Source organism: Chryseobacterium sp. C2(2020) (genome assembly GCF_014218915.1).
Classification (GTDB): Bacteria; Bacteroidota; Bacteroidia; order Flavobacteriales; family Weeksellaceae; genus Chryseobacterium; species Chryseobacterium mucoviscidosis.
On sequence record NZ_JACLCT010000037.1, the window covers coordinates 1 to 44,421 of the forward strand.

A 44,421-nucleotide genomic window follows, 5' to 3' on the forward strand; every position below is an offset into this window, starting at 1 on the left:
CAAAGAAGGAGCGTAAAACTATACGTTTTACACTCCTTTTTTATTGGTTAATAAAAATTTAGTTTTTCAGTGACCTCTAAAATTTAGCGGTCTTTGTATTTTAAAGAAAATCTTTAATTATTCAGCATCAAAGTCAGCATCTTTATCAGCAGATACTACTTCTCCTTCTTCTTTAGATTTTTCTTTATCAGCTTTTCTTTGAGACTGACCTTCTTTGATAGATTCAGAAACTACGCTAAGAATCATATCGATAGATTTAGAAGCATCATCGTTTCCTGGGATAACGAAGTCTACTTTTCTTGGGTCAGAGTTTGTATCAACAATACCGAAAACCGGAATACCTAATTTCTTAGCTTCAGTTACCGCGATGTGTTCTCTCATGATATCTACTACGAATACAGCAGATGGAAGTCTCACCATGTCAGCGATAGAACCTAAGTTCTTCTCAAGGTTAGCTCTTTGTCTGTCTACCTGTAATCTTTCTTTTTTAGATAAAGTTTCGAACGTTCCATCTTTTTTCATTTTGTCGATAGAGTTCATTTTTTTAACAGCCTTTCTGATAGTAACAAAGTTTGTTAACATACCACCCGGCCATCTTTCTGTAATATAAGGCATATTAAGTTCAGAAGCGTGTTTTGCAACTACTTCTTTCGCCTGCTTCTTAGTAGCTACGAAAAGAACTTTTTTACCTGCAGAAGTTAATTTTTCTAAAGCGTTACAAGCTTCATCCAATTTAACAGCTGTTTTATGTAAGTCTACAATGTGAATACCATTTTTCTCCATAAAAATGTATGGAGCCATATTTGGATTCCACTTTCTAGTCATGTGACCGAAGTGTACACCAGCCTCTAGAAGGTCTTTTACATTTGCTTTTGCCATGTTTTTTGTTTTTGTTAGTTTACTTTCCGTCTTTTAAACAATCAACAACTTCTTTAGATGGGAGAAGCGTTTGGATGCTAAACGTAACGGGCAATTGGCGTTTTGCTTTTTGCTTGTGGCAATTGGCTTTTCGCCGAGATTAAGTTTAAATAAAAATTAATACATTTCTGTAGCAAACAACCATAAGCCATTCGCCAACAGCAAATCTTAACGTTTTGAGAATTGGAATCTCTTTCTTGCTTTTTTCTGACCTGGCTTCTTTCTTTCCACCATTCTTGCGTCTCTTGTAAGTAAACCAGCAGGCTTCAATGCTAATCTGAACTCAGCGTTGATCTCGCATAAAGCTCTTGAAATACCTAATCTGATAGCTTCTGCCTGACCTGTATTTCCACCACCGAATACGTTTACGGTAACGTCATACTGACCAACAGTTTCAGAAAGGATAAATGGTTGGTTTAATTTGTAAACCATTACATCTGTAGAGAAGTATTCTTTAGCGTCTTTACCGTTTACTGTAATGTTACCAGTTCCTGGCTTTACATAAACTCTTGCTACAGAAGTTTTTCTTCTTCCGATTTTGTGAACTGTAGACATATTAATTATTTAAATTCGTTAACATTAATTGTTTTAGGCTGTTGAGCTTCATGTTTGTGCTCAGTTCCTTCGTATAAGTAAAGATTCTTAAGGATCGCAGCTCCAAGTCTGTTTTTAGGCAACATCCCTTTTACTGATTTTTCCAATACTTTTAAAGAATCTTTCTTTTGAAGTTCAGCCGCAGTCATAGACTTCTGTCCTCCAGGGTAACCTGTATGCCAGATATAAGTCTTGTCGTTCCACTTGTTTCCTGAAAGAGTTACTTTCCCAGCGTTCAAAACGATTACGTTATCACCACAATCTACGTGAGGTGTGTAGTTCGTTTTGTGCTTACCTCTCAAAATCTTTGCAACCGTAGAAGCTAGTCTTCCCAACGGTTGTCCTTCAGCGTCTACCACAACCCATTCTTTATTAGCAGTAGCTTTGTTCGCTGAAACAGTTTTGTAACTTAATGTATTCACACGTTTTAGTTAAAGATTAAACATAATTTTCCCCTAAAAGGGTGTGCAAAGGTACAAATTATTTTTAGAATGCAAAAACATATTTCGTTTAATCTGTTGATTATGTGTTTAAGCCTAAGTACCTGAAAGACTTAATCGTATAAAAACAATTAAAAAAACAAGAAAATTCCAATTGAAAAATTTACTTACAAATTTGAAAATCATTTAAAAATCAATCAAATTTCAATAATAACTATCAATTAAATTTAAACTTTCATCCAAAACCATATCAATATGATTATTTAATTTCTTTAAATAATTATATTTGCTGAAATCCATATTGATATCATGAGCCACGGAAAAATTAGAGAAGATAAAACGTGTCTTAACTGCGGACACGCTGTTGAAGAAAGATTCTGCCCACACTGCGGACAGGAAAATACGGAACCCAAACAACCGTTTCATTATCTTTTCACGCATTTCATTGAAGACTTCACGCATTATGACGGACAGTTCTGGAAAACAATGAAATATTTACTCATTCGTCCGGGAGAATTAACTAAAGAATACCTTGCCGGAAAGAGACAGATGTACGTTGCTCCTGTAAAATTGTATATTTTCATCAGTTTTATTACTTTTTTCCTCCCTACTCTATTTTCCGGTTCAGAAGAAGAACTTTCAGAAAACGAAAAGAAAGAGCAGATCCTGAAAGAAAAAGAACAGGACGAAAAAATTGCACGATTTACAGACAGTCTGAAATATTCACTCCAAAAAGATCAACTGATAAAAGAGGATTTATCTAATTCTAAGACGGAAAAAGACCTGAAAATTGGCAGCAAAAAAAATACTACCGATCCTGAAGAGGATACTTTTACGCAAACAGCCGACGGAAAAATGAGCATTCTGGGAGCTACTACCATGAAGCAGTTCGACTCCTTAAGCCTTAAAAATCAGGATAAAAAAGCCGTATTTGCATTTTTAAAACCTTATGCCAAAAAAATATTTCACTTTCAGGAACAGGGATTGAAAAAAGACCAGATCTTTGAAAAATTCACTGAAAATATTGTTCACACTCTTCCGAAAGCATTATTTGTTTATCTGCCGATTTTTGCTTTCTTTCTCTGGCTTTTCCACAATAAAAAGAAATGGTGGTATTTTGATCATGGTATTTTCACACTTCATTATTTTTCCTTTCTGCTGTTAGGAATTCTGATCATCATAACCATTTCGGAACTTACTTCATTACTTCCGGATAATACGATTTTCAACACTTTAACGTTTTCACTCTATTCCGCAGCCGTCATTTATATGCTTGTATATTTCTTTATAGCGCATCACAGAGTTTACAAAAATGCACGAAGTATTAGTGTAATGAAAGGAATTCTTTTATTTATTGTCAATTTATTCGGACTTTTCTGCATGTTCCTTCTATTAATGTATGTAAGTTTTATGACGATGCATTAATCGCGCAGTGTTTTATTTGCTCTGAAACTTGCAATTAAATAATACGCCACAAAAACCGTCGAAAATTTAAGAACGGAAGGAATAGCCAGTTCCAGATTAAAAATTAAAGCGCCCACAAGAACCAAGATTCCCATGGCAACAAAAGACAATCCTAATTTTTGAGGTAGAGTAAAATCCGGGGTATCTAAATAATAGGCAACTCCCCATGCAAAACCAAAGGCAATGGCATAATAAATATCGAGTCCGATATTTTCTGAGCTGTAAAAGAAATAATTAATTAAAAAACTCAGAATCGTTCCGAGTGCGAAATATAAGATTGCTTTTTTCATTGGAGTTATTTTAATGGAGTTGGGGGTGGAGCAGGAGTTGGTTGTAAATTTATTACTTCACGCGTCTGCTGATCTCCTATATTTAAAAAATCTGTTTCTTCGATTGCAAAACTGGAATGCTCGTCTGCATCTGCTTTTACAGTATCCTTTAGTGTATTGTTTTCGTCATATGTATATTCGAAAATAAAATTTCCTTTTCTTTCATATACTTTTTTGTAATCCTTGTACTGCAAAGTAATTTTACCATTCTGAATAATCCCGTTTAAAAATTTTATCTGCTGCAGGGGCTTGTTTTTCCCATAGACTGTAACTGTTGTTGTAAATTTTTCTGGATTTTCAGGAAGTTCGTAGCTGAAATTCAATGTTCTGTCTTTATTAAATACTTTTACCTCAAATATTTTTTTTGAAGGATTAAATATTTTTTCATAGGTCAAAATATGATTCTCATCTGTTCTTCTATCATATATTAATTTTCTGTTTTCGTATCTGGTTTCTCTTCCTTTGTAAAAATCAAAACGAATTCCATTTACAGGATTGTCTTCTTCGTCATACATCATAGTTCCCTTTAAAACCGAATTTGAATCATAATATTCTGTTTTTGTAATTTTATCTGAATTATAAAAGACTATTTTTGTGTCCCCGTTGGGATAAAAAACCCGGGTTTTTACTAACATTCCGTTTTCATAATGATCAATGGATTTTAAAGCAAAACTTTCTTCATCAAAAATTACATCATCTCCATCAAGAGGCATTGTATTATACTTAGAATTGGGATAATATGTTAAATTACCAATTGTAATACCATTTTCATCATACGCTTTTTTAAATGCTTTTTCGTTGTTATATTCTTCATATTTTATTTTTCCGTCAGGATAAAATGCCTTTAACACCTGCTGCAATCCACGTTTATCGTATTCTGTGATCCGGTAAACTTTCATGGGATCATAATAATACTCCACTTCAGTTTTTGTATAATCCCCCCCTCCTGCAGAACGTTTTTCACCTATTAAAATTCCTTTTTCATCATAAAAAAATTCAGAGCTTTCACTATTGTTTCGATTAAAAACCTGTTCCTTTCTTATGCCCTTTATATCTTCATCAAAAGCAATATACTTTACCACTTCTGAATTTTCGTATTCCCAAATGGAATTTACATTTAATCTGCTGCGTTCAGGAGAATCCTTAAATTCATATTTTTTACCGGAATATCCTTCATTATTATAATTCAAGTCACTTATAATCCTTTGTTTCTCATCATATTCAATTTCTTTTCCTATCTGTTTTCCTTTTGAAAATTCTGCAGTTTTGATGACTTTCCCATTTTCAGAATACCAGATTACTTTGCCCTCATAAATTTCTCCATCCCTTCCATCATTCAAAGAATTTCCTTCCATCTGCAGTTTCCCACTTTTAAAAAAATCTTTAATATGAAAAAGCCCGTTTTCCTTAGAGACATCTCTGTAAAAAACCATTTTATCTTTGGTCGTTAAGTTCCATTCTGCATCGAAATAAATTCTATTCTGAGAATATCCCAGAAAAAAAACATAAAAGGCAAGTATTACTAAAATTCTTTTCATTGATTTAAATAATAGAATGCAAAAGTATTGATTTGGTTATGAATACTAAATGATTATTTGATAATTACGTAAATAAAAAACACCTTCAAACACAACTATCTAAATGGAAATAAACACTTTACAGCTATAAAACAAGTTGTTATTTTATTATTATATTTGGAAATTCAGAAATTTTCTAAATCTTTTATGGAAACCCAAAAATATACTCCAAAAAATAAAGTCAGAATCGTGACGGCTGCGTCGCTATTCGACGGTCATGATGCTGCCATTAATATTATGCGCCGTGTGATTCAGGGAACAGGATGCGAAGTTATCCACCTTGGCCACGACAAATCGGCAGAAGAAGTTGTAAATACAGCCATTCAGGAAGATGCAAACGCTATTGCCTTAACTTCTTATCAGGGCGGTCACAACGAATATTTCAAATACATCTACGATCTTTTAAGAGAAAAAAATTCGCCACAGATTAAAATTTTTGGCGGTGGCGGCGGTGTAATTCTGCCCGAAGAAATCGAAGATATTATGTCTTACGGAATCGACAGAATTTATTCTCCGGATGATGGCCGTGAACTTGGTTTGCAGGGAATGATTGATGATTTGGTTCAAAAATCAGACTTCGCAACAGGAAAAGATGTTGATGTAAAAGATCTGGATTCCATCAGTTTTGAAAATTCGACAAGCATTGCGAAAATCATTTCTGCCGTTGAAAACTTCTCGGAAGAAAAACCGGAACTGGTAAAAGCGATCGACGAAAAATCAAAAGACTTACATATTCCGATTATCGGGATCACAGGAACCGGAGGAGCCGGAAAATCTTCTTTGACAGACGAATTGGTAAGACGTTTCCTGCGTTCAAACACTGATAAAAAAATTGCAATTATCTCCATCGACCCTTCAAAAAAGAAAACAGGAGGTGCACTTTTGGGGGACAGAATCCGTATGAACGCGATCAATGATCCAAGAGTTTATATGCGTTCGATGGCAACGAGAGAAAACAACGTTTCTGTTTCTCCGTTCATTCATTCTGCATTGAATGTCTTGAAATTAGCTCATCCTGATGTTATTATCCTTGAAACTTCAGGAATTGGACAATCCGGTTCAGAAGTTTCAGACTTTGCGGATGTTTCAATGTATGTAATGACTCCGGAATACGGAGCCTCAACACAGCTAGAGAAAATCGATATGCTGGATTATGCAGATTTGGTTGCTTTAAATAAATCTGACAAACGTGGCGCTCTTGACGCCCTTCAAGCCGTAAGAAAACAGTTCCAGAGAAACCATTTGCTGTGGGAACAGCCATTGGATGAAATGCCTGTGTATGCTACAAAAGCATCTCAGTTCAACGATCACGGAACAACAGAATTATACAACAGACTGGTTGCAAAAGTCAACGATAAATTTGCTGATTTAAATTTAAAAACATTTGTTGAACAGGAAATTACAGACGAAGTAACGATTATTCCGCCAAAGAGAGTACGTTATCTCTCTGAAATTGTTGAAAACAACAGACAGTACGATGCCAATGTTGAAAAACAGGCTGAACTGGCAAGAAAAATGTATCATATTGAAGGGGTTAAAAATTTCCTTTCCAATGAAACATTAGATGCTGAATATCAGAAAGCTGAAAAGGAACTTCAGCAGGAAAACATTGACTTCCTTAAAACATGGGACGATACGAAAGAGGCTTTCAAAGCTGAATTTTATTCCTATTTCGTACGTGGAAAAGAAATTAAGGTTGAAACCTCAACAGAATCTTTATCCCACCTAAGAATTCCGAAAATTGCATTACCAAAATACAATGACTGGGGCGATCTGATTAAATGGAAAGGACAGGAAAATCTTCCGGGAAGTTTCCCTTATACTGCGGGAATTTATCCTTTCAAAAGAACCGGAGAAGATCCAACGAGAATGTTTGCCGGAGAAGGAGGTCCTGAAAGAACCAACAGAAGATTCCACTATGTTTCTGCGGAAATGCCTGCAAAACGTTTATCTACCGCTTTTGACTCGGTAACTCTTTACGGACAAGACCCAGCTTTACCGCCGGATATTTATGGTAAAATTGGAAATGCGGGCGTATCTATCGCTACTTTGGATGATGCTAAAAAACTATATTCAGGATTTGATCTGGTGAATGCATTAACTTCGGTTTCAATGACGATTAACGGTCCGGCTCCGATGTTATTGGCTTTCTTTATGAATGCAGCGATCGACCAGAATGTGGAGAAATATATTGCTGAGAATAAACTTGAGGCTAAGGTTGAGGAAGTTTTGAAAGCGAAATTCGACGACAAAGGTTTAGCAAGACCAAAATACAACGGAGAATTGCCGCCTTCCAATAACGGTTTAGGTCTAAAACTACTGGGAATTACAGGAGATGAAGTCATTCCTGCCGATGTGTATGCTGAAATTAAAGCAAAAACCATTGCAACCGTTCGTGGAACTGTTCAGGCAGATATTTTAAAAGAAGATCAGGCGCAGAATACCTGTATTTTCTCTACTGAATTTGCTTTGAGATTAATGGGCGATGTTCAGGAATATTTCATCAAAGAAAAAGTAAGAAACTTCTACTCTGTTTCCATTTCAGGATATCACATTGCGGAAGCAGGAGCCAATCCGGTTTCTCAGTTAGCATTTACTTTGGCAAATGGTTTCACCTATGTTGAATATTATCTGTCAAGAGGAATGGACATCAACGATTTTGCACCGAACTTATCGTTCTTCTTCTCCAACGGTATTGATCCTGAATATTCAGTAATCGGACGTGTGGCAAGAAGAATCTGGGCAAAAGCAATGAAATTAAAATACGGAGCCGACGAAAGAAGCCAGATGCTAAAATACCACATCCAGACTTCGGGACGTTCTCTTCACGCTCAGGAAATTGATTTCAACGACATTAGGACAACACTTCAGGCTTTGTATGCAATTTACGACAACTGTAATTCTCTTCACACGAATGCTTATGACGAGGCAATCACAACTCCTACTGAACAATCTGTAAGAAGAGCAATGGCTATTCAGTTGATTATCAATAAAGAATTAGGATTGGCGAAAAATGAAAATCCACTACAAGGTTCATTTATTATTGAAGAATTAACGGATTTGGTGGAAGAAGCTGTGTATGCAGAATTCGACAGAATTACAGAAAGAGGCGGTGTTCTGGGCGCGATGGAAACCATGTACCAACGTTCAAAAATTCAGGAAGAATCGATGCATTACGAATGGCTTAAACATACCGGAGAATATCCAATCATCGGAGTGAACACGTTCTTAGGTAAAGACGGTTCGCCAACGGTTCGTCCGGGAGAAGTCATCCGTTCAACAGAGGAAGAAAAGCAGTTCCAGATTGAAATGCTTCATAATTTCCAGAAATCCAATGAATACAAATCGGAAGCCGCTCTGAAAACCCTGCAACACGCCGCAATCAATCAGCAAAACTTATTCGAAGTGATGATGGATGCTGTGAAATACTGCTCTCTTGGGCAAATTACCAATGCTTTGTTTGAAGTGGGTGGAAAGTATAGACGAAATATGTAGCTTCGACTTCGCTCAGCTACCTTTTTTACGATTTATAAATCAAACCTCAGGGAATTTTCTTTGAGGTTTTTTAATACTTTTATAAACTAATCATCCATTTAAACCGTTAGTAAAATAAAAATAAACAATCATCATGAAAATATTTTTAAGAAAAAATGTACTATTTGTATTCCTATCTTTATCTGCCATTTTATTTGCCCAGAAGCGAACGGAAGATTTTACGATTATCCCGCCTTCTCAGAAATCAGAGAAAAGCTATTATAAAACCATTACAATTATTGATGCCAGAATTGATACAACAACCGTTGGAATTGTACAGCAGGGCGCATTGAATGCAAAAGCCAGAGTGGTTCCTACGTCTCCCCTTTCTGATCAGTTTCAAAATGTTCTAAACAGCATAAACGGAGAAAATGCAGAAAACGGAAGTCTGGTTTTATATCTTAAACAATTGTATTTTGCTGAAGTCTCAAAAGCATTTACTGAGTTGGGATACTGTTATTTCCAGGGTTTTCTTTTTGCTAAAAATGATGACGGAACCTACTCTTTGCTCGAAAAAACAGATACCGTAACAGAGCATAAATCAGCCGATGTAACGAAAGAAATTTTAAGAAAAGGCAGTGAAATGCTGGGAGAATTTATTGCTAAAAATGCATCCGGAAAACCTAATACAACAGAGCGTTACACATGGGAACAGCTTAAAAATTTTGATGATATCTATAAACAATCATTCAGTCTCTTTAATTCTTCTGAATTGAAAGACGGACTGTACAAAGATTATACTTCTCTGAAAAACCAGCAGCCTCAACAGGAAATCAGCAGCGTTAAATTTTACGGAAACCAACCCAAAATTCACAGAATATTTGAAACAGCAGACGGAAAAGAAAAAGAAATAAAGAAAGATGATGTGTATGCCCTTGTTTACAAAGGAGAATTGTATGTTTATCTTCCTATCGAAAATCTTTTCACGAAGGCAGAAAAAAGATACAACGATTATTATTTCGTAGGAAAATTAAGATCCGGAAGTCCTAATATCGGAAACTTGAGTATCGGAATGTTTTTCGGCGTTGTGGGAGTCTTAATGACATCAAATCCGGCTTATCCTTTTGAACAGAAAATAGATTATATTAACGGAGCATTTATTCCCGTTAAAGAAATTCAGTCGAAAAAATATTAATAAGTATTTTTTAACAAAAAACCCCTCACAGAAATTCTATGAGGGGTTTTTATTATAATTTCAAAAGGACTTTAGTTCTGGCTTAGCAAAACAATATTCAGAGAAGCGTCAGAAATATTAGCCGTTGCTCCGTCAGAATACATATAAAGTCTTAACTGATCATTTTTGTTAAAATAGGCAATTCTTGTATACAGCATTGTCCAGCGGTTTCCGGAATTCGTGTCCCAGATTCCTTCGGGAATATCTGAATTTACAGTATGTACCGCCTGAAACACATTTCTACTTGCGCTTCCATCTACAAGTCTGATACTCGATTTAATGAGATAAGTTCCCGAACTTGGCACAGTGTATGTGTTGGTTGCCGGAGTCCAGATTCCACCGCCTACATTTTTAGTTACGGTTGAAAGAGGAACCGTGGTAAAACCACCGGAATTGATACTAGCCGCTGTTGCAGAACCATTTCCGTTTCCCAGTGAAGCAATAAAAACCGCTGTTCCTGTTTTAGCAACTACAGATTGCCATGCGGTACCATCAAAATAGTAATATCCAACCGTCGCGATCTGTGCTGTTGCAGATACCGTGGAACCTCCTGTAACATCCGTAACATAAAGTAAAGCACCTACATGATTAGAGTTATACCCTGTCTTTGCATTTAGCTGAGCCAACGTTATTCTAGGCGCTCTCATTCCGTCTGCTTTGGTAACGGTAGAAGCTACTCCGTTCACATCCAGAGTCATTTGCGGTGTAAGCGAATTGATCCCAACATTCTGAGCATTCGCCCGACTCAGAAATACAATCGATAGAAATAAAAAAAACTTTTTCACGGCACAAAAATTAGCAGGTGCAAATATATAACATTATTACCCACCATAAATCCTTATAACTGACTAAAATAAAATTATATATGAACTTTTATTAACATTTAATTAAAATAAATCTAATACAATGGAAACAACCATAATTTCAATAAATATGTACAATTGTCAACTGAATTCTGAATCAATCTGATTATTTTTGAAAAACATTACCTAAACAATGAAACCGAAAGCCATTTTCAACTGGAGCAGCGGAAAAGATTCTGCTTTAGCGTTATATAAAATTTTAAAGGAAGAAAAATTTGAAGTCACCTCTCTGCTTACAAGCATTAATAAAGAATTTCAGAGAATCTCCATGCATGGCGTTCATGTTTCGCTGTTGGAGAAACAGGCAGAAAGTCTGGGCTTTCCTTTAATTAAAATGGAACTTCCCAAAGAACCTTCTATGGAAGAATACCGTGAGCTCATGAGCAAAACGATGAATGATCTGAAATCTCGGGGCATTACCCATTCTATTTTCGGGGATATTTTTCTGGAAGATTTAAAGAAATACCGCGAAGACCAATTACGCTCCATCGGAATGGAAGGAGTCTTTCCGTTATGGAAAATCAATACAACCGACCTCATCCGTGAATTTTTAGATCTTGGCTTTAAAACCATCGTTGTATGCGTGAACGAAACCTATCTCGATAAAAGTTTTGCCGGAAGAATTATTGATGAAGACTTCATTAAAGACTTACCTGAAAATGTAGATGTATGCGGAGAAAATGGCGAATTTCATACTTTTACCTTTAACGGACCTATTTTTAAAAATCCCGTTGAGTTTGAAATCGGAGAAATTGTAAAAAAAACATATCCGAAACCGAAATCTGATGAAAACATCGAAGATGACGAATATGTTTTCTGGTTCTGCGATCTGATTGTAAAATAATTTCTGTGCTTTTCCGTTTTTGTGTAAACTAAAACAATGAGACCTTATCTTAAAATTGAAAAGTCCTGTGAAGAATCTTTAAAGAATATGCACACGATTCCGGAAGGAAAATTCTGCGATTTGTGTTCGAAAAAAGTATACGATCTTACCAAGCTTACTCATTCTGAAATTTCGGATATCGCAGAACAAAATCATGGCAAAAAGTTCTGCGGAATACTCATTAACAAAGAGCCTGAGCAAAAAAGGGAAGAAACTTTTTCAATTCGTGAAGATATTTCCCACAGAAAAAATACTTTTACAAAAGTAGCAGCAGGAATTGCTTTATCAGCGAGTTTGGTAAATACTCTTCCTGCGCAGACCAAAGATATTTCAAAAACACAGGTTATTCTTACCGGAAAAAATTTATCCACAGAAAAAAACAAAAACACAGAAGGCGGCGAAAAATTAACAGCCTCCGGAAGAATTGTAACCAGCGAAGAAGGCAAACCCGTAAAAGCGTATGTAAATTTAATCACCATTAATAAAGTATATTCCACCGAAACTAACGAAGACGGTTTTTACTCACTGGAAATTCCTCAGGAATTAGCTCAGGAAGAGAATTATCTTTTAGAATTCAGCCCTTTTTCTTATAATTTCGATCAAAAGCTGAAAGTATTCAGCAGAAATGAACTCAGACAGAATACAGTGATCAAACTTCCGTACAATGGAACTTATAAAGAGTTGGGAGAAGTTAGTTTCGGTCCGCCGTATGCCGAAGAAAATTCAATTGTTTTTCTGCACGGTAAAAGACTTGATTACAAACTGTACAACAAAAGTTATTCTTTGTACAGCAGCAAATACGATATTCATTACATCCCGAAACCTTATACTAAATTTTTCACCGAAAGTGATCTCGTAAAAGACATTTTTATTGTTTTTGTAAAATAAGAATCCTTCAATAAAAATTTATTTTAATTAAATATTTCTCATTCACCGACACATTTTTACTGTTTACCTCAAATTATTTTTTCAATGTTAACTAAAAATTAATTTTGAAACATAAATTAATTTGATAATGAAAACAACAGGATTTTTCAGCAAAATGATGGGTTTGCTTTTATTTCTGTTTGCAGTGGTTTCCTTTGCGCAAACAACAATAAAAGTAACCTATTATACAGGCTCTACACAGAACTACACAATTGAAAACAGCGGAAAACTTTATTTTTCAGGAAGCAATCTATTGGTAAAAACCGCGAGTTCCGCTTCCGATGTTTCCATTCCGACCGGTATTATCCGGAAAATAACTTTTTCATCAACCATTTTAGCCACTCAGGAGATCGGGCTGAATAAAGACCAGATCAGGCTATACCCGAATCCATCCGCAGAATTTATCAGAATAACATCAGACAAAAAAGAATCTTTAAAGGTGAAAATCTACTCTACAGAAGGAAGACTTATTCTGTCGGGAAATTATCAACCCAATGAAGACATTAATATCAGCAGCTTCAAAGAAGGCTTTTATCTGGTACAGGTTAATAACACAACTTTAAAACTGATTAAAAAATGAGAAAGTATTTATATATCGTAATTGCATGTTTTTTGTCTTTTGGATTAACAGCCCAAAGCAATATTGTGGCGCATAATTCGGGAAACAATATGTACGCTTCTCCTACTCCGGTTGTCGACAGCATTAAATTTGACTCAAATTATACAAAATTTCACATTAACGGAGCTGCAACAAGTTTGGACTTACCGAAAAGCATCGTTGACAGTTTAACCTTCTCTCCTACTGCGGTTAGCTTAACCAAAATTTATATTATTTACAAAGGTTCGGAAAATGCAACCATTATCAATCCTTATTCTAATCAGGGAGTTACTATTACGGCAACAGGCGGAACGGTGAATGTTGTTTCCACTGCAACCATCAATAATTTAGAATATAATTTACTTGGAACAAGCACAACAGGAAGTCTTACAATGAGCTCTTCTCTTCCCGCAAGTTTTGTAATGAATAATTTAAATCTTACCAATGCTTCCGGATCTGCCATTAATATCACCGGCGGACAAACTCATACTTTTACCCTTCAGGCAGGGACAACAAATTCGTTAACAGACGGTTCTTCAAGCACAAAAAATGGGACATTACAAACCGATGGAAAAATAATTTTTACAGGAATAGGAACTTTAAACATTAAAGGAATTAAAAAACACGGTGTTTCCACTTCGGCAGGAATTGAAGTTCAGAACGGAAATATTACGGTAACTTCCGCCGCATCAGACGGTTTTCATTCGGAAGGTTATGTCATGAGCAGCGGAACGGTAAACATCACAGCAACCGGAGACGCAATTGATGCAGGAGATACAGCGATCTCAATTTCGGGAGGAAACATAACCGCAACTTTGGCTTCAGCCGATGTAAAAGCGATAAAAACAGGAACTTCAACCATCGGAATTTCGGGAGGCACATTTAATTTAACTTTAACTGGCGCACAATCGAAAGCCATCAGTGCAAAAGGAAACATTACTTTCGACGGAGGAAATATTACTGCCACACTTTCCGGAGCAGCCGTTCTTACCGCTTCAGGAAGCGGATATGACCCTTCTTATTCCACAGCCATAAAAACCGATGGAAATGTTATTGTAAACGGAGGAACCTTCAATCTTTCTTTAGCTTCTACGGCAAACGGGGGGAAAGGAATTTCAGCCGCTCAGAATATCACAGTAAATAATGGAAATTTAACGATTACAACGGCAGGAAACGGAGCTACTTACACCAATACAACGGGCGTTTTGGATTCCTATTCTTCTTCCGCCATTACAGCAGACGGAAATCTTCTGATTAATGCAGGTTCGGTGACGACAACAAGTTCGGGAACAGGAGGAAAAGGCTTAAAAGCAGACGGAACGATAACGATAGGAAGCGCAACAGGAAATCCTGTTTTACTGATTAAAACGACAGGAGCCAGATTTTTAGTATCCGGAACAGATTACAGTCACCCGAAAACTTTGGTTGCTACCGGAGCCGTTACAATCAATAATGGAAACAACACCTTTAATTCTACAGATGATGGGATTCATTCGGATGCCTCGGTTACCATAAATGGAGGGACAAATACGGTTTCCGCAATTTCTTCCACTTCGGGAGTTGGTGAAGGTGTAGAAGCACCGATCATTACTTTAGCAGGCGGAGTAAACAATATTACAGCTTCCAATGACGGAATTAACGCAACCTACGGAACGGTTGCCGGAGGAACGGAATCTAATGACAACAGCCATCTGTACATTACTGGAGGAATTAATATCGTAGCAGGAAGCGACGCGATCGACAGTAACGGAAATATCACCATTACAGGCGGAACAACTATTGTAAACGGACCGACAAGTCAGCCGGAAGAAGGAATTGATTACAACGGAACTTTTTTAATGAACGGAGGTTTTCTGATTTCTGCGGGATCGAATGCAAGTATGACTAAAGCAATGGGAGCTGCTTCCACACAGGTAAGTATGTTCCTGAAATCCAGCGCACAGCTTGCAGCCACTTCTATGCTGCATATTGAAAATGCTTCGGGAACGGAAATGGTAACCTTCAAACCTAAAAACGGAGTGTATTATTTCCATTTTTCCAGTCCGAATCTTGCAAACAGTACTACTTATAAAGTTTATTTTGGCGGAAGTTATACCGGCGGAAGCTATGTAGGAGGAACTTCAGGATGGGGATTGTATACAGGAGGAACTTATTCTACTTCCGGAGGAACGCTTAAAAGTACCTTTACCACTTCAGCAACCAATACTGTAAATACGGTATCATTTTAATTATCATTTTTAATAATTTACAACCAGCCTCTTAATGAAAATTAGGAGGCTTTTTCGTAACAGGGGCATAAAAATTGCTTCCTGAAAGAAAAACAATAAATGATTAAAAAAACACTTTTCTTTACCCTTTTTGCTTCTGTTTCCATCAGTTTAATTTCCTGTCAAAAGGAGATTCAATTTATTCCTTCCGCAAAAAAACAGGTGGATAAACAGGCAATTGCAGACAGTACAATTATCGCTTTTGAAAAAAGTCTTCTGAAAAACCAGATCGATTCTGTTTTCAAAAAATATCAGTTTAACGGAAGTGTGGCAGTTTTCAAAGATTCGGTTGAGCTGTACAGAAAAAATCAGGGCTTTGCAGATTTTAGAGATCAGTTAAAAATGAATGACAGTACTGTTTTTGCCATCGGTTCTGTAAGCAAACAATTTACCGCTGTTTTAATTCTGCTTCAGATGGAACAGGGAAAACTGAATGTAGACGATAAAGTTTCAACGTATTTAAAGGAGTTTCAAAATAAAAATTATGAAAACATTACCATTCATCAGCTTCTGAACCATACTTCGGGACTGAATACTTTGGGCGGAAAGCTCCAGTTTAAAAGTGGAACAGATTTCTTTTATTCCAACGACGGTTTTAATACATTGGGAAAAATTGTGGAAAAAGTTTCGGGTAAATCGTATGACGAAAATGTTTTGGATTTATTTAAAACAGCCGGAATGAATCATTCTTCAACTGCGACTTCTTTTGCGGGCGAAAACTTTGCCGGAGCTTATTTAGGCAACAGAAAAAAATTCGAAAAGATCCAGAATATGCCGAAAAGACTCGCCAGTAAAGATATCGGAGTTCCTGCAGGCGGAATTTTATCCACCATTAACGATCTTCATGTGTGGAATACTGCTTTATACAGCGGAAAAATCCTCCGTCCTGAAACACTGAAAAAGTTTGAATCTAAAAGCGCAGAAAGACATCATGCGATTTTCGGGAAAATGGGTTACGGCTACGGAATTATGAGCAGCATTGGAAAACCGGCGGCATTTTTCCACAGTGGTTACGTTAAGGGCTCTCCTTCATTAAATATCTTTTATCCGGAAACAAGAACGTCGGTTATTATTCTCTCCAATATCGCCGATGAGGAACAGGGAAAAGGATTTACTTTTAAACCTCACGTTGAGATCAAAAAAATTACAGATGCTTTGGAAAGTACTATTTCGGAGATGAATTCTTCAAAAGGAAATGCAATGAAGATGTAAATTATTCAGCAGAAAGATTCAGAAAGTCTTTCATTTTTTCTAATGATTTTTTATGTTCGAAAAAATTAATCAGCACGAAGATCACAGTGGTATGCAGTATATAAGGTATGATTAGAGCAATCAGCAATGAAAATACCGCTACCGGATCATCTGTTCTGAAAAACCGGAAAACATATTTATCCTCCCGGAGAATAAGCTGAAAAGAGATATTAAGCGTCAAAACAAAAAGCCCCAGATTCTGCTGATAGATGGTAAAGAAAGATTTTCCCTGATATTTAAAATCTTTTTTTACATATTTTCTCAAATTTTTATTAAACAGCCATAATAAAAAAGGAACCATTACAAAAAGTGAATTATACAGCCTGAAAAGATCACTGTAAGTTTCCTGATCGGTTGAAAAATAGATCAAAAGGAGATTTACTGTAAAAGAAGCCAGCCCGAAAATCAACGATTTTTTAAAAATGCTGCGATACTTTACCTTCGCAATTCTCTTTACAATAAACGGAATCTGTTCTTGGTAAAAAATAGAGTAACGCGTCATTTTAAATTCACTTCCCCATAACTTTTTCGTTTTAAGGAAAGCTTCATCGAAACCCACATTTTCCTCCATCTGAATATCGGCAATCTGAGAGATCATATGATCTTTCACCTCAACTAAAATATCCAGAGGAAGTCTGTGAAAAATAAGATAATCCGTAATTTCCTGTTCGTGTTCTTTTGAAAACATCATTTTAAATTTTAAACTAAAACATTAATTTTCTTTGAATTGAAATACAATAACTGAAGCTGAACCGCCAAAGAATATACCGACAGAAATTTTGAAACATTCATATCCATGATTTTCCAGTTTTCTGCTGTTATAAAAGATCCAAAAGCAAAGATCAGCACTCCGAAAAGAAGATTTCTAAGCAGTAAAGGATGAAAGCTCATGGCGATATAATTGGAAAATTTCATCTTTTTAGCAATGAAACTGTATATCAAAAGAATTGATAAACTACCCAATAATACAATCTGAAGTGTAAAAAAAACATCCCTATTTAAAAACATCAAGCATGTTGCTGCTGTTGCAAGTATGAAAGAAAAAATGCCAATCTTTCTAAACCTCTGCTGTAAAATAACTTTTTCGATTCTGGCTACTTTTTTGAACGAAAGAAAATCTGCGTTTACCATTTCCAACTCATTCTTCCAACTGATTTTAGCTTTCAGAAAAGCCTCGGGAAAACTTAAGCTTTCATCCATCATCAGATGACTGATCTGAGAAATAAAATGATCTTTCACTTCAGCTAAAATCTGAGCAGTCAGCTTTTTTGAATTCAGATATAATTCTATTTGATGTTCCTGTTCTTTGGTTATCATATATTAAAAATCGTATTGAGGTTAAATAAATAATTTTTCATTTCCGTTTCCTGCTCTGCCTGCTGCTTTTTCCCTTTTTCGGTCAGAAGATAATATTTCCGGTCTCTTCCGTTGATCTTCTGGATTTCAGATAAAATCATTCCTTCCGCTTCCAGCTTATGCAAAAGCGGATACAGCGCACCTTCCGTCATTTCCAGTTCACCCTGCGTAAGTTCTTTCGCGCGCTGCGTGATCTGGTATCCATACATCTTCACTTCCTTGGCAAGAAGTTTCAGGATGATGTTTTGGAGGGTTCCTTTATAAAGACTGTTCTTTTTCAATATCTCATCTTTTATACCTAGCAAATCTATACATAATTTTCTTATGCATCATAATTAATTTTAAAATTCTTAATTTCAATCAATGAAAAAGATGTATTTCATCGCCATTTATCCGCCACAAAAAATTATTGAAGAAGTAAAAATATTCAAACAGGACTTTGCATTAAATTTTGATAATTCCAAAGCTCTGAAAAATGAAGCGCACATTACTTTGTTTCCGCCGTTTTCCAGAGAGCTTACTTTAGAAAATGACATTCTGGAAGCTTTCCAGAAGATTGATACTGCTGTTTCTCCTTTTGAAATTGAACTGAATGGTTTCGGAAGTTTTGCCCATCCTAAAAATCCTGTGGTTTTTGTGAAACCTGAAACCAACGAACAACTCAATGATCTTTATCTTCGGGTGAAGGAAATATTCAATTTTATCAATTATTCTTTCCACCCTCATGTCACGGTGGGTTTCCGAAATCTGACGTGGGAAAACTATCTGAAAGCATGGGAGAAATATCAAGAAAAAGAATACAAAACTAAATTCTTAGTTGACAAAATCACTTTGCTTCGACATGATGAAAACTGGATTCCTATTGCAGAAAAGAAACTGGAACTGCTGTAAAATATGATTCAAAAAATTTCATTCTTAAAAGTCTGAAAGTTCATATCTTTGAAGCAATGATTGCAGAGAAGATTATTTTAGGAATCGACCCGGGAACAACCGTGATGGGTTTTGGAATTATTTCCATAAAAAAAGGAAAAATGGAAATGATTTCCATCCATGAATTATTGCTGAAAAAGTATCCGAACCACGAAACCAAACTTAAATATATTTTTGATAAAACTTTGGCGCTGATTGACGAATTTCATCCTGATGAGGTTGCTCTGGAAGCTCCTTTCTACGGAAAAAACGTTCAGAGTATGCTGAAACTAGGTCGCGCACAAGGCGTTGCGATGGCGGCAAGTCTTCACAGGAATATCCCGATTACAGAATATTCTCCTAAAAAAATAAAAATGGCGATCACTGGAAACGGAAATGCAAGCAAAGAACAGGTTGCAGGAATGCTCCAAAGTCTTTTAAATCTGAAAGAATTTCCCACAAAATATCTCGATGCCTCCGATGGATTGGCAGTTGCGGTATGTCATCATTTCAATTCCGGAACGATTGCAGATACAAAATCTTACACCGGCTGGGAAAGCTTTTTAAAACAAAATCCGGATCGGCTGAAATAAAAATCACTCACAGATAAATATTTTGTGAGTGATTGATAGGTTTACTTTGTTTTGTATTCTTCGGGGGTAATTTTAAAATCGGCGGTCGGTTTTCCGTTTTTATCATAGTAACTATATACCATGGTAACATCATTATCCCTGAATTCTTTAATCTCCGGCGAAGTTTTAATAACTCTTAAAGCTCCTTCTTTTGCATTGTTTTTAAAAACTTGAATTTCTTCAGGACTTACACTTTCTTTTACATCGTCAGTCAGCGTATAATTATACTTAAAAATTTTTCCCGGCTGTACGGAAACGCTGTCGAGACGCACTCCGTCGGCAAGATTCTGCGGTGTCGTTTTGTTGATGTTTGCGGCAACTTCTTTCAGATCATCATCTATCGATTTTTCTTTGGTACAGGAAGTAAGCGCAAACGAAGCCATTGCCAGAGAAAGGCAGATTACATTTTTCATATTTTGATATTTAGTGATTATACATAAAGATAAGAATATTTTATTTAATAAATTTAATTAATTGATTTACAGTAAAATAATAAAACAAACTCATATACTTGGTAAAACATAATACTATCTTTTACATTGGTATGATTTTTAGTAGTACATTTGTATAAATTTTTCTATCATGAAAAACAACCAACAAACTATAAATCAGGTGAATCATAAAATAAACTGGTTCCAAAAGTTTCTGATGGTCTGTTCCGGAGGAAACATTCATATTCTGAGAAAAACTCCGAGCGAATGGAATAAATTCGCGGGAATCGGAGGAATTGTACTTTTCACGGCTGTATTTGCAACACTTTCCGCAGGTTATGCGATGTATACGGTTTTCGATGACATCTGGACAGCGATAGGCTTCGGTGTTTTATGGGGTTTAATGATTTTTAATCTGGACCGATACATCGTTTCTTCCATCAAAAAAACAGGAACATGGTGGAATCAGATTTTAATGGCAATTCCCAGATTAATTCTTGCGACTTTTTTAGGAATTATTATTTCGAAACCTCTTGAGCTTAAAATTTTTGAAAAGGAGGTAAACAAACAACTGAATACAATCATTCAGAGAAATAAAAAACAGCTTCAGGGCGAGATGAACGGAAGAATCCTTCAGCAAAGCGGACCTTTTGAGACTGAAAAGAAACAAATCTCCGATAAAATCGCCAACTATCAAAAATCTTATGATTCCGCTTCTGTAGAGCTTGAAAAAGAAATTTTAGGAAAGCAATCCGGATTAACAAGCGGGAAAGAAGGTTTCGGTCCCAATGCAAAACGAAAGCAGGAACTGAAGGAGCAGAGAAGACTCGATCTGGAAAATTACCAGAAACAGGTTGCTCCCAGACTGGAATATTTAGATAAAGAAATTTCTAAAGTATATACCAATTTAGAAACGGAGAGAAAATCTACCGAGACTTTTGAGGATAAATTCAATGGTTTTGCAGCAAGATTACAGGCTTTGGACGAACTGGGAAAAAACTCCGCCATTATCGGTTTAGCTGCCGCTTTTATTATGGGGCTTTTTATCTGTCTTGAAATTTCTCCGGTTTTGGTAAAACTAATTTCCCACGTCGGACCTTACGATTATCTTTTAGAAAAAACAGAAAATGATTTCAGATTATATTCAAAAGAAAAAGTGGAAAAAGGCAATGCTTTAACAGATTTCAGGATCGAAGACTTTAAAGATAAACTTCAAAAATAACCTATTATTAGTAACAATATAAGCCTTTCAGAAACCTCTGGAAGGTTTTTTCATTAATATAACAAAAATATGTAGAATAATATCTACCTTTACAACACCTAATTAAAACTAATTTATTCGTCATGAAAAAACTTGTATTAGGATGCACATTGCTATTGAGCATGGCATCTACTTCTGTTTTAAAAGCACAAGCTTCAGAGCCTTTTTTAGGGCAAATCGCATTCGTACCTTACAATTTTGTTCCGAAAAACTGGGCTGCCTGTAACGGACAGCTTTTACCAATTTCGCAAAATCAGGCTTTATTTGCACTGTTAGGAACCACTTACGGAGGAAACGGAACCACAACATTCGCTTTACCTGATATGAGAGGAAGAGTTTTGGTACACGAAGGACAGGCTCCGGGAGGACCTACCAACTACACGATGGGACAAAGCGGAGGAACAGAATCTGTAACACTTCAGGTGACACAAATGCCGCCTCACTCACACACAGTAAATGCTGTAACCGCAGAAGGAAATCAGAATTCTCCTACGAATAATCTTCCTGCCGATACAAAAGGATTAGATAAAGAATATTCTGATGCTGCTGCAAATACAACCATGAAATCTACGATGGTAAACCAGACAGGAGGAGGACAGCCACACGAAAACAGACCTCCTTTCGTTACTCTGAAGTGTATTATTGCTTTACAAGGTATCTTCCCGTCACAATTTTAAAATATCAGCATGAAAACTCTTTATCTTTTATGTCTTGCTTTGGGCGGTTCTGCCTTTGCACAGACGATCACCTTTAACGGTTGTCATAATATATTTGATAATCAGAATTTTGTTTTTACAAAAACGGGTGTAGACGCCTTTAATAAAGGGATATATATTACAACACCTTTAGACGGACAACCTTGTGGCGGCTTAGGAACCTGCGAATTTAAAATTCAGTGGAATAATACATTAAGCAGATGGGAATTCCTTGCTGATGAAGGATACGGAACTTTTTCAAACCCAAACTTAATCTACTATAATTCTACAGGTAACAATAATTTCGTACAAAATCCACCATCAATTACTTTTGGAACCTGGGTTGAGAATACATCATTTACATCACAAGCGGGAGGTTGCGGAGGAAATCTTACGACTTCTAATGCGACCATGACGGGAGATTTGCACAGTACATCTCTTGCAACTTCTGATGTAAAAAACGGTGCTTCTTCCATTCAGATCTTTCCTAATCCGGTTGCAGAAATTATCAGAATTTCAGGGATAAAGGATGGCAAATCTGTCCAGATCTACAATATGGCAGGACAAATTGTGAAATCTGAAGAATTTAATGAGAAAGTAAATGTCTCTGAACTGAGTGCAGGAATCTATCTTTTGAAGATTAATACTAAAAATTTCCAGACTCACGAATTTAAGTTTGTGAAAAAATAAAAATTTTATTATATGTGATAAACCTTCGCCAAAAGCGGAGGTTTTTTCATAATTTATGTGAAAATCAAATAAAAAAGCTACCTCAACATTGAGATAGCCTTTAAGTATATTTAATCTATTATTACAAAGAATAATTCGGGGCTTCCTGCGTGATAATGACATCGTGCGGGTGAGATTCCTTCAATCCGCTTCCTGTGATCATTACCATCTTGGTATCGTTTTGTAACGCTTCAATATCTTTAGCACCACAATATCCCATTCCTGCTCTCAGACCTCCTGTTAACTGGAAAATTACTTCTTCCAGAGATCCTTTGCTTGGAACTCTTCCTTCGATTCCTTCCGGAACAAATTTCTTAGCCTCACTCTGGAAATATCTTTCTTTTCCGCCTCTCTTCATCGCAGAAAGACTTCCCATTCCCTGATAAGTCTTGAATTTTCTACCCTGGAAAATAATTTCTTCACCCGGAGCTTCATCAGTTCCTGCCAAAAGCGAACCTAACATTACGGCTCCTGCTCCACTGGCAATCGCTTTTACGATATCTCCGGAAAGCTTGATTCCTCCGTCTGCAATTACAGCTACGTTCTTTGTTTTCGCATATTCGTAAACATTGTAAATTGCTGATAATTGAGGAACTCCTACTCCGGCAACCACTCTCGTTGTACAGATAGAACCGGGACCAACTCCTACTTTTAGAACATTTGCTCCGGCTTCGATCAGATCTTTTGCAGCTTCAGCCGTTACGATATTTCCTCCAACGATATCCAGATCAGGATAAGCCTGTCGGATTTCTTTAATTTTATTTAAGACTCCGATGGAATGCCCATGAGCTGAATCGATTCCAATGATATCAACGCCTGCTTTTACAAGCGCCTCGATTCTTTCCAGTGTATCTTCTCCTACTCCCACTCCTGCTCCAACGATTAATCTTCCGCTCTGATCTTTGTTCGCATTTGGATATTCTAACTGATTGTCGATATCTTTTATGGTAATTAATCCTACCAGTTTGTTTTCAGCATCTACGATCGGAAGCTTTTCCACTCTGTTTTTAAGAAGAATTTCTTTCGCTTTCTCCAGATTGGTATTTTTATCAGAAGTAATCAGCTTTTCTTTCGTCATGATCTCTTCCACCTTCATCTCAAGATTTTCCTGATACTTTACATCTCTGTTGGTGATGATTCCGATTAAAGTATTTTCGGCATCTACAACAGGAAGTCCGGAGATTTTATATTTCGCCATTGTTTCTTTAGCCTGAGCCAAAGTATGATCTTTTGAAAGCGTAACAGGATCTGAAATCATTCCGTTTTCAGAACGCTTTACACGATTAACCTGTGCAGCCTGTTCAGCGATCGTCATGTTTTTATGAATAAATCCTAAACCGCCGACTCTTGCAAGCGCAATTGCCAGTTCAGCTTCTGTAACGGTATCCATTGCAGCAGAAACAATCGGAACATTAAGCGTAATTTTGTCGGTAAGTCTTGATTTTAAAGAAACCTGATTAGGTAAAACTTCTGAATAAGAAGGGACTAGAAGCACGTCATCGAAAGTGATGGCTGTCTCTACAATTTTGTTATGAATAGACATCTTTACTTTCTTGCAAAATTAAGGTATTTTACCGAAATACGAAAATCGATTTTCATAGTTTAAATAAAACTTAATAATCAATAACTTAAATCAAAAAACCGCTCCTTTTTACGGAACGGTAGTTTGTACAAAAAAACAATTTAGTGATATGATTTGAAGATAAAGTGCTATTTATCGGATGCCGATGAAATCATTTTTGAAATATCATTGGCTGTAAAATTTCCCCGAACATCCACAAAAACCAACTCTTTATCTGAATTTACTGTAATCAGCATATTTTTAATAACATCATCTTTCTGTTTCACCCGGATATTTACATTTTCTCCGTCATGTTTTATGGTTGCCCATTCTTCATAATTATTGTTATTTAAATAATTCGCAAAATCATTCAGCATCGATTTATCTCCGTTTTCTACAGTTAAAACTTTAATTTTTGAAACTTTCCGGATCAGCCGGATTACCTCTTCATTATCTTCACCATCTTCCCTCAATGCTTTTTTAATCATGGGTTTTGCTAAAAACATCGGAACATTAATTGTCGTAAATTTTGCGCCTTTAAAATCGTTCCCGGAATCTGAAAAGTAAGCCATTTTACCGGTTCCCGAAGAAACTATACAGGATTGTAACATAAACATCGCACAGGCGATAAGAAAAAGGTGTTTTAATATTTTCATGGCAATTTGGATTTAAATTAAATTTTTAGTTGATGGGTTTTAAACTTCCGCCGGACATTTTGCTGATGTCTGAAGTAATTTCAGGATTTCCTCTGTATCTAATGGTTCCGCCTGATGAAGCCTTCGCTTTTAATTTATCTACCGCATTTACAGAAAGGTTAGATCCCGAAGTAGATTCCGCTTCCACCAGATTTGCCTGAAATGCTTCGCCTTTACAAACCGCACCGCTGCTTACATCAAAAACTGCTGTTTCTGCCTCACCTTGAATGCTTGCATCTGAACCGCTTGATCCTTTAAATACTAAGCTTCTGGAATTTACCTCAACTTTCACGCTTGTTCCTGAAGACGCTTCCAATAAAGCATTATTCGAAATATTGAATTTCCCTTTCACTACAGAACCTGAAGATGCATCAATGGTAAGATTATTTTCTTTTACAGAATTAATCGTGGTGAAAGTTGCTCCCGAAGACACTTTAATGTTATCCATTCTTGGCGAAGAAACGTTGACACTGATGTTTTTAAATTTTAAATTTTTCTGTCCTTTGTTATCAACATACACTTTCAGAACCCCGTTGTCAACTTTTGTAATAATGTACTGAAGCTTATCGGCATCGGCAATTACCTTTACATTGGTGGGACTTTCCTGCTTGAACACCAGATTAACACCTGTACTCACCTGAATTCCTGAGAATTCGCCTACATTTCTGGATTCGCCATTCAGATAAGAAGAGGTATTTTCCGAAGTGAGGTTATTTCTGGTATTGGTAACCGGATTTGTTTTTGTTTCTGTAGAATTGATAATTTTATTGATATCATTCATCGAAAGTTTTCCGTCCAGTTTTACAAGGATATTTTCCTCTCCTCCGCTATCAATGCTTAACAGCAGATCATCCAAAATTCCGTTTTTCTCTTCCGCCGAAAGAAATTTAATCTTAGCCCCGTTACTGTTCATTGTCATAATTTCACTGTACTTCAGATTGCTTAAATAAGAAGAAATGTCTTTATTGATCTGTGACAGCTTCTGTCCTTTGGAAGAGTTTCCGTCCTGTGGCTTTTCGGCAATGAAAACTTTCAGTCCGTTAATTTTGGATAATAACGGTTTTATCTGATCCAGTTCAGCATCTCCCAAATCCAGATTGCTCAGCATTCCAAACATCGGTTTGGCAATTTTAATGGACGTTACTCCTTCCACTTCCTGATATTTATCAAAAAGTTGATCTAACTTATCTTTTTCCTGCCCGTAAATATTAAAGAAATGGGAAAAAGCGAGTGCGAATATTATGAATACTTTTTTCATGAGTCAATTTTTTATTTTGGATTATTAGTGCCTGATCAGGTGCATAATCTTTTAAGGTTAATTAATAATCGTCATCCACGACGGTTGGTTTTGCTAATTTTTCACTAACGTTATTTGCAAATATTTGAAATGAATACTTAGTCACATTAATTGCTTCTTCTACATTTTCGATTCTTTTTCCGTTAACGATAACGTAAGAATCTTTATATCCTGTAGAATCTGAAGCTTTAGAGGAGTTATATACATACTTCGGCTTTCTTTCTTTCTTCAGCCTTCCTCTTTTCGGTAAAATTTCATCCAGATAATCTTTCTCAGCAACCGGAGTTTCATGAAAAACCGAATCTTTTTTCGCTCCGGAAACTGAATCATTCGGCAGATTTACCGCTACCTGTTCCGTATGTTCATTATTTTCTCTGATGAAATTATCTTTTTGATTCTTTATCTGGTTTTCAACCAACTGTGCCTGATTTTCCACGTTTGCATTTTGATTATAATTGAATATCAAACCAACACTCAAAAGCAAAAATACACTTGCAGCCATCCAGAACCATTTCGGGAACGATGGTTTTGTTTTCGTATCAATCGGGATAACCGGTGCATCATTTTCATGAATCTCCTCTGCTTTTCCTTCTGCTTTTTTCAGAAAGTCATCAAAATCCCAGTTCATTTTTTCTTCCTTTAAATTCTGGAAGATTTCGTTGTATTTATCTTGAAATTTGTCGTTGCTCATAGCTCATCAATTGTGAAATTTGTTCTTTTACTTTTTGTCTGGCCCGCATAAGATTTACTCTTACTGCATTCTCTTCCATTTCCAGCATTTCTCCGATTTCCGAGACTTCATATTCTTCTACATCCTTCAAATGGATTACCATTTTCTGTTTTTCCGGAAGCTGATTAATGAAACCAATGATGTGTTCCTTTAAATTATTGACTTCCATACTGTAAAGTTCGGAACGGTGAAGCTGCATATCTGCAAATCCCAGCTTTACATCGTGATGCTTCAGTCTGTTCAGGCACTCGTTCCGGACCGACTTCAGAGCATAGGATTTTAAATTCCCAAACTGCTCCAGTTCTTCTTTCTTCTGCCAGAATTTAATCATAAGATCCTGCACCACGTCTTCTGCTTCATCACTGCTCATGACAAACCTTTTCGCAAAGCGATACATCTCATCTTTGAGAATGAATACCGTACTTCTGAAAGTTTCTTGGGTCATAAGTTTTGTTTCTATAAGTAAGACAACCGGATTTTACATTTTATTACATTAAAAATAAAAAAACTTCAAAAAAATTTGAAGTTTTTTTATCGAGAAGCTGTTTGAGAAATACGATCTCTGCATCTTTATCTTTAAGCTTTTGCTCATACTGTTCTATTAACTTTTCAGAAGATGTAATTGGAGCGTAGTTTTGTGCTACAGCAATTTCATTATTTGTTTGATTTACTGTAATACTATCACCACTTAAAAAATCAATAACACTAACATCCAAAGTTTTTGCAATATTTTCAACCTGATGCAAGTCTGGTTTACTTTTATCGTTCTCAAAATTAGAATATGTTTTTTGGGAAACATTTAGAACTTCTGCAAGATATTCCTGTGAAAAGTTTTTGTTAATTCTTGCTTTTTTTTAGTTTTTCACCTAAAGTCATAATATAAAAGTATTTACTTCAAAAGTACATAAATTTTTCTTTAGAAAAATAACACGGATATCAGTAATATTTTACTGTATTTTCTCAATATTTTTATCACACCTTTGTAGAGTTATAAAAAAAATATTATCTTTAATTTACAAAACAACAAATGCTTACGACAAAAAAACTAATTTCATGGCTTACATTTATTGCCATTTTCACCTTGAGTATACAATCGTGTATACATGATGATATTTACTCTTCTTCCGATCCTACATCTGAAGAATACCATTCTAAAAGTCTTTGGAAAGAAGATGAAATCTACATCAAAAATATTATTAAAATCTACGGTGAGCATGAAAATGAGATCAGGAAAGAGCATGGAAGTCCATTATGGGATTATGCAATGACGTTGGATAAATTTAATGAAAGCTATCTTGTAGTGCCTATACGCGAAAACGGAAAAATCTCGGAAGTTCTGGAAGTTCCCAGATTTGGAAGGAAAGTATATTTCAGATATTCTAATGATGTAGAAAAGGTTGCACTTTTTAATCAGCTGATGATCGACAGACCCAAAAAGCCTCTTCCTGCAAATTCTGCCAACGGGACATCTAAGATTGTATGTGTGGTAAAAACATTTTCTATGTGGTATCCGGATAGTGAGAGCAATCCTAACGGAAGCGGACACTGGGTAACTTCTTCTTACACCATCTGTATAGATCTTACAATTGATACTTTTGAGAATCCTGATGATGGAAGCGGGAACGGTGGTTATGATTATCCGCCATCATTTGGAGGTGATAGTGGGATCACAGATTCAACGGCTATATTACAAAATCAAGATATTACAATTGACCAACTACAAAATTACCCATGCGCACATAGTATTGCCCAACAGTTACCAAATTTAAATAACAGTATTGCTTCGAATATGAGACAAATATTTCAAAATAATACAAAATATAATATTACCTTTAAGGCAAAGAGTGGATTAGGGGCTACTGACGGAGAAACCTTTGCAACATATAGCACAGAATTTGACACTTTCAATGCCGTTATTAATCTAAATGATGAAGTATTACTAAATGCAACAAAAGAATATATATTGGTTACTATGTATCATGAAGTTCTTCATGCCTTTTTAAAATATCAATTATATAAATTAGGAAATACAGAATTTCAAGCACAATATCCTGGCGTAACCGTTGGATACGATTATGCACCAAATGGAACTATTACCAATACATTTACTTTCATTGAAGGACACGCACAACTAGTCCCATTTTTAACAACACTACAAAATATCGTTTCACAATACAATCCTAATCTCCCCAATAATGTAATCACAGCTATATCAAGAGCTGGTATAACAACACTAACTCCGGAACAGGCACAATTAAACAACAATGAAAGGAACACATTACTGGGAAACAACTTAGGAACAAAATGTCCATAGATTAAAATTATGAAAATAATACTGACAATAACACTATTAATATCAAATCTATTTCTCGCACAGGAGTATTTTTTATTAGATGACCTAAAAACAAATTTTAAGATAAATAAATATACCTTAGATACTAAAGATCTTTATAATATTCAAAAAGATATCAATGTTTTTAATATATTTATTTCTAAAGAAAACATATTGCTATTATCTGTACTACCAGATCTTGATGAAAAGATTCTTCATAGAATGGACGAAAGAGGTAATAACTGGATGATTATTAATTACGACAAAATAAAAGATAAAGTATTTTCCAAAGAAAAAATACTTAGTATGCTAAGTGATTGGAAAATGAATAATACTCCAGAAAAAAAAACTTTTCAATATAAACTTATTAAAAAAGAAAATGGCAGCTATTATGTATCTAAGAAATGTTTAACAGAATTTTTTAGTATTGCAAATCTAGAATCACCTCTTGTTTCTACTTATGCTACGATTAATATTAGCGAAAAAAAGGTAACTATTCAACAGATGGAAAAAAGTTTCAAGAAACAAATTCCCAGTCAAAAATTTATCATGGATCCTCGCGATGCTGATCTCAGCAAAAATATTGATATTCCATACAGTTTCAGAAACTATTTATCTAAAGAACTACTTATAAAAGGAAAGAAAGCCTATCAGTTTTGGACTTTTGATGGGTGGTGGATGCAGGATGGATATGATGAACATCGTGGCATCGACAGATTTTTATATATTCCAGATAAGGGAATTGTTGGAGGATCATATGATTTTTATTTTAAATTAAAACCAAAAAATTCATCTAACGAATATTATACCGCAACAAATGGATTATTATGGAATAACATCATCAACGAAAAAATAATGATCGCAAAAGAATTAAAATAATTAAAAAACCTCAGGAAATCCTGAGGTTTTATTTTCAATACGCATCAAAAATATGTTTAAAAATAGCCTTATCCTCATCCGTTAAAGGCACTTTTCTTCTTGCCATTGCCCGTTCTGCAACTTCGTAGGCTTTGTCCAATTTAAATTTCTCATCTCCTTTAAAACCGCCCCACGAAAAATTTTCAACCAGATTCGGTGGGAAACCCTCTTTGAAAATATTGGAAGCAACTCCTACAACTGTTCCTGTATTTAGTTGCGTGTTGATCGCTGTTTTAGAATGATCCCCCATAATTAAACCTGCAAACTGTAATCCTGTATCTTCGAAAGATTTTGTTCTGTAGTTCCACAATTTTACGTGACCGTAATTATTTTTAAGATTGGAAGAATTGGTATCTGCTCCCAGATTACACCATTCACCGATTACAGAATTTCCTACAAAACCGTCATGCCCTTTATTGGAATATCCAAAAATAATGATATTGCTGACTTCTCCGCCCACTTTGCAATGAGGACCAATTGTTGTTGCTCCGTAAATCTTCGCGCCTAAATTAAATTTAGACTCTTCGCAAAGCGCAATCGGACCACGAAGATTACAGCCCTCCATTACCTCAGCATTTTTCCCGATATAGATTTTGCCTGTTTTTGTATTGATGGTCGAAAACTCAATTTGTGCTCCTTCTTCTATAAACAAATCTTCTTTATTTCCCAAAAATCCATTGGTTGAAGAAAGTTCCTGAGAAACTCTGCCTTTCGTAAGCAATGCAAAATCGAAATCTATAGCTTCTTTATTATAAGTAAAAAGATCTGTAGGTTTTTTAAAGAAAATAAGTTCTTCCTTAATGTCCGTCATTTTCTCAATCTGATGCAGAGAGAAACCATCCATATTGATTTTTGCAGCGACTAATTCGTCTTCATAAACCAATGCTTCTCCCTGTTTCAGATCTTTGATCTGCTGAATCACATTTTCTGTCGGTAAAAAATTCGTTACCAGAAAAAGACTCTCTTTTTTTGCAGGCTCAGGAAATTTTCCCTGCAGATACATCTCCGTAAAGAAAGAAATCTCGGTGTTTTCTAAAATTTTCTGCCATCTTTCGGAGAAAGTAAGAATTCCGCATCGCATTTCTGCAACGGGACGTGTAAAAGTAAGCGGAAGAAAATCTTCCCAGTATTGTGCATCTGAAAATACTAATTGCATCGTTCAGTTTTTAGTTTAAAATTCAATGTTTAACGTCTAAACAAAAATACAACAAAAAAGTCCTCCGGAAACCGAAAGACTTTTAAATATTGTGGCAACAAAAAATTACTTAGCGAATTTTTTGTATTTGTTCATGAACTTATCAACTCTACCTGCAGTGTCAACTAACTTCACTTTACCAGTGTAGAAAGGGTGAGAAGTTGAAGAGATTTCCATTTTAATCAATGGGTATTCTTGTCCTTCGTACTCGATAGTATCTTTTGTTTCTGCAGTAGACTTGCAAAGAAACACCTCGTCGTTACTCATATCTTTGAAAACAACAAGTCTATAATTTTCTGGGTGGATTCCGTTTTTCATAATACAATTTTTAAAAAATTAAAGTTTGCTTTCGAAATAGTAATGGATATTTCTCTGCTAATTTTAGGGTGCAAAAATACAATAATTTTTTAAAATTACAAATAGACGATCAATATTTTTTTCTTCATAAGAAATTCAAAGTATTTTCGTTAAATTTGAAATCTATTTAAACTTTAATTTCGATGAAATTCAAATTATTACTGGCTTTTTCTTTCTGGATGCTTGTTATGGCTGTATCTTGTAATAAGGACGACATCAGTTTCGATGCTCCTTCGCAGGAATTAAGCTTTTCCAAAGACACGGTTTTCTGCGATACGGTTTATCATCAGGTTCGTTCAGAAACGTATGCGGTAAAAGTATATAATAATGAAGACAAAGACATTCTGATCCCTAGGATTCATCTTCAAAAAGGTGCAACCTCTTTGTATAAGATCAATGTGGATGGGAAACCGGGATATGATTTTAAGGATGTCCCGTTAAGAAAAAAAGACAGTCTGTATATTTTCGTTGAAATTGCGCCGGAAGCAACCGGTCCTGAAGCGATTGCCGAAGATAAAATATTATTCCAGAGCCCAGTCGGACAACAACAGGTTGTATTGTTCTCCGTGGTTCAGGATGCGGAATTTTTTATAAAAACACCTACGAATCCGAATATCATTACCTCAGATGCAACATGGAATAACAATAAGGCTAAAATTATCTACGGAGATTTAACGATTGATCAGAATGTTATCCTGAATATTCAGCAGGGTACAAAAGTGTATTTCCACAAAAACAGCGGAATGAAAGTGCTTTCGGGAGCCACACTAAACATCAACGGCACTTTAGCCAACAATGTTACGCTTCGCGGAGACAGAAATGATCCTGCATACGATACGATCCCTAAGAACTGGAATTCTATTAAAATGGAAGCAGGTTCCACCCTAAATATGAATTATGCAAGACTTTTCGGAGGAACAAAAGGTCTTGACATGAAACAGACCAATGCCAATATCAGCAATTCTTTTATCCACACCTTTCAGGAATATGGGATTTATGCCGTTGCTTCTACCATTACTGCAAAAAATCTTGTGATGAATAATTGCGGAGAATCTGCGGTAGGAATTTTCAAAGGAGGAACGCATAATTTTACCCACTGTACGATTGCCAATTATTCGGATCTTCTGCATTCTTACAACCGAAACGGAATTTTAGCCGCCAACGAATGGACGAATGCATCCGGAGTGAAAGAATACGGAGCGCTGATCTTTAATTTAAGAAACAGCATCGTGTATTCCGACCGTGACAATTCGGTTAATTTTGAGCAGACCCCGCCAAACTTATTTAATTTTACCATTCAGAACTGTCTCATTAAATACTCCGGAACTTCGGAAGCCGGTTTTGATTTCAATACAAGTCCGGGAGTTATTCAGTCTCTTAAAAATTTAGATCCGCTGTTTGTTAATTATTTTGCAGCCCAGATGAATCTGAGAGTAAAACAGAATTCTCCGGCAATAGGAAAAGGAAGTACAACTGTTGCGGCAACCGTTCCAACCGATATCGCAAATGTATCGAGAACTTCAAATCCTACAGTGGGAGCTTATCAATATTTTTAAAAAATGGATTTTGATATTGTAAAAATCGGGGCTTTTGCCGTTTTGATTATTGTGTATATCACGGTAAGAAAACTTCTGAAAAAATTTGCAGATTTTACCGAGAATATCGGAAATTCCGCCTATCATGAAGAAGAAATAAAAACACTGGAAGCGAAAATAATTGTATTAGAGGAAAAGATCAATAACAAACCATAAATGGAAATTACACATCTGCAGCAGCAAGTTGACGAATGGATTAAGACCATTGGCGTTCGTTATTTCAATGAACTGACCAATATGGCAATGTTGACCGAAGAAGTAGGCGAAGTGGCAAGAATCATCGCCAGAAGATATGGAGAACAAAGCGAAAAGGAAAGCGACAAAAGCAAAGATTTAGGCGAGGAATTGGCAGATGTTCTGTTTGTAACGTTATGTTTGGCCAATCAGACCGGAGTTAATCTGCAGGAAGCTTTTGACAGAAAAATGAAGATCAAGACGGATCGCGACAAAGACCGCCATCAGAATAATGAAAAATTAAAATAGCTGGATGCCGGAAGTTGGAAGCCGGAAGTTTTTATACTAACTTTTCACCTCCATCTTCCAGCTTCGAGCTTCCAACTTAGACGAACAATGAAGAAGCTAGAAAAATCAAAATTACAGGAAAACAAAACCATACAGATCAGCGGTTCGAAAAGTATTTCGAATCGTTTATTGATTTTAGAAAGTCTGTTTAAAAATATAGAAATCGGGAATTTGTCGAATTCTCAGGACACACAGCTCCTGAAAAAAGCCCTATCCGAAGATTCGGAGATCGTGGATATTCATCACGCGGGAACGGCGATGCGTTTTCTTACTTCCTATTATTCTATTCAGGAGGGAAAGACCACAATTCTTACGGGTTCCAAGAGAATGAAAGAAAGACCGATCAAAAATCTGGTTACCGCTCTGCAAAATCTGGGTGTCAAGATTGAGTATCTGGAAAATGAAGGATTTCCGCCTCTTAAAATTCACGGAAGAAAAATTACGGAGACCAAAGTGGATGTCCCGGCGGATATTTCCAGCCAGTTCATTACCTCTCTTCTTCTGATTGCCGGAAAACTGGAAAACGGACTTGAAATAAATCTGGTTGGCAAAGTGACTTCACGGTCTTATATTGAAATGACGCTCAATATTTTAACCCGATTCGGAATTAAAAGCAGCTTCATCGAAAATACGATCAAAGTTGAAAAATTTGATGTGAATAGTCAATCGTCAATTATCAATTATGAAGTCGAAAGCGACTGGAGTTCGGCATCTTACTTCTACTCTTTCGCCGCTTTGGGAAGAAAAACCATTCATTTAAAAAGCTTTTATAAAGAATCTACACAGGGAGACTCGGCAATTGTAAAAATTTATGAAGAATTTTTCGGAATTAAAACGACTTTCACGGAACAGGAGCATAAATTAACGCTTGAGCCGATGGAAGGATTTCAGTTTCCCGAAAAGATCGTTCTGGATATGAATAATTGTCCGGACATCGCCCAAACACTTTGCGTAACCGCTGCAGCTTTGAAAATCCCTTTTGAAATTTCAGGATTGGAAACTTTGCGTGTAAAAGAAACCGATCGTCTTTTAGCTTTACATAATGAACTAAAAAAGCTGGGTACGCAAACAGAATTTACAGATTTGACGATTAAATCTATTGGTTTCAACGAACCTCAGGAAAATATTTCCATTGCAACGTATCAGGATCACAGAATGGCGATGAGCTTTGCGCCGTTTTGCCTGATCAAAGAATTAAATATTGAAGAGGAAGATGTTGTGGAGAAATCGTATCCGATGTTTTGGGAGGATTTAGAAAAAATTTTGATTAATTAATTGTAAACTTTACACAAAATCTGTTTTTTATGAATAAAGTTTTAAAAGTATTCTGCGAAAATGATATAGATTTTGACTTATTAAAGTTATTATTAAATAAGTTAAATATAAAACATGAAGAAGTTAAAAATGTAAGTTCTGATAATAACGATCTCAGCAAAGATTCAGATCTTACAAAAAAAGAACCTTTTACTATTGAACTATCTGAATCGACGATCAACTCAGTAATTAATACAATAAAAATTCTTCAAAAAAATTACTTTAGTACCGGTAAAAAAAGATTTGTTGTTCCCATGATTTTAGAAGATATTGCTAAAATTGTTGGTAAAGATATATCAACAGTATCTCGTATTCTAGAAAATAGAACATATATCATTGAAAATGAAACATTTTATTATAATGATTTATTAAACCAACATGATTTTTCAACTTTTGACGGAAGACCTGTATCAAGATTTGAAGTTTTAGAAGAAATAAGATCATTAATTTTGAATGAAAATAAAGGAAAACCATTAACAGACGATGATATTACATCTGAACTAATTAAGCTAAATTATAATATTGCTCGAAGAACTGTAGCTAAATATAGGAACGAATTTCTTGATATTCCTAATTCAAATATTCGAAGAATAAATTAAAAGCAATATACAATTGTCATAAAATTAATGAAAACAAAAACCATCATCATTACCGGAACTTCCTCAGGAATTGGTTTCGTGTTAGCAGAATATTTCGGGAAGAAAGGTCATAAAGTATATGGCTTAAGCAGAAAACACACCGAAAGTCAGTATTTCAAATCGATTCCGACGGACGTTACAGATAATGAAGCCGTGCAAAATGCCATTGCTGAAGTTTTGAAAACAGAAAACAGAATCGACGTTCTCATCAACAATGCCGGAATGGGAATGGTAGGAGCTGTGGAAGATTCTTCCAAAGAAGATATTTTGAAACTGTTTAATCTGAATTTGGTCGGAGCTGTACAAATGATGAGCGCTGTGATGCCGAAAATGCGCGAAAATAAATTCGGACAAATCATCAATGTTTCCAGTATCGGAAGTGAAATGGGACTGCCTTTCCGAGGATTTTATTCGGCTTCAAAATCGGCTTTGGATAAAGTAACTGAAGCCATGAGATACGAAGTGTATCCTTGGAATGTAAACGTATGTTCGCTGCATTTGGGAGATATCAAAACAAATATTGCAGAAAACCGGGTGAGAACAAAAGTTTCAGAACCTTACAAAAATGTTTTCGATAAAGTGTATGCTTTAATGAATGCTCACGTGGGCGACGGAACAGAACCTCTGGAAGTTGCAGCATATGTAGACCAGCTTTTAAGCAAAAATAAATGGAAAGCACATTATTATTTTGGAAAATTCGGACAGAAAATCGGAGTTCCGCTGAAATGGATTCTTCCGCAGGGAACTTATGAAAATCTGATGAAGAAATACAATAAACTGGCTTAAATTGAGTTGAATGATTGGACGCATTGTCATTCTGAACGGGATGAAATGCAGTGAAGAATCTTTTTGTATTTTTATAGAGATTCTTCATTCCGCTTCACTATATTCAGAATGACAAATTGAAATTAATTTTAAAAATATTTTTTGTACTGTTTTGCGTTTTTGTACAGGCGCAGAAGAAACATTATTTCCTGATCGATTCTGAAACCAAGGTGAAGAAAAAGGTAAAAGATTCTACTTCAGCAGTGAAGTTTCTGGATTCTCTGGCTCAGACCAATTACTTTTTCACCCAGTTGAAAGAAGTCAGAAAAAAAGGTGACAGCACAGAAATATTTTATGACAAAGGGAAAAATTTCAACCAGACTTACGTTAATCTTTCAGATTCAATTTCAAATAAAACGAAGATTCAGAAAGAATTTTTCACTAAGAATTTAGATTCAACAAAAAGGAGCATCAACAAAAAGTACATTGATGAAGGCTTTGCATTCAGCAGGATAAAATCCAAATATAAAGGTCAGAAAAACGGCTATCCTATTGTAGAGCTCGACATCAACAAGAACGATAAAAGAACCATCGACGGTTTTGTGGTAAAAGGCTATACAAGCGTTCCCAAAAGATTCATTAAAAATCTTGAAAAGGAATTTAAGGGAAAAACCTATGATGATAAAAACCTGATTGCCATTAATAAGTCTTTCCAGAGCCATCAGTTTGTTGCTTTGGAGCGTCCTCCGCAAACGTTATTCACCAAAGATTCCACGAGCATTTATCTTTTCATGGAAAAGAAAAAAACCAATAGTTTTGACGGGGTCATTGGTTTCGGAAACGATAAAACGGATAAATTTACCCTGAACGGAACTTTGAATGTAAATTTCAGAAATATTTTCAACAGTTTTGAGCTCATCAATCTTTACTGGCAGAGAAACCCGGATAAAGGACAGACTTTTGATCTTCAGACGGATATTCCTTACCTTTTTAAATCCAATGTCGGGCTTAATATGAAGGTGAATATTTTCCGTCAGGATTCTACATTTGCCAATGTAAAGGCACTTCCGGCATTTTATTACCATCTGAACTCCCGAAATAAACTGGGACTGAGAGGAACTTTCGAAAGTTCCAGCATAATCGATACGTTGTATGTTCAGGGTAAAGATTACAACAAAAAAGGAATCGGAATCTGGTTTGAAATGGTAGAACCGACCGATATTGATCTTTTCCTTTATAAAACAAAAATTAATGCCGGATACGATTATTTAACGACTACTTATACCAAAGACAATATAAAATCTCCGCAGAATCAGTTTTACTTCTTTGGAGAGCACAATTATCATATCAACGGAAATCATTTCCTCAACATCAAAGCGGAAGGAGCGATGATGGATTCTAAAATCGACTTTTCTGCCAATGAATTGTACCGTTTCGGGGGCTGGAATTCCATGCGGGGTTTCAATGAAAACTCTCTCGCCGCCGATTTTTATTATTACGGAAGTTTAGAATACCGTTATCTCATCGGAAGTCAGGCATTTTTTGATGTTTTCGGGCAATACGGACAGCTCAACAACAAATCTCTGAATGTAAAACCCAAACTCTACAGTGTGGGTCTCGGTTTTAATTTCTTTATTCCGATCGGGTTGATGAGTTTCCAGCTTTCCAACGGTAACGAGTTTGGAAATCCTTTTAAATTCAACGATATTAAAATCCATTGGGGAATTCTGAGCCGGTTTTAAAAGGTATTTTTAGCTGATTATTTTTAAATAGATGAACAAAAATCTTATGCAAAATTGTGTAAGATTTTTCTTTTCGTTGATGCAAATTGTAAAAATTCAATAATTCAATCATTAATTTAACATATCATTTACATTTATAAAATACTGATTATTAAATGGTAATAATAAAAATTTATTATTAAATATTTTCATATTAAATTTAAAATTATTAACTTCACAAAACTAAATATATCACCATGAAAAGATTTAAGTTCACTTTAGCTTTGTCTTTAGTCGCAATTGCAGTATCTTCTCACGTAAGCGCACAAGACACTAACACAGACAATCACACGATAACGATTTCCGTTCCGGAAGTAGCTTTGGTAGATATTGAACCTGCCGCAAGCAAAAACATTACTTTAGGATTTACAGCACCTACAGAAGCCGGAAACCCGATCGTAGCAAACGCAGCCAATACTACGTTATGGCTTAATTACTCTTCCATAAAATCTGTAGCAGATCCTACCCGAAATGTTTCCGTAAAACTTAATGCCGTTATTCCGGGGGTTGATATCAACGTAACCGCTGCAGCGGCAACAGGATCGGGAGGCGGAACTTTAGGAACTCCTTCTGCACAGCTTACCTTAAGCGCCGCAGACCAAACCATTATTTCCGGAATCGGAAGCGCATATACCGGAAACGGAGCAAATAACGGACACAATCTTACCTATGCTTTAGCTCCCGGAAGTGGTCCCGGCGGAGTTGCTGCCTACGCAGATCTCACAGCTGCGGCAACTACGGTTGCAACCGTTACTTACACGATCTCGGACAATTAAGAAATACATTTTCCGATATACAGACAGGAAGAAGTTGCAGAAATTTCTTCTTGGTCTTGCATAGTCTTTTGTCAAACTTAAAACTTTACATACAATTATGATAAAGCAGATCTTGCTATTTTCTTTTTTGATGCTTCAGTTTGTGTTTCTGAAAGCAGGAATTGTAGTACTGAACGGACTTTCCCATACCTATAAAGTGGAAAACGGAAAAATATACAAAGGCAAAATTGCTATTGAAAATACAGGAAGCCAGTCTCAAAGTGTAAAATTATTTCTTCAGGATTTCAGTTATCAGTCAGATGGAACCATTCAGTATTCTGCTCCTCATACAAACGTTAAAACCAATACAGACTGGATTAAAATGAACACCAATCTGGTAACGCTTAAATCCAAAGAAAAAACGGAAATCTATTATGAAATTACCGTTCCTGATCAACTTTCTGAACCCGGAAGCTACTGGAGCGTTATTATTGTAGAACCTGTGGAAGAAATAAATCCTAAAGAAAATAAGCAGGGAGTGAGCATAACTTCGATCATCCGTTATGCCATTCAGGTGATTACTGATCTTGTTGCAGAGCAAGCAAAACCTGATCTTAAATTCGAGGGAATAAAAATTGAAAAAGAAAACGGAAAACAGATTGTAAAGGTTGCCATTGCCAATAAGGGAAATCTGTATTGCAAACCGACGGTAGTAATGGAAATGTATGATAAAAAGAGCGGACAGAAAACCGGAAGCTTTACGAGTCAGGCAATGGGATTACTGCCTCAAACCTCAAAATCTTTTCATATTGATCTTGAAAAAACGCCTCCTTCTCTTTATAAGGCGGTTCTTATCGCAACAGACGAAGATGAAAATGCTTTTGCCCTTAATGTGGAACTAGAAGTAAAAAATGATTAAAAACGGTGCATTATATATTTTTATTTTATTTCCGGTAGTATTTTTTTCCCAGACAAAAAATGGTATTGGAAAAAAAGACAGTCTGATGCCGGGAACCACCACTTCTATTCCATTTGCACTGGAAAATAAGTTTTCCGAAAACAAAATCTACAATTTCACTGTAGAAACTTCCAGCCAAAATATCATTCCCATTTTAGCAAAAGGAGAAATAAAAATGTTACCGGAAGAAAAAACAGTTTATATTGTTCCGGTAAAAATTGCATCCGAAACTCCTCAGGGAAGATATAAAATTACTCTTCACGGAACTGAAAGCAAAACAGGCGATCAGTTTTTCAATGATTTTGAATTTGCTGTTTCGGGAAACAGAAAACTTTTACTCTCGACTTTAAATGCTCCTGAATTTGTAAGAGCGGGAGAAACAATTTTTTCTACATTTCTGCTAAAAAACAACGGAAACTTTAAAGAAAATTTAATTCTGGAAAGTAAAAACGCGCTGATTGATCAGGAAAATTCATTGATTTTATCTCCGGGTGAACAGAAAATAATAACTGTATCAAAAAAAACCAATCCGGATTTAAGTAAAAATGAATCTCAAAACATCATACTTTCCGTTTACTCGCGAGAACATCCGAAAGAAAATCTATCTGCTTATGCAAGTGTGAAGATTATTTCTGTGAAACCATCAGAGGAAGATATTTTTCACAGGCTTCCTGTTTTTGCCTCTCTTGCTTTTACAGGAATGGAAAACCGCGGCGATTATCAAAACGGATTTCAGGGTGAAATTTACGGTAAAGGTAGTCTGGATAAAGAGAATAAAAATCTGGTGGAATTTCATGCAGTCACAAAAAATCCTGTTGAATTTAATTCTTTCACGAAGTATGAGGAATATTTTGTGAACTATAAAAGAGAAAACCTGTACATTCATGTCGGAGATAAAAATTATTCTTCTTCATTTTTAACGGAATATGCAAGATATGGACGTGGAGCGGAAATTCAAATCGATACAAAAAAGATGAGTTTCGGAGGTTTTTATAATCACCCCAGATTTTTCAGAGATATTCAGGATGAATTTAATGTGTATTCAAAATTTAAAATCTCAAAAGCGTCTGAGATTACAGCGGGATATTTATATAAAATTCCCCGTAAAGACCATCAAGCATTAAGTTTTAGCAATTTCAGGCTGGATTCTGATGCACAGCTTCCGTATGTAACCGGAAAATTTCAATTAAATAAAAACATAGAAGTTTCCGGAGAAATCTCTTACAGCAAAACTCAACAGACAAAGGGAAATGCTTTCATGATACAAACGGTTGCGAATTTTAATAAAATCAGCGGAAATATAATGTATATGCGTACAAGTCCTGAATATGCTGGATATTTTAATAATACGAGTACTTTTAACGGAAATATTCAGTACAGGATTTCAGAAAAAATAAATATCCTTGCCAATTTTGTTCAGGATGCAAAAAACTTTCAGCGCGATACTCTTTTTCTTGCTGCTCCTTACAGAAAATATCTTCATTATGGAATTCAGTACAGATATGCGAAAAGAGGATCTTTTACTATTTTTAATGGATTTCAGCGATACGAAGATCGATTGACTCCAAAGGAGTTTGATTATAAAGAACAGTTTTTAAGAGTAAGCATCGATCAGCAGTTCGGAATATTTCAATTCAATTTAGAAGGACAATTCGGAAAAACAAAAAATTATCTTTTAAACTTTTCAGGCAATTCAAGTTTTTATACGGCAAACATCGGCTTTGAAAAATTCAGAACTTCATTCAATATCTATGGAAGTTATGCCGTTACTTCAAGATACCAGATGCAAAATCAGAAGCAGGTTTATTACGGCGCCAGAATTCTGAGCAGGATTTCACAAAAGACAAGTTTCAGTTTATTTTATCAGAACAATTATATGCCTGAAGAATATTTTGCCGACAGAAATTTATTTGAAGTATTGTATCATCAGGAAATTTTTCGGGGACATGATTTTGATCTTTCCGGAAGATATACTTTACAACGCGGAGAACTGGGAAATAAAGACTTTATCTTTTCTCTTCGCTATACGGCAAGATTAAATATTCCCACGCAAAAAACAGCGGATTACATTACGCTTTCAGGAACGATTATTAATTTAGGCGTGAAAAAAGTGGACGGAATAAGAATTCTACTGGGGCAGTATTTATCTGTAACGGATAAGAATGGAAATTTTGTATTCAAAAATGTAATTCCCGGTGATTATATTCTGGACATCGATCGTTCTACAACGGATATTAATGACATTTCAGACATTAATCTTCCTGCTTCTTTGCACTTAGCCAATAAAGAAAATGTTTTCAATTTCGGATTAACCACAGCTACAGGAATTCAGGGAAAAACTGAGTATTCGGAAAATGCTCAATCCAACTTCATCGGATTATCCAACAAAAAAGATCGTAAGAAAAAAGAAAATGTCATCATTGAAGCCTCAAACGGAAATCAGATTTATCGCAAAATAGTAATGATCGGAGAAAATTTTGATTTTACCTATTTGCGACCCGGAGAATGGAAAGTAAAAGTTTACAGAAACGGATTGGATAAAAAGTATAAAATTCCCGTAGAAAGTTTTGATTTAACGCTAAATCCTTCAGAAATAAAAAAAGTAATCATTAACGTCATAAAGCAGCAATCGGAAATCAAATATCAGCAGGAATCCATTAAAGTAAGTTATAACGAAGTAAAAAATCAAAAATGAATGTTCTGAAACCTTTGTTTTTATTATCTCTCATGATTTCCTGTGATTTTTTTTCTCAAACGACAGGTAGCAGAAACATTGCTGTTACCTTACCAGTAGTTACACTCATGGATATTGAGCCTTCCGGAGCCATTAGTCTAAATTATACTGCCCCAAACGAGGCAGGAAATGCTATAACAGCACCCGTTGCAAATACATCAAAATGGATTAATTATACTTCTGCAATTGCCCCTTCCGGATTATCTCGCAGAATCACGGCATCGGTTAACCAGACAATTCCGGGAATCGATATTAAAATTCAGGCAGCAACAGCTTCAGGTTCAGGAGGAGGAACATTAGGAGTTCCATCTGCACAGATTACTCTTACAATAGCAGCTCAGACTATAATCAGCGGTATTGGAGGTGCATTTACAGGTAACGGTTCCAATAATGGGCATCAGTTAACAATAACTCTCGTAACCAATAATTATTCCAGCCTGGACTCAAGATCGAACACGCCGGTTATTATAACCTATACCATAACAGAATAAAGTTAAAATGATTAATTTAAAAAAATTTATTGTTAAAAATATATTCATTGTGATTATGACTGTATTTTCTAAGTCATATTCACAACGTACATTAACTGTCGGGGGAACAAACTGGACGGTAACAATTCCATCTATAACTGAAGCGGGAAGTAATTACCAAGGAACACATGAAAGTTCTCCAAGCCAGATTATATTAGCTGCAAGTGTTCCATTATTACTCAGCAGTGGAAAAGTTAGTATGCACTATACAGCAAATCCTGTCTGGAATCCGAATCTCATTTTAAGTGCAAGAAGAACCGGCGACGGATCTACAACTTGTCTTTTATGTACAATTTCCGGAGGGACCACATACACCACAATTCCACTGACAACAGATATCGAATTATTTAGGATAACGGCAGTATTGGCTTTAGCAGCTTACTCCAACATCCCTGTACAGCTACAGCTTTCCGGAGTATCCGTTACTCTGCCTGCAACAAATTATAATAGCCAGATTGTTTTTACAATAAGTGCTTTGTAGAAATTTTCTTTACCGCATATAGATCATATTTTCAGGAGCTTTATCCCGCTATCCACTCTTACTCCTCGCGCCCTGCTTTCCGAGCTAATTCCTTCTTTCCCACATCACGCTGCGGGGTATCCGTTTCTATCGGGGCTAGGAATGGCAAACAATATTGATAATTAATGGGTAATGAGTAATGGGTAATGAGTAATAAAGATGAATGATGATTGATAATTGATAATTGATTATATCCTCGGGTTTCTTTACTTTTCTTTTTTTACTTGTTCCTTTATACTTGTTACTTGGCTCTTTTCTCTTGTTTATTTCCTTTGATAAGGGATAGATTAAGATTAGAGATGAAGAGTTATACGCAAAAAAAAGTCTCATAGATTAATTTCTATGAGACTTTTAAATAAAAACTGGCGGCGACCTACTCTCCCGCTTGTCGC

The 44,421-nt window shown here is 35.7% G+C and carries 45 protein-coding genes and 1 pseudogene; 27 read left to right on the forward strand and 19 right to left on the reverse strand.

Annotated features, from left to right (window positions below):
* Window positions 1–117 precede the first annotated feature (117 nt).
* The 3 genes from rpsB to rplM form a co-directional block, all read right to left on the reverse strand.
* Window positions 118–879 carry a 30S ribosomal protein S2 gene (gene rpsB, locus H6W52_RS17240; protein ID WP_076396348.1) on the reverse strand — a complete coding sequence of 254 codons (762 nt, stop codon included), beginning with the start codon at window positions 877–879 and terminating at the stop codon, window positions 118–120.
* 207 nt (window positions 880–1,086) lie between these two features.
* Window positions 1,087–1,473, reverse strand: coding sequence for a 30S ribosomal protein S9 (gene rpsI / locus H6W52_RS17245; RefSeq protein WP_072883409.1), 387 nt, complete (start codon window positions 1,471–1,473; stop codon window positions 1,087–1,089).
* A 5-nt stretch (window positions 1,474–1,478) separates the two neighbouring features.
* Window positions 1,479–1,934 (reverse strand): 50S ribosomal protein L13, encoded by a 456-nt coding sequence (gene rplM, locus H6W52_RS17250; RefSeq protein WP_027381190.1) that lies wholly within the window; start codon window positions 1,932–1,934, stop codon window positions 1,479–1,481.
* A 327-nt stretch (window positions 1,935–2,261) separates the two neighbouring features.
* Between rplM and H6W52_RS17255 the strand changes: the two genes are divergently transcribed.
* Window positions 2,262–3,377, forward strand: a complete 1,116-nt coding sequence (locus tag H6W52_RS17255; RefSeq protein ID WP_116099414.1) for a DUF3667 domain-containing protein — start codon at window positions 2,262–2,264, stop codon at window positions 3,375–3,377.
* On the opposite strand, the gene H6W52_RS17260 is transcribed toward H6W52_RS17255, so the two are convergent.
* The gene (locus H6W52_RS17260; protein ID WP_116099413.1) at window positions 3,374–3,706 is read right to left on the reverse strand and encodes a hypothetical protein; all 333 of its coding nucleotides are present in this window, start codon (window positions 3,704–3,706) and stop codon (window positions 3,374–3,376) included. The genes H6W52_RS17255 and H6W52_RS17260 overlap by 4 nt on opposite strands.
* Window positions 3,707–3,711: 5 nt before the next feature.
* Entirely contained in the window at window positions 3,712–5,283 is a 1,572-nt protein-coding gene (locus H6W52_RS17265; RefSeq protein ID WP_116099412.1) for a hypothetical protein, read from the reverse strand.
* Between the two features lie 186 nt (window positions 5,284–5,469).
* Here H6W52_RS17265 and H6W52_RS17270 point away from each other — a divergent pair, with 186 nt between their 5' ends.
* Both H6W52_RS17270 and H6W52_RS17275 read left to right on the forward strand, forming a co-directional pair.
* Complete coding sequence (locus H6W52_RS17270) at window positions 5,470–8,817, forward strand: methylmalonyl-CoA mutase family protein (RefSeq protein WP_116099417.1); 3,348 nt, start codon at window positions 5,470–5,472, stop codon at window positions 8,815–8,817.
* 133 nt (window positions 8,818–8,950) lie between these two features.
* Window positions 8,951–9,991 (forward strand): hypothetical protein, encoded by a 1,041-nt coding sequence (locus H6W52_RS17275; RefSeq protein ID WP_116099411.1) that lies wholly within the window; start codon window positions 8,951–8,953, stop codon window positions 9,989–9,991.
* A 71-nt stretch (window positions 9,992–10,062) separates the two neighbouring features.
* Here H6W52_RS17275 and H6W52_RS17280 read toward each other — a convergent pair whose 3' ends face one another.
* A complete protein-coding gene (locus H6W52_RS17280) occupies window positions 10,063–10,815 on the reverse strand; it encodes a hypothetical protein (protein WP_116099410.1) in 753 nt (250 codons plus the stop codon).
* Between the two features lie 211 nt (window positions 10,816–11,026).
* Here H6W52_RS17280 and H6W52_RS17285 point away from each other — a divergent pair, with 211 nt between their 5' ends.
* From H6W52_RS17285 to H6W52_RS17305, 5 genes are all read left to right on the forward strand, one after another.
* Entirely contained in the window at window positions 11,027–11,737 is a 711-nt protein-coding gene (locus H6W52_RS17285; protein WP_116099409.1) for a diphthine--ammonia ligase, read from the forward strand.
* A 36-nt stretch (window positions 11,738–11,773) separates the two neighbouring features.
* Window positions 11,774–12,664, forward strand: a complete 891-nt coding sequence (locus H6W52_RS17290; protein WP_116099408.1) for a hypothetical protein — start codon at window positions 11,774–11,776, stop codon at window positions 12,662–12,664.
* A 127-nt stretch (window positions 12,665–12,791) separates the two neighbouring features.
* The gene (locus H6W52_RS17295) at window positions 12,792–13,283 is read left to right on the forward strand and encodes a T9SS type A sorting domain-containing protein (protein WP_116099407.1); all 492 of its coding nucleotides are present in this window, start codon (window positions 12,792–12,794) and stop codon (window positions 13,281–13,283) included.
* A complete protein-coding gene (locus H6W52_RS17300) occupies window positions 13,280–15,529 on the forward strand; it encodes a carbohydrate-binding domain-containing protein (RefSeq protein WP_116099406.1) in 2,250 nt (749 codons plus the stop codon). The genes H6W52_RS17295 and H6W52_RS17300 overlap by 4 nt, the downstream gene beginning before the upstream one ends.
* Window positions 15,530–15,628: 99 nt before the next feature.
* Window positions 15,629–16,780 (forward strand): serine hydrolase domain-containing protein, encoded by a 1,152-nt coding sequence (locus H6W52_RS17305; protein WP_116099405.1) that lies wholly within the window; start codon window positions 15,629–15,631, stop codon window positions 16,778–16,780.
* Window position 16,781: 1 nt separating this feature from the next.
* Here the strand turns inward: H6W52_RS17305 and H6W52_RS17310 are convergent, their stop codons facing one another.
* From H6W52_RS17310 to H6W52_RS17320, 3 genes are read right to left on the reverse strand one after another with little or no spacing between them, the layout of a single operon-like run.
* The gene (locus H6W52_RS17310) at window positions 16,782–17,507 is read right to left on the reverse strand and encodes a hypothetical protein (RefSeq protein WP_116099404.1); all 726 of its coding nucleotides are present in this window, start codon (window positions 17,505–17,507) and stop codon (window positions 16,782–16,784) included.
* A gap of 11 nt (window positions 17,508–17,518) precedes the next feature.
* On the reverse strand, window positions 17,519–18,136 hold the full coding sequence (locus H6W52_RS17315) for a hypothetical protein (protein ID WP_116099403.1): 618 nt from the start codon (window positions 18,134–18,136) through the stop codon (window positions 17,519–17,521).
* A complete protein-coding gene (locus H6W52_RS17320; RefSeq protein WP_116099402.1) occupies window positions 18,133–18,456 on the reverse strand; it encodes a PadR family transcriptional regulator in 324 nt (107 codons plus the stop codon). Before H6W52_RS17320 ends, H6W52_RS17315 begins: the two co-directional genes overlap by 4 nt.
* 82 nt (window positions 18,457–18,538) lie before the next feature.
* Between H6W52_RS17320 and H6W52_RS17325 the strand changes: the two genes are divergently transcribed.
* Complete coding sequence (locus H6W52_RS17325) at window positions 18,539–19,066, forward strand: 2'-5' RNA ligase family protein (protein ID WP_116099401.1); 528 nt, start codon at window positions 18,539–18,541, stop codon at window positions 19,064–19,066.
* Between the two features lie 56 nt (window positions 19,067–19,122).
* Entirely contained in the window at window positions 19,123–19,677 is a 555-nt protein-coding gene (ruvC, locus tag H6W52_RS17330; RefSeq protein ID WP_076396396.1) for a crossover junction endodeoxyribonuclease RuvC, read from the forward strand.
* Between the two features lie 41 nt (window positions 19,678–19,718).
* On the opposite strand, the gene H6W52_RS17335 is transcribed toward ruvC, so the two are convergent.
* Window positions 19,719–20,129: a hypothetical protein gene (locus H6W52_RS17335; RefSeq protein ID WP_116099400.1), complete on the reverse strand. Its 411-nt coding sequence runs from the start codon at window positions 20,127–20,129 to the stop codon at window positions 19,719–19,721.
* 169 nt (window positions 20,130–20,298) lie between these two features.
* On the opposite strand from H6W52_RS17335, the gene H6W52_RS17340 reads away from it, so the two are divergent.
* The 3 genes from H6W52_RS17340 (at window position 20,299) to H6W52_RS17350 (ending at window position 22,793) form a co-directional block, all read left to right on the forward strand.
* On the forward strand, window positions 20,299–21,369 hold the full coding sequence (locus H6W52_RS17340) for a DUF4407 domain-containing protein (protein ID WP_087707118.1): 1,071 nt from the start codon (window positions 20,299–20,301) through the stop codon (window positions 21,367–21,369).
* Between the two features lie 122 nt (window positions 21,370–21,491).
* Entirely contained in the window at window positions 21,492–22,085 is a 594-nt protein-coding gene (locus tag H6W52_RS17345) for a phage tail protein (RefSeq protein ID WP_087707115.1), read from the forward strand.
* Between the two features lie 9 nt (window positions 22,086–22,094).
* Window positions 22,095–22,793, forward strand: coding sequence for a T9SS type A sorting domain-containing protein (locus H6W52_RS17350; RefSeq protein ID WP_116099399.1), 699 nt, complete (start codon window positions 22,095–22,097; stop codon window positions 22,791–22,793).
* A 121-nt stretch (window positions 22,794–22,914) separates the two neighbouring features.
* Here H6W52_RS17350 and guaB read toward each other — a convergent pair whose 3' ends face one another.
* The 7 genes and pseudogenes from guaB to H6W52_RS21400 all read right to left on the reverse strand — a co-directional run.
* Window positions 22,915–24,375 carry an IMP dehydrogenase gene (gene guaB, locus H6W52_RS17355; RefSeq protein ID WP_076396406.1) on the reverse strand — a complete coding sequence of 487 codons (1,461 nt, stop codon included), beginning with the start codon at window positions 24,373–24,375 and terminating at the stop codon, window positions 22,915–22,917.
* Window positions 24,376–24,542: 167 nt separating this feature from the next.
* Entirely contained in the window at window positions 24,543–25,049 is a 507-nt protein-coding gene (locus tag H6W52_RS17360; protein ID WP_116099398.1) for a DUF4252 domain-containing protein, read from the reverse strand.
* Between the two features lie 25 nt (window positions 25,050–25,074).
* Window positions 25,075–26,346, reverse strand: coding sequence for a DUF4252 domain-containing protein (locus H6W52_RS17365; protein ID WP_116099397.1), 1,272 nt, complete (start codon window positions 26,344–26,346; stop codon window positions 25,075–25,077).
* Window positions 26,347–26,407: 61 nt separating this feature from the next.
* Window positions 26,408–27,076: a hypothetical protein gene (locus tag H6W52_RS17370; protein ID WP_116099396.1), complete on the reverse strand. Its 669-nt coding sequence runs from the start codon at window positions 27,074–27,076 to the stop codon at window positions 26,408–26,410.
* Window positions 27,051–27,560, reverse strand: a complete 510-nt coding sequence (locus H6W52_RS17375; RefSeq protein ID WP_076396412.1) for an RNA polymerase sigma factor — start codon at window positions 27,558–27,560, stop codon at window positions 27,051–27,053. The genes H6W52_RS17370 and H6W52_RS17375 overlap by 26 nt, the downstream gene beginning before the upstream one ends.
* Before the next feature lie 43 nt (window positions 27,561–27,603).
* Complete coding sequence (locus H6W52_RS17380; RefSeq protein WP_241277935.1) at window positions 27,604–27,861, reverse strand: hypothetical protein; 258 nt, start codon at window positions 27,859–27,861, stop codon at window positions 27,604–27,606.
* Window positions 27,862–27,873: 12 nt separating this feature from the next.
* A pseudogene (locus H6W52_RS21400) lies at window positions 27,874–27,957 on the reverse strand (helix-turn-helix domain-containing protein); the annotation flags it as partial.
* 185 nt (window positions 27,958–28,142) lie between these two features.
* On the opposite strand from H6W52_RS21400, the gene H6W52_RS17385 reads away from it, so the two are divergent.
* Window positions 28,143–29,429: a hypothetical protein gene (locus H6W52_RS17385; protein ID WP_116099395.1), complete on the forward strand. Its 1,287-nt coding sequence runs from the start codon at window positions 28,143–28,145 to the stop codon at window positions 29,427–29,429.
* Between the two features lie 9 nt (window positions 29,430–29,438).
* Window positions 29,439–30,326, forward strand: a complete 888-nt coding sequence (locus H6W52_RS17390) for a hypothetical protein (protein WP_228457594.1) — start codon at window positions 29,439–29,441, stop codon at window positions 30,324–30,326.
* Between the two features lie 34 nt (window positions 30,327–30,360).
* Here the strand turns inward: H6W52_RS17390 and H6W52_RS17395 are convergent, their stop codons facing one another.
* A complete protein-coding gene (locus tag H6W52_RS17395) occupies window positions 30,361–31,521 on the reverse strand; it encodes a GlmU family protein (protein WP_116099394.1) in 1,161 nt (386 codons plus the stop codon).
* A 105-nt stretch (window positions 31,522–31,626) separates the two neighbouring features.
* Window positions 31,627–31,878, reverse strand: coding sequence for a type B 50S ribosomal protein L31 (locus H6W52_RS17400; RefSeq protein ID WP_002976190.1), 252 nt, complete (start codon window positions 31,876–31,878; stop codon window positions 31,627–31,629).
* Between the two features lie 182 nt (window positions 31,879–32,060).
* On the opposite strand from H6W52_RS17400, the gene H6W52_RS17405 reads away from it, so the two are divergent.
* The 12 genes from H6W52_RS17405 (at window position 32,061) to H6W52_RS17460 (ending at window position 43,990) form a co-directional block, all read left to right on the forward strand.
* Window positions 32,061–33,473, forward strand: a complete 1,413-nt coding sequence (locus H6W52_RS17405) for a hypothetical protein (protein ID WP_116099393.1) — start codon at window positions 32,061–32,063, stop codon at window positions 33,471–33,473.
* Between the two features lie 3 nt (window positions 33,474–33,476).
* A complete protein-coding gene (locus tag H6W52_RS17410) occupies window positions 33,477–33,668 on the forward strand; it encodes a hypothetical protein (protein ID WP_116099392.1) in 192 nt (63 codons plus the stop codon).
* Entirely contained in the window at window positions 33,669–33,995 is a 327-nt protein-coding gene (locus tag H6W52_RS17415; protein ID WP_076396420.1) for a nucleotide pyrophosphohydrolase, read from the forward strand. It begins immediately after the preceding gene.
* Window positions 33,996–34,082: 87 nt separating this feature from the next.
* Window positions 34,083–35,309, forward strand: coding sequence for a 3-phosphoshikimate 1-carboxyvinyltransferase (locus H6W52_RS17420; protein ID WP_116099391.1), 1,227 nt, complete (start codon window positions 34,083–34,085; stop codon window positions 35,307–35,309).
* A gap of 29 nt (window positions 35,310–35,338) precedes the next feature.
* Window positions 35,339–35,947 carry a hypothetical protein gene (locus H6W52_RS17425; RefSeq protein ID WP_116099390.1) on the forward strand — a complete coding sequence of 203 codons (609 nt, stop codon included), beginning with the start codon at window positions 35,339–35,341 and terminating at the stop codon, window positions 35,945–35,947.
* A gap of 27 nt (window positions 35,948–35,974) precedes the next feature.
* Window positions 35,975–36,772, forward strand: coding sequence for an SDR family oxidoreductase (locus tag H6W52_RS17430; protein ID WP_116099389.1), 798 nt, complete (start codon window positions 35,975–35,977; stop codon window positions 36,770–36,772).
* 116 nt (window positions 36,773–36,888) lie between these two features.
* Window positions 36,889–38,493, forward strand: coding sequence for a hypothetical protein (locus H6W52_RS17435; RefSeq protein ID WP_116099388.1), 1,605 nt, complete (start codon window positions 36,889–36,891; stop codon window positions 38,491–38,493).
* 236 nt (window positions 38,494–38,729) lie between these two features.
* Window positions 38,730–39,308 (forward strand): hypothetical protein, encoded by a 579-nt coding sequence (locus H6W52_RS17440; RefSeq protein ID WP_116099387.1) that lies wholly within the window; start codon window positions 38,730–38,732, stop codon window positions 39,306–39,308.
* Window positions 39,309–39,405: 97 nt separating this feature from the next.
* On the forward strand, window positions 39,406–40,206 hold the full coding sequence (locus H6W52_RS17445) for a WxL protein host-binding domain-containing protein (RefSeq protein WP_116099386.1): 801 nt from the start codon (window positions 39,406–39,408) through the stop codon (window positions 40,204–40,206).
* Complete coding sequence (locus tag H6W52_RS17450; protein ID WP_116099385.1) at window positions 40,199–42,940, forward strand: hypothetical protein; 2,742 nt, start codon at window positions 40,199–40,201, stop codon at window positions 42,938–42,940. Before H6W52_RS17445 ends, H6W52_RS17450 begins: the two co-directional genes overlap by 8 nt.
* Window positions 42,937–43,470 (forward strand): hypothetical protein, encoded by a 534-nt coding sequence (locus tag H6W52_RS17455; RefSeq protein ID WP_116099384.1) that lies wholly within the window; start codon window positions 42,937–42,939, stop codon window positions 43,468–43,470. Before H6W52_RS17450 ends, H6W52_RS17455 begins: the two co-directional genes overlap by 4 nt.
* A gap of 55 nt (window positions 43,471–43,525) precedes the next feature.
* Entirely contained in the window at window positions 43,526–43,990 is a 465-nt protein-coding gene (locus H6W52_RS17460) for a hypothetical protein (protein WP_116099415.1), read from the forward strand.
* The last annotated feature ends 431 nt before the right edge of the window (window positions 43,991–44,421 follow it).

What these genes read in the sequence shown, in the direction of transcription:
- rpsB (WP_076396348.1), bottom strand. Translation starts at nt 879, where the DNA reads ATGGCAAAAGCAAATGTAAAAGACCTTCTAGAGGCTGGTGTACACTTC.
- rpsI (WP_072883409.1), bottom strand. Translation starts at nt 1,473, where the DNA reads ATGTCTACAGTTCACAAAATCGGAAGAAGAAAAACTTCTGTAGCAAGA.
- H6W52_RS17255 (WP_116099414.1), top strand. Translation starts at nt 2,262, where the DNA reads ATGAGCCACGGAAAAATTAGAGAAGATAAAACGTGTCTTAACTGCGGA.
- H6W52_RS17260 (WP_116099413.1), bottom strand. Translation starts at nt 3,706, where the DNA reads ATGAAAAAAGCAATCTTATATTTCGCACTCGGAACGATTCTGAGTTTT.
- H6W52_RS17265 (WP_116099412.1), bottom strand. Translation starts at nt 5,283, where the DNA reads ATGAAAAGAATTTTAGTAATACTTGCCTTTTATGTTTTTTTTCTGGGA.
- H6W52_RS17270 (WP_116099417.1), top strand. Translation starts at nt 5,470, where the DNA reads ATGGAAACCCAAAAATATACTCCAAAAAATAAAGTCAGAATCGTGACG.
- H6W52_RS17275 (WP_116099411.1), top strand. Translation starts at nt 8,951, where the DNA reads ATGAAAATATTTTTAAGAAAAAATGTACTATTTGTATTCCTATCTTTA.
- H6W52_RS17285 (WP_116099409.1), top strand. Translation starts at nt 11,027, where the DNA reads ATGAAACCGAAAGCCATTTTCAACTGGAGCAGCGGAAAAGATTCTGCT.
- H6W52_RS17290 (WP_116099408.1), top strand. Translation starts at nt 11,774, where the DNA reads ATGAGACCTTATCTTAAAATTGAAAAGTCCTGTGAAGAATCTTTAAAG.
- H6W52_RS17295 (WP_116099407.1), top strand. Translation starts at nt 12,792, where the DNA reads ATGAAAACAACAGGATTTTTCAGCAAAATGATGGGTTTGCTTTTATTT.
- H6W52_RS17300 (WP_116099406.1), top strand. Translation starts at nt 13,280, where the DNA reads ATGAGAAAGTATTTATATATCGTAATTGCATGTTTTTTGTCTTTTGGA.
- H6W52_RS17305 (WP_116099405.1), top strand. Translation starts at nt 15,629, where the DNA reads ATGATTAAAAAAACACTTTTCTTTACCCTTTTTGCTTCTGTTTCCATC.
- H6W52_RS17310 (WP_116099404.1), bottom strand. Translation starts at nt 17,507, where the DNA reads ATGTTTTCAAAAGAACACGAACAGGAAATTACGGATTATCTTATTTTT.
- H6W52_RS17315 (WP_116099403.1), bottom strand. Translation starts at nt 18,136, where the DNA reads ATGATAACCAAAGAACAGGAACATCAAATAGAATTATATCTGAATTCA.
- H6W52_RS17325 (WP_116099401.1), top strand. Translation starts at nt 18,539, where the DNA reads ATGAAAAAGATGTATTTCATCGCCATTTATCCGCCACAAAAAATTATT.
- ruvC (WP_076396396.1), top strand. Translation starts at nt 19,123, where the DNA reads ATGATTGCAGAGAAGATTATTTTAGGAATCGACCCGGGAACAACCGTG.
- H6W52_RS17335 (WP_116099400.1), bottom strand. Translation starts at nt 20,129, where the DNA reads ATGAAAAATGTAATCTGCCTTTCTCTGGCAATGGCTTCGTTTGCGCTT.
- H6W52_RS17340 (WP_087707118.1), top strand. Translation starts at nt 20,299, where the DNA reads ATGAAAAACAACCAACAAACTATAAATCAGGTGAATCATAAAATAAAC.
- H6W52_RS17345 (WP_087707115.1), top strand. Translation starts at nt 21,492, where the DNA reads ATGAAAAAACTTGTATTAGGATGCACATTGCTATTGAGCATGGCATCT.
- H6W52_RS17350 (WP_116099399.1), top strand. Translation starts at nt 22,095, where the DNA reads ATGAAAACTCTTTATCTTTTATGTCTTGCTTTGGGCGGTTCTGCCTTT.
- guaB (WP_076396406.1), bottom strand. Translation starts at nt 24,375, where the DNA reads ATGTCTATTCATAACAAAATTGTAGAGACAGCCATCACTTTCGATGAC.
- H6W52_RS17360 (WP_116099398.1), bottom strand. Translation starts at nt 25,049, where the DNA reads ATGAAAATATTAAAACACCTTTTTCTTATCGCCTGTGCGATGTTTATG.
- H6W52_RS17365 (WP_116099397.1), bottom strand. Translation starts at nt 26,346, where the DNA reads ATGAAAAAAGTATTCATAATATTCGCACTCGCTTTTTCCCATTTCTTT.
- H6W52_RS17370 (WP_116099396.1), bottom strand. Translation starts at nt 27,076, where the DNA reads ATGAGCAACGACAAATTTCAAGATAAATACAACGAAATCTTCCAGAAT.
- H6W52_RS17375 (WP_076396412.1), bottom strand. Translation starts at nt 27,560, where the DNA reads ATGACCCAAGAAACTTTCAGAAGTACGGTATTCATTCTCAAAGATGAG.
- H6W52_RS17385 (WP_116099395.1), top strand. Translation starts at nt 28,143, where the DNA reads ATGCTTACGACAAAAAAACTAATTTCATGGCTTACATTTATTGCCATT.
- H6W52_RS17390 (WP_228457594.1), top strand. Translation starts at nt 29,439, where the DNA reads ATGAAAATAATACTGACAATAACACTATTAATATCAAATCTATTTCTC.
- H6W52_RS17395 (WP_116099394.1), bottom strand. Translation starts at nt 31,521, where the DNA reads ATGCAATTAGTATTTTCAGATGCACAATACTGGGAAGATTTTCTTCCG.
- H6W52_RS17400 (WP_002976190.1), bottom strand. Translation starts at nt 31,878, where the DNA reads ATGAAAAACGGAATCCACCCAGAAAATTATAGACTTGTTGTTTTCAAA.
- H6W52_RS17405 (WP_116099393.1), top strand. Translation starts at nt 32,061, where the DNA reads ATGAAATTCAAATTATTACTGGCTTTTTCTTTCTGGATGCTTGTTATG.
- H6W52_RS17410 (WP_116099392.1), top strand. Translation starts at nt 33,477, where the DNA reads ATGGATTTTGATATTGTAAAAATCGGGGCTTTTGCCGTTTTGATTATT.
- H6W52_RS17415 (WP_076396420.1), top strand. Translation starts at nt 33,669, where the DNA reads ATGGAAATTACACATCTGCAGCAGCAAGTTGACGAATGGATTAAGACC.
- H6W52_RS17420 (WP_116099391.1), top strand. Translation starts at nt 34,083, where the DNA reads ATGAAGAAGCTAGAAAAATCAAAATTACAGGAAAACAAAACCATACAG.
- H6W52_RS17425 (WP_116099390.1), top strand. Translation starts at nt 35,339, where the DNA reads ATGAATAAAGTTTTAAAAGTATTCTGCGAAAATGATATAGATTTTGAC.
- H6W52_RS17430 (WP_116099389.1), top strand. Translation starts at nt 35,975, where the DNA reads ATGAAAACAAAAACCATCATCATTACCGGAACTTCCTCAGGAATTGGT.
- H6W52_RS17440 (WP_116099387.1), top strand. Translation starts at nt 38,730, where the DNA reads ATGAAAAGATTTAAGTTCACTTTAGCTTTGTCTTTAGTCGCAATTGCA.
- H6W52_RS17445 (WP_116099386.1), top strand. Translation starts at nt 39,406, where the DNA reads ATGATAAAGCAGATCTTGCTATTTTCTTTTTTGATGCTTCAGTTTGTG.
- H6W52_RS17450 (WP_116099385.1), top strand. Translation starts at nt 40,199, where the DNA reads ATGATTAAAAACGGTGCATTATATATTTTTATTTTATTTCCGGTAGTA.
- H6W52_RS17455 (WP_116099384.1), top strand. Translation starts at nt 42,937, where the DNA reads ATGAATGTTCTGAAACCTTTGTTTTTATTATCTCTCATGATTTCCTGT.
- H6W52_RS17460 (WP_116099415.1), top strand. Translation starts at nt 43,526, where the DNA reads ATGACTGTATTTTCTAAGTCATATTCACAACGTACATTAACTGTCGGG.